This is a genomic window from Methylophaga pinxianii (assembly GCF_020447225.1).
In the GTDB taxonomy this organism is placed as follows: Bacteria; Pseudomonadota; Gammaproteobacteria; order Nitrosococcales; family Methylophagaceae; genus Methylophaga; species Methylophaga pinxianii.
Map to the genome: position 1 here is coordinate 1 of NZ_JAJAEO010000186.1, position 57,671 is coordinate 57,671.

Annotated in this window: 51 protein-coding genes and 2 pseudogenes (1 of these 53 running past the window's edge); 28 read left to right on the forward strand and 25 right to left on the reverse strand. The window is 45.2% G+C overall.

Going from position 1 to position 57,671, the window contains the following annotated elements:
• Positions 1-372, forward strand: a pseudogene (locus LGT40_RS13750) (LTA synthase family protein); the annotation flags it as partial.
• An 83-nt stretch (positions 373-455) separates the two neighbouring features.
• Here the strand turns inward: LGT40_RS13750 and LGT40_RS13755 are convergent.
• The 3 genes from LGT40_RS13755 to LGT40_RS13765 all read right to left on the reverse strand — a co-directional run bounded on the left by LGT40_RS13755 (position 456) and on the right by LGT40_RS13765 (position 2,854).
• Positions 456-1,256: an undecaprenyl-diphosphate phosphatase gene (locus LGT40_RS13755; protein WP_226070831.1), complete on the reverse strand. Its 801-nt coding sequence runs from the start codon at positions 1,254-1,256 to the stop codon at positions 456-458.
• Between the two features lie 201 nt (positions 1,257-1,457).
• The gene (locus LGT40_RS13760; RefSeq protein WP_226070833.1) at positions 1,458-2,054 is read right to left on the reverse strand and encodes a hypothetical protein; all 597 of its coding nucleotides are present in this window, start codon (positions 2,052-2,054) and stop codon (positions 1,458-1,460) included.
• A 95-nt stretch (positions 2,055-2,149) separates the two neighbouring features.
• Positions 2,150-2,854 (reverse strand): DNA-binding protein, encoded by a 705-nt coding sequence (locus LGT40_RS13765; RefSeq protein WP_226070835.1) that lies wholly within the window; start codon positions 2,852-2,854, stop codon positions 2,150-2,152.
• Between the two features lie 191 nt (positions 2,855-3,045).
• Between LGT40_RS13765 and LGT40_RS13770 the strand changes: the two genes are divergently transcribed.
• Positions 3,046-3,672 carry a hypothetical protein gene (locus tag LGT40_RS13770; RefSeq protein ID WP_226070836.1) on the forward strand — a complete coding sequence of 209 codons (627 nt, stop codon included), beginning with the start codon at positions 3,046-3,048 and terminating at the stop codon, positions 3,670-3,672.
• Between the two features lie 849 nt (positions 3,673-4,521).
• Here LGT40_RS13770 and LGT40_RS13775 read toward each other — a convergent pair.
• The 3 genes and pseudogenes from LGT40_RS13775 to LGT40_RS13785 all read right to left on the reverse strand — a co-directional run.
• A pseudogene (locus LGT40_RS13775) lies at positions 4,522-5,187 on the reverse strand (thymidylate synthase); the annotation flags it as partial.
• 130 nt (positions 5,188-5,317) lie between these two features.
• Positions 5,318-6,256 carry a sigma 54-interacting transcriptional regulator gene (locus LGT40_RS13780; protein ID WP_226070838.1) on the reverse strand — a complete coding sequence of 313 codons (939 nt, stop codon included), beginning with the start codon at positions 6,254-6,256 and terminating at the stop codon, positions 5,318-5,320.
• A 15-nt stretch (positions 6,257-6,271) separates the two neighbouring features.
• Positions 6,272-7,012: a sulfite exporter TauE/SafE family protein gene (locus tag LGT40_RS13785; RefSeq protein WP_226070840.1), complete on the reverse strand. Its 741-nt coding sequence runs from the start codon at positions 7,010-7,012 to the stop codon at positions 6,272-6,274.
• A 337-nt stretch (positions 7,013-7,349) separates the two neighbouring features.
• Between LGT40_RS13785 and LGT40_RS13790 the strand changes: the two genes are divergently transcribed.
• Positions 7,350-7,754 carry a c-type cytochrome gene (locus LGT40_RS13790; RefSeq protein ID WP_226070842.1) on the forward strand — a complete coding sequence of 135 codons (405 nt, stop codon included), beginning with the start codon at positions 7,350-7,352 and terminating at the stop codon, positions 7,752-7,754.
• Between the two features lie 16 nt (positions 7,755-7,770).
• On the opposite strand, the gene LGT40_RS13795 is transcribed toward LGT40_RS13790, so the two are convergent.
• The 11 genes from LGT40_RS13795 to LGT40_RS13845 form a co-directional block, all read right to left on the reverse strand.
• Positions 7,771-8,301: a hypothetical protein gene (locus LGT40_RS13795; protein WP_226070844.1), complete on the reverse strand. Its 531-nt coding sequence runs from the start codon at positions 8,299-8,301 to the stop codon at positions 7,771-7,773.
• A 123-nt stretch (positions 8,302-8,424) separates the two neighbouring features.
• Positions 8,425-9,930 (reverse strand): exopolyphosphatase, encoded by a 1,506-nt coding sequence (gene ppx, locus LGT40_RS13800; protein WP_226070846.1) that lies wholly within the window; start codon positions 9,928-9,930, stop codon positions 8,425-8,427.
• 135 nt (positions 9,931-10,065) lie between these two features.
• On the reverse strand, positions 10,066-10,782 hold the full coding sequence (phoU, locus tag LGT40_RS13805) for a phosphate signaling complex protein PhoU (protein ID WP_226070848.1): 717 nt from the start codon (positions 10,780-10,782) through the stop codon (positions 10,066-10,068).
• Positions 10,783-10,805: 23 nt separating this feature from the next.
• Positions 10,806-11,648 (reverse strand): phosphate ABC transporter ATP-binding protein PstB, encoded by an 843-nt coding sequence (gene pstB, locus LGT40_RS13810; protein WP_285229317.1) that lies wholly within the window; start codon positions 11,646-11,648, stop codon positions 10,806-10,808.
• Positions 11,648-13,315: a phosphate ABC transporter permease PstA gene (gene pstA, locus LGT40_RS13815; protein ID WP_226070850.1), complete on the reverse strand. Its 1,668-nt coding sequence runs from the start codon at positions 13,313-13,315 to the stop codon at positions 11,648-11,650. The genes pstB and pstA overlap by 1 nt, the downstream gene beginning before the upstream one ends.
• Positions 13,316-13,327: 12 nt before the next feature.
• Complete coding sequence (locus tag LGT40_RS13820; RefSeq protein ID WP_226070851.1) at positions 13,328-15,604, reverse strand: ABC transporter permease subunit; 2,277 nt, start codon at positions 15,602-15,604, stop codon at positions 13,328-13,330.
• 163 nt (positions 15,605-15,767) lie between these two features.
• A complete protein-coding gene (locus tag LGT40_RS13825) occupies positions 15,768-16,724 on the reverse strand; it encodes a PstS family phosphate ABC transporter substrate-binding protein (RefSeq protein ID WP_226070852.1) in 957 nt (318 codons plus the stop codon).
• A gap of 137 nt (positions 16,725-16,861) precedes the next feature.
• Positions 16,862-18,151, reverse strand: coding sequence for a phosphate regulon sensor histidine kinase PhoR (gene phoR / locus LGT40_RS13830; protein ID WP_226070853.1), 1,290 nt, complete (start codon positions 18,149-18,151; stop codon positions 16,862-16,864).
• 12 nt (positions 18,152-18,163) lie between these two features.
• Positions 18,164-18,856: a phosphate regulon transcriptional regulator PhoB gene (gene phoB / locus LGT40_RS13835; RefSeq protein WP_226070854.1), complete on the reverse strand. Its 693-nt coding sequence runs from the start codon at positions 18,854-18,856 to the stop codon at positions 18,164-18,166.
• Between the two features lie 84 nt (positions 18,857-18,940).
• Complete coding sequence (arsJ, locus tag LGT40_RS13840; RefSeq protein WP_226070855.1) at positions 18,941-20,161, reverse strand: organoarsenical effux MFS transporter ArsJ; 1,221 nt, start codon at positions 20,159-20,161, stop codon at positions 18,941-18,943.
• Positions 20,162-20,222: 61 nt separating this feature from the next.
• On the reverse strand, positions 20,223-21,872 hold the full coding sequence (locus LGT40_RS13845) for an inorganic phosphate transporter (protein WP_226070856.1): 1,650 nt from the start codon (positions 21,870-21,872) through the stop codon (positions 20,223-20,225).
• A 135-nt stretch (positions 21,873-22,007) separates the two neighbouring features.
• On the opposite strand from LGT40_RS13845, the gene dsbD reads away from it, so the two are divergent.
• The 20 genes from dsbD (at position 22,008) to LGT40_RS13945 (ending at position 45,879) form a co-directional block, all read left to right on the forward strand.
• On the forward strand, positions 22,008-23,846 hold the full coding sequence (dsbD, locus tag LGT40_RS13850) for a protein-disulfide reductase DsbD (protein WP_226070858.1): 1,839 nt from the start codon (positions 22,008-22,010) through the stop codon (positions 23,844-23,846).
• 135 nt (positions 23,847-23,981) lie between these two features.
• Positions 23,982-24,425 (forward strand): type II 3-dehydroquinate dehydratase, encoded by a 444-nt coding sequence (aroQ, locus tag LGT40_RS13855; RefSeq protein WP_226070860.1) that lies wholly within the window; start codon positions 23,982-23,984, stop codon positions 24,423-24,425.
• Between the two features lie 3 nt (positions 24,426-24,428).
• Positions 24,429-24,893 carry an acetyl-CoA carboxylase biotin carboxyl carrier protein gene (gene accB, locus LGT40_RS13860; RefSeq protein ID WP_226070862.1) on the forward strand — a complete coding sequence of 155 codons (465 nt, stop codon included), beginning with the start codon at positions 24,429-24,431 and terminating at the stop codon, positions 24,891-24,893.
• Between the two features lie 54 nt (positions 24,894-24,947).
• The gene (gene accC, locus LGT40_RS13865; RefSeq protein WP_226070864.1) at positions 24,948-26,288 is read left to right on the forward strand and encodes an acetyl-CoA carboxylase biotin carboxylase subunit; all 1,341 of its coding nucleotides are present in this window, start codon (positions 24,948-24,950) and stop codon (positions 26,286-26,288) included.
• An 11-nt stretch (positions 26,289-26,299) separates the two neighbouring features.
• Positions 26,300-27,169 carry a 50S ribosomal protein L11 methyltransferase gene (gene prmA, locus LGT40_RS13870; protein WP_226070866.1) on the forward strand — a complete coding sequence of 290 codons (870 nt, stop codon included), beginning with the start codon at positions 26,300-26,302 and terminating at the stop codon, positions 27,167-27,169.
• Complete coding sequence (gene dusB / locus LGT40_RS13875; protein ID WP_226070868.1) at positions 27,162-28,163, forward strand: tRNA dihydrouridine synthase DusB; 1,002 nt, start codon at positions 27,162-27,164, stop codon at positions 28,161-28,163. Before prmA ends, dusB begins: the two co-directional genes overlap by 8 nt.
• Positions 28,160-28,450 carry a DNA-binding transcriptional regulator Fis gene (fis, locus tag LGT40_RS13880; RefSeq protein ID WP_226070870.1) on the forward strand — a complete coding sequence of 97 codons (291 nt, stop codon included), beginning with the start codon at positions 28,160-28,162 and terminating at the stop codon, positions 28,448-28,450. Before dusB ends, fis begins: the two co-directional genes overlap by 4 nt.
• A 29-nt stretch (positions 28,451-28,479) precedes the next feature.
• A complete protein-coding gene (purH, locus tag LGT40_RS13885) occupies positions 28,480-30,045 on the forward strand; it encodes a bifunctional phosphoribosylaminoimidazolecarboxamide formyltransferase/IMP cyclohydrolase (RefSeq protein ID WP_226070871.1) in 1,566 nt (521 codons plus the stop codon).
• Positions 30,046-30,059: 14 nt separating this feature from the next.
• Complete coding sequence (locus tag LGT40_RS13890; RefSeq protein ID WP_226070872.1) at positions 30,060-32,699, forward strand: class I adenylate cyclase domain-containing protein; 2,640 nt, start codon at positions 30,060-30,062, stop codon at positions 32,697-32,699.
• A gap of 55 nt (positions 32,700-32,754) precedes the next feature.
• The gene (gene argC / locus LGT40_RS13895; protein WP_226070873.1) at positions 32,755-33,783 is read left to right on the forward strand and encodes an N-acetyl-gamma-glutamyl-phosphate reductase; all 1,029 of its coding nucleotides are present in this window, start codon (positions 32,755-32,757) and stop codon (positions 33,781-33,783) included.
• On the forward strand, positions 33,783-34,487 hold the full coding sequence (locus LGT40_RS13900; protein WP_226070875.1) for a DUF6776 family protein: 705 nt from the start codon (positions 33,783-33,785) through the stop codon (positions 34,485-34,487). Before argC ends, LGT40_RS13900 begins: the two co-directional genes overlap by 1 nt.
• 8 nt (positions 34,488-34,495) lie before the next feature.
• Entirely contained in the window at positions 34,496-34,933 is a 438-nt protein-coding gene (locus tag LGT40_RS13905) for a bactofilin family protein (RefSeq protein WP_226070877.1), read from the forward strand.
• Positions 34,934-35,162: 229 nt separating this feature from the next.
• A complete protein-coding gene (gene erpA / locus LGT40_RS13910; protein WP_069294759.1) occupies positions 35,163-35,507 on the forward strand; it encodes an iron-sulfur cluster insertion protein ErpA in 345 nt (114 codons plus the stop codon).
• A gap of 126 nt (positions 35,508-35,633) precedes the next feature.
• Positions 35,634-36,899 carry a DUF2254 domain-containing protein gene (locus LGT40_RS13915; RefSeq protein WP_226070879.1) on the forward strand — a complete coding sequence of 422 codons (1,266 nt, stop codon included), beginning with the start codon at positions 35,634-35,636 and terminating at the stop codon, positions 36,897-36,899.
• Positions 36,900-37,004: 105 nt separating this feature from the next.
• Positions 37,005-37,619: a TetR/AcrR family transcriptional regulator gene (locus LGT40_RS13920; protein ID WP_226070881.1), complete on the forward strand. Its 615-nt coding sequence runs from the start codon at positions 37,005-37,007 to the stop codon at positions 37,617-37,619.
• A 3-nt stretch (positions 37,620-37,622) separates the two neighbouring features.
• The gene (locus LGT40_RS13925) at positions 37,623-38,795 is read left to right on the forward strand and encodes an efflux RND transporter periplasmic adaptor subunit (RefSeq protein ID WP_226070883.1); all 1,173 of its coding nucleotides are present in this window, start codon (positions 37,623-37,625) and stop codon (positions 38,793-38,795) included.
• Positions 38,796-38,797: 2 nt separating this feature from the next.
• Entirely contained in the window at positions 38,798-41,944 is a 3,147-nt protein-coding gene (locus LGT40_RS13930; protein ID WP_226070885.1) for an efflux RND transporter permease subunit, read from the forward strand.
• On the forward strand, positions 41,941-43,383 hold the full coding sequence (locus LGT40_RS13935) for an efflux transporter outer membrane subunit (protein ID WP_226070886.1): 1,443 nt from the start codon (positions 41,941-41,943) through the stop codon (positions 43,381-43,383). Before LGT40_RS13930 ends, LGT40_RS13935 begins: the two co-directional genes overlap by 4 nt.
• A 78-nt stretch (positions 43,384-43,461) precedes the next feature.
• Positions 43,462-43,641, forward strand: a complete 180-nt coding sequence (locus LGT40_RS13940) for a PLDc N-terminal domain-containing protein (RefSeq protein WP_226070887.1) — start codon at positions 43,462-43,464, stop codon at positions 43,639-43,641.
• A gap of 180 nt (positions 43,642-43,821) precedes the next feature.
• Positions 43,822-45,879 (forward strand): BCCT family transporter, encoded by a 2,058-nt coding sequence (locus tag LGT40_RS13945; RefSeq protein WP_226070888.1) that lies wholly within the window; start codon positions 43,822-43,824, stop codon positions 45,877-45,879.
• 89 nt (positions 45,880-45,968) lie between these two features.
• On the opposite strand, the gene LGT40_RS13950 is transcribed toward LGT40_RS13945, so the two are convergent.
• On the reverse strand, positions 45,969-47,012 hold the full coding sequence (locus LGT40_RS13950; RefSeq protein WP_226070889.1) for a porin: 1,044 nt from the start codon (positions 47,010-47,012) through the stop codon (positions 45,969-45,971).
• Between the two features lie 312 nt (positions 47,013-47,324).
• Here LGT40_RS13950 and LGT40_RS13955 point away from each other — a divergent pair, with 312 nt between their 5' ends.
• From LGT40_RS13955 to LGT40_RS16400, 3 genes are all read left to right on the forward strand, one after another.
• Positions 47,325-48,242: a LysR family transcriptional regulator gene (locus LGT40_RS13955; protein WP_226070890.1), complete on the forward strand. Its 918-nt coding sequence runs from the start codon at positions 47,325-47,327 to the stop codon at positions 48,240-48,242.
• 80 nt (positions 48,243-48,322) lie between these two features.
• Positions 48,323-48,643, forward strand: a complete 321-nt coding sequence (locus LGT40_RS13960) for a hypothetical protein (RefSeq protein ID WP_226070891.1) — start codon at positions 48,323-48,325, stop codon at positions 48,641-48,643.
• A gap of 90 nt (positions 48,644-48,733) precedes the next feature.
• A complete protein-coding gene (locus LGT40_RS16400; protein WP_226070945.1) occupies positions 48,734-49,729 on the forward strand; it encodes a sensor domain-containing protein in 996 nt (331 codons plus the stop codon).
• Here the strand turns inward: LGT40_RS16400 and gloA are convergent.
• From gloA to rpmH, 7 genes are all read right to left on the reverse strand, one after another.
• Positions 49,683-50,237, reverse strand: coding sequence for a lactoylglutathione lyase (gloA, locus tag LGT40_RS13970; protein WP_247363595.1), 555 nt, complete (start codon positions 50,235-50,237; stop codon positions 49,683-49,685). The two genes, LGT40_RS16400 and gloA, sit on opposite strands and share 47 nt — an antisense overlap.
• 25 nt (positions 50,238-50,262) lie before the next feature.
• A complete protein-coding gene (corA, locus tag LGT40_RS13975) occupies positions 50,263-51,216 on the reverse strand; it encodes a magnesium/cobalt transporter CorA (protein ID WP_226070892.1) in 954 nt (317 codons plus the stop codon).
• Between the two features lie 138 nt (positions 51,217-51,354).
• Positions 51,355-52,713: a tRNA uridine-5-carboxymethylaminomethyl(34) synthesis GTPase MnmE gene (gene mnmE, locus LGT40_RS13980; RefSeq protein WP_226070893.1), complete on the reverse strand. Its 1,359-nt coding sequence runs from the start codon at positions 52,711-52,713 to the stop codon at positions 51,355-51,357.
• A gap of 57 nt (positions 52,714-52,770) precedes the next feature.
• Positions 52,771-54,414, reverse strand: a complete 1,644-nt coding sequence (gene yidC, locus LGT40_RS13985; RefSeq protein ID WP_226070895.1) for a membrane protein insertase YidC — start codon at positions 54,412-54,414, stop codon at positions 52,771-52,773.
• Positions 54,407-54,643 carry a membrane protein insertion efficiency factor YidD gene (yidD, locus tag LGT40_RS13990; protein ID WP_226070897.1) on the reverse strand — a complete coding sequence of 79 codons (237 nt, stop codon included), beginning with the start codon at positions 54,641-54,643 and terminating at the stop codon, positions 54,407-54,409. Before yidD ends, yidC begins: the two co-directional genes overlap by 8 nt.
• Positions 54,628-54,981: a ribonuclease P protein component gene (gene rnpA, locus LGT40_RS13995; RefSeq protein WP_226343217.1), complete on the reverse strand. Its 354-nt coding sequence runs from the start codon at positions 54,979-54,981 to the stop codon at positions 54,628-54,630. The genes yidD and rnpA overlap by 16 nt, the downstream gene beginning before the upstream one ends.
• Positions 54,982-55,009: 28 nt before the next feature.
• Positions 55,010-55,144, reverse strand: coding sequence for a 50S ribosomal protein L34 (gene rpmH, locus LGT40_RS14000; RefSeq protein WP_036311011.1), 135 nt, complete (start codon positions 55,142-55,144; stop codon positions 55,010-55,012).
• A 267-nt stretch (positions 55,145-55,411) separates the two neighbouring features.
• Here rpmH and dnaA point away from each other — a divergent pair, with 267 nt between their 5' ends.
• Positions 55,412-56,776 (forward strand): chromosomal replication initiator protein DnaA, encoded by a 1,365-nt coding sequence (dnaA, locus tag LGT40_RS14005; RefSeq protein ID WP_226070899.1) that lies wholly within the window; start codon positions 55,412-55,414, stop codon positions 56,774-56,776.
• A 14-nt stretch (positions 56,777-56,790) separates the two neighbouring features.
• On the forward strand, positions 56,791-57,671 hold the 5' portion of the coding sequence (dnaN, locus tag LGT40_RS14010) for a DNA polymerase III subunit beta (protein WP_226070901.1). 223 nt of this gene lie beyond the right edge of the window; the window shows 881 of its 1,104 coding nt (coding positions 1-881); it begins with the start codon at positions 56,791-56,793; its stop codon lies off the right edge, out of view.

The following is a 57,671-nucleotide window of genomic DNA, read 5'->3' on the forward strand; positions in this document are numbered from 1 at the left end:
CCAAAGAGAATTAAGACAGTGGCAAGTCAGATTGATATGGCCCCGACTTTATTGTCGCTGATGGGCATTTCAGCTGAAACGCCGATGATCGGACGTGATTTGAGCCGTCCTGAAGAGCATCAATCCATAGGACGAGCTCTAATGCAGTTTGCTGATTATTTTGCATTGATGCAGGGAGAAAAGGTGACCATTTTAAGACCACAAAAAGAAGCGTTAGAAGGCCACTATTCACCTGATACACGACAACTAGAAATTGTTGGCCCAGCCAAAGAGGAAGATGAACACGAAGCTTTAGCACATGTTTTGCTACCATCATGGCTCTATCGGCAACAGCGTTACGATATGCCGCTTGGTCACCCAGCTTATAGGTAGTAAAGTGCCACCTCGCTTCGTAAGTAAGCTTTATCAAAATCCAAGCACTTCCTATCTCTTCGGTACCTCAGCTATCGTCTTTTTTATTTAATGAGTAAAAAGTAAATCACAGCAGCCAGGAATACGCGGTAGATAACATAAGGCCACATACCGAAATAATTGAGCCATTTAAGAAAAAGATGGATAGCGGTCAGTGCTGTGATAAATGCCGTAATGGCACCGATGGCAAAAGAAAGCCAATTGAGTGATATGTCACTCATAGCCACATCCACAAGCTTTGCTGAAGCAGCAAGTGCTGTAATTGGGATGGCTAATAAGAATGAAAAGCGAGAAGCTGCTTCGCGATTAAGTCCTAGTAGCAACCCAGCAGTTATAGTTGCACCAGAACGTGAAGTTCCGGGGATCAATGAAATAGCTTGAGCCAAACCTATTAGTAAGGCATCTTTCCAGTCCAGAGTATCAATCTGACGATTTCGTTTAGGACGCCAGTCAGCCCACCCCAGAAGTAAACCAAAAAATAATGTTGTGAAACAAATAAGCTCAATGGAGCGAAGTTGGCTATCGATAAGATCCAGAAGCAAAAGTCCGGCAACAGCCGCTGGCAATGTTCCTATTAGTAAGAATAATCCTAATCTTCCCTGGCCAATAAACTGTCGCTGTTTGGCTGAGGTAAAACTATCTTGGGCTATCATCCTTATATCACTGTAGAAATACAACATTACTGCTAGTAAAGTGCCAAGGTGGACTGCAAGATCAAAAGCAATTCCCTGATCTGACCATCCCATAACTATTGGAGCCAAAATTAAATGTGCCGAACTTGAAATAGGTAGAAACTCCGTTATACCCTGAATAATGCCTAACAAGATGGTATGTAAAGTGTCCAAAGATCTGTCCTAAGATTATTTCGCCAGATAGATTATTAATATATGAAGTTAAAATCTTTAAATTAATAAAGCCGTTTCGTATTGTAATGCAGCTAATGGTATAGATCTCATTAAACCTATCGAAATTTCCGGCAGTCATGACAAAAACAGAACCAAATAGGACATTACTAAGCAGAGATTGGACTAGATGATAGGGGCAGGTCAATGTTTTAAGACGGATTTTTTTGATGAGTCAAGCTGCTCCGTCAATATAACTAAGTCGATGCCCATTGGCTTACACGTACGGATGAGCACCTCAAGGAACTGACATGTCCTGTCGAAAGATGACTTTGATACTTTAATGCCCATATTTGGACAGGATGAGAATGTCACCCGGGAATACTTATCAAAGCTAAGGGGTTTTCCAACCTTTTTACGAAGGTTGGCAATATACGGATGGTAAGTTCGAATTAAGTGCGGCTTACCATTTGTGCTTATAGCATTATGAACAATGGATTTGGACTTGAACTTCTTTTTGACTTGACTTACGAGAGGATCTTCCCAGCTCGACCTCCTGAAATGCACCGTATCCAAGTGCTTTTCCTTATCTTTTAATTTTGGCAAAAGCATCTTGCGTGTTTTTTTGCCATTTTTCACTTTTGCCCAATAACCCAAAGATGGGGTGGGAATTTTATGTTTAATGCATTTTTTGGTTAGACCTTTATCACTCAACCCAAATTGTTTAGCAAGCGAAGAAATGGGAGTTGTCCAGACTAAATCATATAATTGCTGTCTAGTTAAAGGTGTTTGAGTGTTCATTTGATGGCAAAAATAAAAGTAACTTACATTTCGTCTATACAATCACTATGAAGTACCTTCAATTTTGACTCCTCAGTTAGATCTAGAACCAATATTCATTTGCTCGCTTTACTCAACTTTGTGTTCAGTGCTTGGATAGTTTTCTCTTTTTCATCAATGAGGTCTCTAAGTGTTTTCTCCATTTTTTCAGTCATTGATTTTTCATATTGGGTTTGTTTTTCAAACTGAGCATTAATTTTTTCTTTTTCCTTATTGAATTCAGCTTTTATTGTGTCTCTTTCAATACTGCTAGCTTCAACCAGTGCTTGATACCTTTTTTGTGACTCAGAATGGAGCTCTTTATATTCTTCAACTTGAGAATGAACAAGCTTGATTGCATGAGCGTGAGTTTGCTTTAACTTCTCAATTTCAACGATCTTTAAATCCAAGGTTTCTTCAAACTCGACAATAGACACTAAGTATTCATCACATTCTTTTTTAAGCTCATTTACTCTCATCTGAGCATCATTTTCGACTCGTTGTATTCTATCAGTGACGTCATGCTGTACCATTGTCCACCATTCCTTTCCCATCTTCTCAGATGCAAGTTGGACGAAGTCTGGAACAGCTGAATCATATAAGGACTGTTTTTTTTCTGTTCTCCATTTTTCAAACATTGGAGAAATAGTATTGAAAGAGCCGCCTATCTCTTTCACAATTCTGGTGACTGTAGGCTCAATGTTTTTATCAAGTAATACTTTAATGCATTGATCAAAGGCATCTTGAGTAATCTTAGGCCGACGAAGTTTTACATTATCCATATTGATAACCTTAATAGTGAATAAGGATTACAAAGTATTGGTATAGAGCTTTTGAGAGTTTTTTACACAATACCTATATACGGCATTGATAGTACATATTGAATATCAATATGTAAATAACTTTACTATTCAATATTATTAAATATTTATATTGGAAGATTACTTTATGGTTCTTCTGGGTGTAGTACACGATGAATTCAGAACAAAGAAAATACAATATTAAATCAATGTTAAAGCGGGGAGATTTAAAGCTCTTGGCAAAAAAACTAGACATGAGCTATAGCTACTTGTCACAAGCTTTTTCACCTTCCAGCAAGTTTAACTTCACGAGAGAGCTAGCTCAAAAAGTAGAGCAAGCAATGGGATGGCAAAGTGGGATACTGGAATCATCAAGAACATCTTTAGTAAAACCTAACCCCGGGGGGTTGCATTTACTGGCTCTAAGAGGACGGGCTGCTAAGCTCGCCAGTTTTCTACCAAAATTAAGGGTAGAGCTACATCAACCTATCAGGCTTGCTACAATAGAAAAGATGATCGACATCGTTGTTTATAACCCAGATGGTTCAATCTTTATAATTGCAGATCAGTCCCAAGATTATCAAAACCCACAAAACGTAGAACAGCTTATTTTAAGTTTAGTAATGACTGGAGCTACTTACGGGGTAATATTTAATGCTGTATCAGGCTATGGCGAGATGCCCAATGATCATGTATTTGATGTAACAGAGAAACGTAGCCAATGGTTTCAGGTTATGGATGGGAAAGTTATTGAGTCCACTTACGGTCCGAATGGATTGTTTGAAGCTGTTGGCCTATAAACCATAACCGCTTAATTAATATCAAATTAAATAATAATCGTAGTAGTAATACAACTATTACTACTACTAATTTCTTTCGGTTAAAGAGTATGTCCCCATGACGAATGGATCGTTATCCTATTTTATTTCTTTTACATAAACCTAAACCTTTATTCCAAAAGAATGATGATAATTCATGACTACATTTATTATATCGACAGTGATATATGGGTTAGCCCACCTCATTATTAATTAGAATGTTTTCGAATTTGTTGAATCCAACCTTCAAGCTATTGAATATCATAATTAAGTTAATTAAGCTCTGAAATAGTAGCTCGAGCTGCAGCGGAGTGATTCTGGTCTAGCAATTTATTCGGTGCTTTGATGGCAGTACAAAGCGGTGTTGTCCTGAGTTTATTGTTTTAGTGGAAGTAGTCATGCAAGATTGTGGAGTGTCGGCAATTCAATCTGGTAATGGGAGGTTGTCAACTAATCACAAAGTGTTGCAGAAAAAAGTGAAGGAAGTTGAGTTAGTGCTTGGCCTTAATCAATGGAAATGGAAACTATGAAAGAGGTGCTGAGGATAATTTAGTCAAAAAGAGTAAAGTTGTAGATTCCATTTTTTAGAACAGGATTGTCCTCGTAGACGAAGGCAATTAGTTTTGCTGTGGATGCACGTTAGGCAAGCCTAACAGTCTCACTTAGCCCTATGAATTACAGCGTCTATTCGCAAGATATGAAGATGTTACTGAATACTTTTTTTAAATGATGTAATAGTGATTTTGTGGAGTAATGTTTTTTTTGGGAGTGTTGAGGAATTTACTCTGAAGTAGAGATTTCTTAGTGTAGTGTACTATTTTTTAGTTCTTTAAAGATATGGGCATCACCAATGCTCAGCACGATCTCACCGACATCCAGATCACATTGCTGGGCCAGCATATGTGTTAGAAAAGCCAGCGAAGCCGTGTTGTAGGGATTGCCTAAAAATAAATCATTAGACCGGATATACAACGAGGCACTGAGTTTGCCGTTGGCCACATAAAATTGATACAGAACATGACATGGTGGTAACGCCATTCGACCTGCTGCAGCATTTTCCCAGGGCTTTTGCTTTTCGTCGGGCAACAGGGCGACATTCCAGCCATTGATGATATGACGACGGCTGTCGGGATTGTTTTTCAGCCCTTCCACTAATGCACTGATCTGGTCGTAATGTTTGCCATCCGCACCTTGCCAGTTGCGCCACTGGGCGCCATAAACCGGGCCGAGCTCTCCTTCCGGCGTAGCCCATTCGTCCCATATTGATACGCCATTTTCTTTGAGATATCGAATATTGGTTTCACCGCTGAGAAACCAGAGAAGTTCATGCAGAATGCTGCGGATATGCAGTTTTTTGGTGGTTAACAGCGGAAAACCTTCCGCCAGGTCGTACCGAACTTGTCGACCAAATACTGAACGGGTTCCGGTGCCGGTACGATCACCTTTATCTACACCGTTTTCCATCACATCACGAAGTAAATCGAGATATTGTTTCATGCCTGTTTACTCATTTATTACTGTGCCGCTACTGTAAACCAAAAGCGTTTTTGACGCACGGACTAGAGTCTGTTTATTTAACATTGGAATCTGGGCAGTGAACGAGAAACAGGCAACTCACTGCAAGTGATTATTTACCTTCATCAGACAGACCGTACTTTTGCATGCGATAGAGCAGCGTATCGCGGGTTATCCCTAGTAACCTAGCGGCTTTAGAACGGTTTCCGGTGGCCATTTCCAATGCCTGTTCAATCAGATCAAGTTCCAGTTGAGCCAGATCAATTCCTTCAGGCGGGATAGTGAACTGCTGCGCGACGGAAGAAGATTTACGCTGCATTTCCAAGGGCAAATCCTTTAACTGCACCATAATGCCCGGTTGTAATAAACTCAGCCGCTGGCAAAAGTTGGATAATTCACGGACATTTCCGGGCCAATTGTAGCGCTGTAACTGCTGGCTGACTTCTTTACTAAATCTGAGCGGCGCATTATTGCCCGCAAATTGCTTGGCAAAATAATTTAATAACAACGGAATATCTTCACTCCGATGGATTAACGGAGGTAATTCCAATGGTACGACCTGCAGGCGGTAATAAAGATCGGCTCGAAAACGTCCGGCTTTGACCTCAGCAGGCAAATCCACACTGGTAGCCGCCAGAATACGCGCATCAATAACATGCAATTTATGACTGCCAGCCAGCTGACATTCGCCGGCTTCCAAAAATCGTAGCACTTTCGCCTGCACGCTTAACGGCAAGGCATCGACTTCATCCAGAAATACCGAACTTCCCTGTGCCGCTAATAAACGTCCCGGCTCAATAACCTCGCCCTCAGCATTGGCACGACCAAATAAATCCACTTCAGCATCCTGAATTGGCAAGGCAGCACAGTTAATCGTGACCATCGGTTTATCAGCACGACGACTTAACTGATGCAGACGCTGGGCGACCAGCTCTTTGCCGGTTCCCGTTGCACCACATATCAATACACTGGCATCACTTAACGCAATCATCGGTAATACACGTTGAATATGCGTGATTTGCGGAGAGTGGCCGATCATTTCTCTAATCATACTGGCGTAATCACCTTAATGCGGATGCTCAGTTGCTGAATCTATGACCGGTGTGGACGCTGTATCGCCATGATGCTGGTGATCGCTTTGCGGCCACAGTACCACCAGTATGGCCATCAATATGATGGTGACACCAGCCAATTTACGAAACAGTTGATTCCGTGCCAACGAAGCCAACATACCGGCGAACATACCTGCGCCCATGACCGCCGGTAACGTCCCCAGACCAAAAGCCAGCATGACCGCGGCCGAATACCAAACATCGCCCGTAGTGGCGGCCACAGCAAGCCCGGCGTATACGAGACCACAGGGTAACCACCCCCATACGGCACCTAATAGAAAGGCTTGTTTGAGGCTGCGTACCGGTAACAACTTCTGACCTATAGGTTGCAACTTACGCCAGATTGGAGCTCCCATTTTCTCGGCATGCGCAAACTTGGGAAACCAGCCGGCCAGATATAAGCCCATGCCGATCATCACCAGAGCCGAGAGATAGCGTAAAAAAGGTAAACCATTAATTTGTGCCAAGGGTGAAGCCAGTAACCCCACTATGCCACCTGCAATGGCATAACTGAGAATACGACCAACATTGTAATTCAGCACATAGGGCAGCATTTTGCGTGGCTGCTCGCGAATATGGGCTGGCAAAGTCAGTGTTAATGCTCCAATCACCGAGCCGCACATGGCAATACAATGCGCGGAACTGAATAAGCCCAGCAGAAAAGCGGTAACTAATGACGTGGTAAGCGCATCCATTTATATAACCTGAAAAACTTCTAGCGGGCAGATTAACACTTTAACCCTTAATTTATTGTGTGATTTGCCATAGATCTACCGCAAAATACACATTTTTTATTTATTAGCATCTACTAAACTACCCCCTAACAGGTTAGCGGAGTTTGCGTTGAAAAACGATTATAGTTGTATCGCGTACCTGAACGGTTCGCAATGGGTGAATGTTACAGAACCAGCGTGACTAAAGCAGCTGTTAACACCTCTCTGCTCAGTCAGATGATGGCGACTGGATCTTGTAATGGATGTCTGGATACATCACTTATTGACCCGTTTATTAACATTTACGGAGAACAAAAACATGCAAATTAATCGTATCAAACCAACTGCGTTAATCATGACGGCCAGTTTATTGGCTTTCAGTTCTTTCACGTTTGCTGAAGACCCAGCTTATACGGTTACCGATGGCGAGGTTCTGGATAGTGCAACCTTTAATGGCTATAAACTCTATCGTAACTGGTGTGCCCGTTGCCATGGCACTTTTGCCCAGGGAATGGTTGGTCCCAATCTGGCTGACAGCCTGAATGTCATATCTAAAGATGAGTTTATCGCCACAGTCTCTCACGGCAAAATGGGCCAGATAGGCATGATGCCGGCTTGGGAAAGTAACCCCGAGGTAATGGAAGGAATAGAAGATATTTATGCTTATTTAAAAGCCCGTGCTGATGGAGCTATTGGCGAAGTGAAACCGAAAAAAGCCAAATAAAATGCTCTGCGTTTTGTCATTGCATTGAGAACTGGGCTTGATGCCGCTGCCCATCATCGGTAACAAAGCGGAAACTCAGGGTTTTGATTGATTCTAATTGCTGCTTACTGATCGTTTCATCACTTAGAACAAAATCCACTGTTTCAGCACGGCGATCGGCAGTGATGGCGGTAAAGACATTTCGTTGGCGAACTTGTTGAAAGCCTTTGGGAAGAGGTTGTTTTTCGGTTTTGGCCAGCAGCCCGTTATCTGTGTCTGAAAAATCATAAAACACTGTCTGCTCCGCTTTTGCGGGAGAGCCACAACTTAAATTCCCATGCTCCAACGAGATAGGCGGCTGATCATCCAGTTGCATCAGGATCAATTCATTATGTGCAAAGCTGGCTGTGTGATTATCACTGATGATTAAGGTCCCCCAGCTTTTGCCTTCTTTGCTTTGACTAATGGTGAAACGATCACCCGTTTCACTCAAATAGAGCAGTTCTTCTGCCCCCAACGGCAGCGTGATCATCAAACTGACTATAAATACCGATGTTGTTCGCCACATAATATTGTCTCCCAGCAACATCACATAGACAGTTATCTAGATAACGAAATTCCATCCAGCATCGACTGAGTTTTTACCTCTGTCTGACTATGCATAAGGCAAAGTGACAGTAAGCCGGTGGCCTTAGTCACGGATCTTCAGTCGAATATCAATCTCTTTCAGTTCTTGCCGTTCCTGTGCCAAATCGGCTTCGGTTAATGGATGCTCCTGCAGCCAACCGCTTGGCAACGTCAGGATTAATGAATTTCGATGCAGGCTGAGGCCAACATGGGTATCGGTTTTTTCACTCCGTCCACGGTTAAATACCAGTGATAATCGCAATAGTATCGTCAGTCGCATCGTCGCCTGTTGCATTTCATCCGACAGTTGCTTGATGTGTTTCCGGGGAAAACTGCGACGCTGGCCTCTGACCATCGCGGCAAGTGCTTGCTGTTCTTCTCGGGAAAATCCGGGTAAATCTGAATGCCCTACCAAATAGGACGAATGTTTGTGATATTGATAATGCGAAATCTCCAAGCCAACTTCGTGTAATTTAGCGGCCCATTGCAGTCGCTGTAATTGATCCTCACTATTGATTTCCCATTCTTCAGCCACTTGCTCATATAACTCGGTGGCCATTTTACTGACCCGTTCGGCATGGGCTTCATCGACATGGTAACGACGGGCCAACGCATTAACGGTACGATCCCGTTCATCATCGTGCTGAATACGACCTTGCAAATCGTACAGCAGCCCCTCACGCAATGCGCCATCGGAGACAATCATTCGATCAATTTTCAACCGATCAAAAGAGGCTTTTAATACAGCGACGCCACCGGCCAGTACATTGGCCCGCTCCGGACTTAAGCCGTCGAGTTGCAGTTGGCTGTAATAGCCTGCTTCTACCAAGTGTGCAATTAACTTATCCAAGGATTCGGTGGTGATGGCCCCGTTCTCACTCCAGTTCTGTGCGGTCACAATACTGGCAACAGTGCGAATGGTGCCAGAAGCTCCCACAGCTTCTACCCAACCAAGGTTTTGATAAGGACGTTGAATAGAGCGTAATTTGATAGCGGCGGTGAGCAATGCTGCTTGCATCCGTATTTGGCTGATTGTGCCATCATTAAAGAATCGCTGACTGAAACTGACGCACCCCATTTCCAGGCTTTCACGGCGTAAACCTTCCAAGCCCTCACCGATAATAAATTCCGTACTGCCACCACCAATATCCATAACCAGTCTGCGACTGTTATCGAAAGCCAGTGATCTGGAGACGCCCATATAAATCAATCGGGCCTCTTCTTCACCGGTGACAATTTCGATGGGATGACCTAAAGCCTGACGGGCTTTACGCAAAAACTCTCGACTATTCTCAGCAATGCGTAAGGTATTGGTACCAACAACCCGTACCTTGCCTGCAGGAAGATGCCGAATCCGTTCACCAAATCGTTCAAGACAAGCAATTGCACGTTCCTGGGCATCCTCGGAAAGCATATTTTGCTTATCCAAACCTGCACGTAATTGCACCATTTCCCGCAGCCGATCCATTATCTGGAAATGTCCGTCCCGCAGACGGGCAATAATCATATGAAAGCTGTTAGAACCAAGATCTACAGCGGCCAGAACATCATTATCTTCAGTTGTTTCCATAAACTCAGCTTGCTTAAACAGAGGTGATGGCATTTTGCCTGACTAAGGCCATGGAAGCTATGAACTTTGCGTTTTACGTTCAAAAAAAAAGCCCGCTTTCATAATGAAAACGGGCCCGAGTCACGCTGAGAGAAACTATTCGCCGCCTTTAACCACTTTTTCCATTTTTTCCACGGATAAATGTCTGACATCTTTACCTTCAACCAGATAAATAATGTGTTCTGAGACGTTGCGTGAATGGTCACCAATTCGTTCAAGCGAACGCGCTGACCACATCATGTCAATAACGCGACTGATGGTACGTGGGTCTTCCATCATGTAAGTCATCAACTGACGCATAATGCTTTCGTATTCGGCATCAACCTGACGATCTTCATGGGCAACCTGCAGAGCAGCATCTACATCAAAACGGGCAAAGGCATCCAATGTGCTATGCAACATGCCTGATACGTGCTGGCCCAGTGCATGCAGCTCACGATAATTCTTTTTCGGCCGATCTTTTTCAGCCAGATTCAATGCCATTCGAGCGATACGTGCGGCTTCATCACCAATTCGTTCCAGATCGGTAATGGTTTTCAGAATACCGGTTACCAGTCTCAAGTCGCTGGCAGTTGGTTGACGCAGTGCAATGATTTGAATGCAATCTTCGTCAATGCTGACATCCAGTTTATTGACGTCTTCATCACCACTGATAACCTGACGGGCCAGATCGGCATCTCCCGTGATCAACGCTTCCATCGCATTGGACACTTGTTGCTCTACCAAGCCACCCATGGCAAGTACACGGCTGCGGATATCTTGTAGTTCTTTTTCAAACTGTTGTGAAATATGTTGTGATTTATTTGTAGCCATAAAGGATCTCCTGAACCTGCAGCTTAGCCGTAACGGCCAGTAATATAATCTTCCGTCTGTTTCTTGCTCGGGTTAGTGAACAATTCATCCGTCGCGCCAAACTCAATCAATTCGCCCATGTACATAAAGGCGGTGTAATCAGAAACCCTGGCCGCTTGTTGCATGTTATGGGTGACGATAACGATGGTGTATTTTTCTTTCAGCTCGTAAATCAATTCTTCAATTTTGAGCGTCGATAATGGATCCAGAGCTGAAGCCGGTTCATCCAGTAATAACACTTCCGGTTCAATGGCGATGGCTCGGGCTATCACTAGACGTTGTTGCTGACCACCTGATAAACCCATTGCGGACGATTGCAAACGATCTTTGACTTCATCCCACAGCGCCGCACCTTTTAACGATTTTTCAACCACTTTATCCAGCGTCTGGCGATCATTAATACCTTGTAAACGTAAACCATAAGCCACGTTTTCATAAATAGTTTTCGGGAAGGGATTGGGTTTTTGAAACACCATACCCACCTTACGACGCAGGTCAGATACATTCACAGCAGGTGAGTTTAAATCTTCACCATCCAACAGCAGCTCACCTTGAATATTGACGTTATCAATCAAGTCATTCATACGATTGAAGCATCTGAGGAAAGTCGATTTACCACAGCCACTGGGGCCGATAAATGCCGTTACTCTGTGGCGGGGAATGGTCAGGTTAATATCTTTTAACGCCTGAGCTTCGCCATAAAACAGATTGAAATTTTTAATTTCAATACAGGCGGTTTCATCAGCCAGATTCAGTTTCGGACCACGTTGCATTGATTCGATATCAATCGAGCGTGCTGCGGATTTGTTTTGATTGACTGCTTCCATTAGTTATCACTCGCTTTAAAGTTTTCACGCAGGCGATTACGGATACTAATCGCCGTTAAATTCAACACTACAATTATCAATAGCAGCAGGAATGCTGTGGCATAGACCAACGGCCGTGCGGCTTCAACGTTCGGGCTTTGGAAACCAACATCGTAAATATGGAACCCCAAATGCATAAACTGGCGATCCAAATGCAAATACGGTGCAACGGAATCGACCGCTAACGCAGGTGCCAGTTTAACCACACCTACCATCATTAACGGAGCGACTTCACCAGCCGCGCGGGCGACCGCCAAAATCAAGCCGGTCATCATGGCCGGAGCGGCCATAGGAATAACCGTGCGCCATAAGGTTTCTGCTTTGGTCGCGCCTAATGCCAAACTGCCTTCACGCATGGCTCGTGGAATACGTGACAAGCCTTCTTCGGTTGCCACGATGACCACCGGCACAGTCAGAATCGCCAGTGTCAACGAAGCCCACATCAAGCCTGGTTGACCGAAAGTTGGTGATGGGAGTTTCGCCTGAAAGAATATCTCATCGATATTGCCACCGAGGAAATAGACAAAGAACCCTAAACCAAATACGCCGTACACAATTGAAGGCACCCCCGCCAGATTATTTACGGCGATACGAATGGTGCGCGTAATAAATCCTTGTTTGGCATATTCTTTGAGATAGATTGCAGCAATAACACCAAACGGGGTGACGATTACCGACATAATCAATACCATCATTACCGTACCAAAAATGGCCGGGAAAATGCCGCCTTCGGTATTGGCTTCACGCGGTTCGCCAGAAACAAATTTCCATACTTCATGAAAATAGTGCTGCATTTTTTCCAAACGATTCATCTCATTCGGTTTCACCACATCAACAATTTTGGCCAATGGCAAAATCACTTCCTGGCCATTGGACATTTGCAAGACAACTTGATCGCGGACTAAAGCCTGATTTAACTCACTGAGCCGGGTTTGTAATTTGGCATATTTTTCATTTTCCAATGCTTTGGCCGCTTCGATCTCGGCATATGCAGGGTTGTCTTCAGGCACACCATCTAATTCCAGACGCCGTTCATCGAGACGTAATGACTCAAGTGCCTGGTTGATTTTGCCGATTTCAATTTTTTCGATGTATTTGATTTCAGCTACCAGATTATTGCTGCGTTCCAGCCTTTGCTGGAATTCAGGCCAGGCTTGTTCACCCTCGGCAACCGTTTCACCTTGTTGTTGTACAGACAATAAATAACCGTAAAAATGACCCCATTCGCGACGCTCAATCGCCAGGATGTCTTTCGGATAGCTGATTTCCCCCATCCAGTCTTTGTTTACCCAGCGAAAATCCAGCCCAAACTGATCACGATTACCAATTTTCAGCAGATACCGTTCGACAGTCGTCTGACCTTCTTTTAAAGGGTAATCAGATGGAACCCGCTCAGCAGGAACCACTTCATGGTTCACCTTTTCCCCCATTAAAACGGTGGGTTCCAATCCAGGTTCGTTATATTCCACCGACATAATATCTGCCGGCCAGAAATGACTTAGACCACGTACCGCTATCAGTAAAACCAGGCCAATAACGGCGATCAGACTGATAGAAACTGCACCCGCATTGAGCCAGACCCAAGGACTGCCACTTTGATACCAGGATTTAAATGTTGAATTAGACATGCTGATCTCTGTTTAAAGGCTGCTATATTTCTTACGCAAACGTTGGCGAACCAACTCTGCAAGGGTGTTAAACACAAAGGTCGCTGAAAACAGCACCAACGCGGCAAGGAATAACACGCGATAATGGGTACTGTTCACCGCGGCTTCGGGCATCTCGACCGCGATGTTGGCTGATAAGGCTCTGAATCCTTCAAAGATATTGAAGTCCATAATTGGCGTATTACCTGTCGCCATCAACACAATCATCGTTTCACCCACAGCGCGGCCCAGACCAATCATCACGGCCGAGAAAATTGCTGGACTTGCGGTGAGCAACACCACTTTTGTTAAGGTTTGCCATGGCGTAGCGCCTAACGCTAATGATCCGATGGTCAATTGCTTAGGCACACTGAAGATGGCATCTTCGGTGATAGAGAAAATGGTTGGGATAACCGCAAAGCCCATCACCATACCCACGACTAATGAATTACGTTGGTCATAACCAATGCCGGTTGATTCCAGCCAGCCAGGCATATCGCCACCAAACAACAGATTTTCCAGTGGCAGACTTAATTTCATCGACACGATACCCACCACAATCACGATGGGGATCAAGATAGCGGCTTCCCAGCCTTCTGGGATACGGTGACGTATTGATTTTGGTACTTTGGTCCACAACCAGGCGGTCAGTAAAACCATAATCGGGGTGAGAATCAGAATACTGAATACCCCTGGCAGGTTATTTTCAACCAGTGGGGCGAGCCACAAACCGGCCAGAAAACCCAGAATAACGGTCGGCAGAGCCTCCATGATTTCTATCGTTGGTTTGACCAGGTTACGCATTCGTGGCGACATAAAGTACGCGGTAAAAATCGCTCCCATAATCGCCAGCGGCACGGCCACCACCATAGCGTAAAATGCGGCTTTAATGGTGCCGAAGGTAAGTGGCGTTAAGCTGAGTTTCGGTTCAAAATCACTACTGGATGAGGATGACTGCCACAGATATTCCGGTTCACTTCGGCTCTCGTACCAGACTTTTTCCCATAATGAATGCCAGGATACTTCAGGGTGTTCGTTTTGAATTTCATGAAACTGTGTGTCGCCATTTGCGGCAACGGTTAATAAACCATTCGCTCTGGGAGACAATGCCATTTTGGCGTTGGCATCTGCCAGAATGTTTTCAACTAACAGGTTTCTTTCTGCCGTGGTGTGGTAAATACCGACATCACCACTCTCGTCTAATACAACAAAGCCTTTACGGGCTTGTTCGGGCAGAATGCTGCGGATGGGGGCAGTTTGTTCGGAGAAACTTCTGATCAGTTCGATGGTGTAATTATTCTGCGCGTCGCGTACCGGAAACCATTGATCAATTTGACCATCACTTCGGCCAATGAGTAATGAAATACCGCCGGTCAAAAATTCTGCCGCTGTAATCTCAACATCATCGGGCACGGCGCTGACACGTTGAATCAGTCTGACATTGTCAGTATTTTGCACATCGTAATAGGCAATATCACCATCATCGTGAATGACATATAACTCACGCTGGTCAATATCCAGACGAAGCATTGATACAGGAGCAGCACTGTCCAGTTTGATTTCAACCGTTTCGGTGTCTAGCGTAAAGACAGTGTCGTCAAGGAAATTCACGTCCTTGGTAATACGCGACATCATTAGTCGATTATCAGCGGTTAAGGCGATTAAGGTAGTGAGATCGTCATAACTTTGAACCGTCAGCATCTCCAGTGATTGTCCTTGGGGATCGACCTGGACCAGTTCCTCACCGATAGGATATTGAATCTCGGGAGTGATCAGGCGTTGCGTGCCTTGCGGATAACTGATTTTGTACTTTTCCTGAAAAACTATTGCCTGACCATTATTCAGACCATAAGCAAATATACCGGTAGACGCACTGCCCGCGGCAAAGCTGTTAACAGCGTTTTCCTCAGGAATAGGTAAAGTGAAGTTGGCAATAGCATCACCATTATGTGCATCAAAAAAGCGTAAATTTGCTTTTTCATCAATCGCTAACCCCACTTCGTTATATTCGTCTAATGTAAGATGAACATTATTGGTGGGCACTTGTTCAAACTGCTTTTCAGTTCGTAGATCAGCGCTGTTAAATAACGGAATAACAACATACAGCAGATAAAAGAAAATCAGCACAATAGCGACTATCACCATGATGCCACCACCGGTCACAACAAATCGGGCTAATTTGTCTTTAAACTCTCGCCAATTTCGCCGACGACGGGCCGTTTTTGAATTAGCAGCCGCTATAACGCTAGTTTCAATTGTTTGCTCAGCCATAATCTGATCTTGTTTCCGTTTAAGAAATACGTACGCAACACGGTGATTGCTTAATTTTAATACTGCTAATCAATCTGCAGACAAATTGATTAACGCTATTCGTGTTTAGATAAAAAAACCCCGTACATCTTGCAATGTACGGGGTGATTTTATGTAGCAGTTTTTACTTCAGCATTTCCATATATTTTGCTGCAGTTTTTGCTGGCAATGGCACATAACCATCTTTCACAACAACTTCCTGACCGACTTTAGACAGAATCATTTTCATGAATTCGCGGTCAATTGGTGACATTGGCTTGTTAGGTGCTTTGTTCACATAAACCCACAAAAAGCGTGACATTGGATAAGAACCATCCGCTGCATTTTCGCCGTTTGCTTCAATAAAAGGTTTACCTGCTTCAGCTGCTAAAGGAACCAGTTTTACACCTGACGTTTTATAACCGATACCAGAATAACCTAAACCGTTAGTTGATTTAGTTACACCTTGAACAACTGATGCAGAACCTGGTTGCTCGTTAACGCTGTTTTTAAAGTCGCCTTTGCACAAAGCGTTGTCTTTAAAGTAACCGTAAGTACCTGATACGGAGTTACGTCCGTATAACTGGATTGAACCCAGACCTTCAACACCTAATTGTGACCAGTTAGTGATGTCTTCAGGGTAACCACATTTACGGGTAGCAGAGAATGCCGCATCAACTTGCGCGATGGTCATACCTTCGATTGGGTTGTCTTTGTGTACATAAACAGCCAGAGCATCAATCGCGACAGGAATCGCAGTTGGTTTATAACCGTATTTGTTTTCAAATTCTTTGATTTCGCTGTCTTTCATTTCACGGCTCATCGGACCAACGTTCGATGTACCTTCAGTCAAAGCAGGAGGTGCAGTTGAAGAACCTGCCGCTTGAATCTGGATACTGACATTAGGGTATTCGCGTTTGAACTCTTCTGCCCATAAAGTCATCAAGTTCGCTAATGTGTCAGAACCAACACTGGATAAGCTACCTGAAACACCACTGGTTTTTTCATACTCTGGCAGATTTGGATCAACGTCAGCAAAGCTGGCTGATGAAAATGTCATGGCCAGTGCTGCACCATATAAAGCAAATTTTTTCTTGAACATGAGGATTCAACTCCTTGGGTTTTAAAAAAAGTTCCAACGCTTATCGCGTTGAGCACCGGAGCAGTATCGCGATTAACTGTGACAATGATATGAAAGAATTATGACAATCCCGTGACAGAGTAAAAGTCGAGAAATGACTAGGTATCCCCGGGTTCAACCAATTTATTTTCCGGGAAAATACAACAGAAAGTTGAGCCCTGCCCGATCTGACTATCGATGGTTAATACCGCATTATGACGTTGCAGCACATGCTTAACGATCGCCAATCCCAGGCCAGTGCCCCCCGCTTCACGAGAGCGGCCGGAATCAACGCGGTAAAAACGTTCTGTCAGTCGTTCAAGATGGCGTGCTTCTATGCCTTCACCATGATCGATCACGGATATGGTGGGAACATTCTTACTAACCGCCCAAACCACTTCAATCTTGCATTCGGCAGGTGTGTACTTAACCGCATTGAATATCAAGTTGGAGATCGCACTTCGCAGTTCATCAACATCGGCCATCAACCATTTATTACTGTCGATTTGTAAATGAATCTGATGTGCTTTGTAATGCTCTAAACGTTTGGCATCATCCACGATGACCGTGAGCAGTCGGGGAATATCGGTTGGTCGGTGCAATAATGGTTTATCGCCTGTTTCCAATTGTGACAATGCCAGCAGATCCTTAATCATTAAATGCATACGCTGACTTTGCTGTTGCATTACCGGCAATGCCTGACGCCATAAGTCGGGATCACTCTCGGTATCAAGCGTTTCCAGATACCCCCGAAGTACCGTCAATGGCGTACGTAATTCATGCGAAACATTGGCAACAAAGTCACGACGCATCCGTTGTAATTTCTGGGTTTGGGTAATATCTCTGGCAATCAGCAGGCGATCACTACTGGCATAACGCACCACTTTAAACTCGAGTTGAATCCGGTCGTTCATCGGTGAAGGTGCAACAACTACTGCAGATGCATCTGAATCTATTTCCAGTAAATGTTGAAAAGTCGGATCACGGACCAGATTATTCACCCGCACACCATTATCGCGCGGCCAACTGATGCCGAGTAATTCTGTTGCTGAGGTGTTGGCCCAACTCACTTGACCAAATTCACCCATAACCACTACAGCGTCTGGCAAAGCTGCCGTGGCAGATTGAAAGCGTTTCAGATACCCCGTAAGCTTTTTCTTGCGACTGCTGTTTTGCGCGCGCATCTGCTCAATCTGCCGGCAGACATCATCAATGACACCTTCGGCCTGAGGTGAGCTGTTTTTCTTGGGTTTTTCCAGCCAGGTGCGTAATTGGAACCATTTGCTCTGCAACCAGAATACATAGATTAGCGTTGCGACAAACAAGAAAGTCATCATATGTCCGACGATCAGACCGGCAAAACCGGCCAGACTGAGCACGGTCAGCAAACGCCAATAATCCCATTGCATCAGCGTACTCCGTTACTCAGCGGAAAATCGATAACCTACACCACGGACAGTTTGCACCAAATTGTCATGGCCGCTGGATTCTAATGCTTTGCGTAAACGACGAATATGCACATCCACTGTACGTTCTTCTATATATACGGTGTCACCCCAGACAAAATCCAGCAGTTGGGAACGGTTATAAGCCCGTTCTGGATTTTTCATAAAGAAATGTAACAAGCGGAATTCGGTTGGCCCCAACTCAATACGTTCACCGTTGACTGAGACCCGATGGCTTTTGGTGTCCATAACCAACTCGCCCATCTGCAGTTTTTGAGCTTCATCGTCTTCCATCGGACGACAACGACGCAATACGGCTTTGATACGTGCGATAAGTTCAGGAGGAGAAAACGGTTTATTGATGTAATCGTCAGCGCCGACGCTAAGACCTTTGACCATATCCTCACTTTCGCCTTTAGCGGTAAGCATAATTACCGGAATTGAGGCTAAAAATTCATTCGCGCGCAAACGGCGGATAAACTCGATTCCGTCTATTCCCGGTAACATCCAGTCTAATAGAATCATGTCTGGCTGCTGATTCTTCAGCCATTCCAGGCCCGACTCTCCATCCTTGGACGTTTCACAAGTAAATCCAGCCTGACGCAGACTGAAGTTAATCATGTCACGAATGGCGGCATCATCTTCTACCAACAAAACCGATATGCTCATATCCGAAATTCCCTAATCTATTTTTGCTTAGCGTAAAGCTTAATGGGCAAATATGACAATTTGATAACAGTGGTGAAACCTTTATCAAAGCCGAGCTTGCTGTGGTAACAATTTTGAAATAATACTTGCGGCAAAAATCATCAGAGCGGAAATCACTAAACAGGCCGCAAGCCCGGCTATCTGATAAACCCAGCCAGATAATAGCGTACCAAACAGACGTCCGGCTGCATTGGCCATGTAATAAAACCCCACATCAAGTGATACGCCGGCGGCATCAGCATAGGACACAATCAGATAAGAATGAATCGCCGAGTTAATAGCAAAGATAGCTCCATAAACTAATAAACCGATGGTTAAAGCTGGCAAAACTGCCCATTCAAAATAAATCGCCGCCGCAATCAGCAAAGGCAGCACCATTAAGGGGAGTGACCATACCCAGACATGGTAGCCATCCGGCGCATGTCCTTTGGAAAAACCGGTCAGTTTTGGGGCTAGAGCCTGAATGATGCCATAGGCAATCACCCATGCTGCCAGCAAACCACCGACGTATATCGCCGGCCATTGCAGCTGTGCATGTAAAAATACCGGTAGGGCCACCACAAACCAGATATCACGAGAGCCAAACAGAAAAAAACGCGCCAATGACAATCGATTTACCGCGGCGCTTTTCGACCAGATGTCGTTAAATTTGGGTTTGTTTTGCGCTTTACCCAGATCACGCTGAAGCAATACGATGCTGAGAATTAATACCACGAATAACACCACTGTCATGGCAAAGATGGCACCACGAAAGCCTATCCAGGACAATAATGCTGCACCAACAAAAAACCCCACCCCTTTGAGGGCATTTTTTGAACCGGTTAAAATTGCTATCCATTTATAGAGCGTAGACTGGGCGTCATCGGCCACCAGCATTTTGATACTGGATTTGGCACTCATCTTATTGAGATCTTTTGCAATACCCGATAAAGCCTGTGCCACCATCACATAAGTAACGGATAACCAATCGGGATTTACCAGCAGCATTGCCAGAGCAACAACCTGTAATAACAAACCCAGATGCATCGTGACGTTCAAGCCTAACCGGGCGGCGAGCCAGCCTCCCACCAGATTGGTCACAATGCCAAAAAACTCATAGAGCACAAACAGCATGGCCACTTCGAGCGGGCTGTAACCCAACTGGTGGAAGAACAATACCACCAGCATGCGGAGCGCACCGTCCGAAATGGTAAAGGTCCAGTAGCTGAAGGTCACCACCAAGTATTGCTGAATCGCAATGGGTAACGCTTTTAACCTATCCAGCATATTCAAACTGTCCTGATATAGAGAGGTATACGCAGAATATGTCAGTTTGATGAAGGTTTGATTACAACATAATGCCTTTGATCATAAAGAAGATACAGGCAGATAATGTGGCAGCAGCTGGAACCGTCACCACCCAGGCTGTCACAATTTTTTTCACCATGTCACGTTTGACAAACAGGTTCTTTTTGTCTTTCTTGAGCAGTTTCTTAGCTTTCTTCAGCGCGGCTTTTTCTTCATCAATCAAGCGGAATAACTCAGTGATTCGTTGATATTCCTCAACGGTTTTCGCTGGCTTTTTCTCTAGTTTTTTCAGCTCATTACGCAATGCATTGAGCATTTTCTTATCATCTTTTATTTCCGCTTTCTCACGATCAATCTGCCGTTCGATTTTGTTTGATTCGTCCAGCCACTCACGGAGGAAGCCCACGCCAAATACCCCGCCAATTGCTATATGGGTCGTACTGACCGGTAACCCAAGCTGGCTGGCAATAATCACGGTCAATGCCGCAGCCATTGCGATGGAATAAGCACGCATTTGATCCAGTTCGGTGATTTCACCACCAACGGTACGAATTAATCTCGGTCCATATAAACCCAAACCGATTGCGATACCAAAAGCGCCTACCGCCATGACCCAAATCGGAATACCCGCTTTATCGGTGATGCCACCGGTCATAATCGCATCATTTATGGCCGCCAAGGGGCCGATAGCATTGGCGACGTCATTGGCACCGTGGGCAAAACTTAACAGCGCAGCAGCAAAGATTAATGGAATGGTAAATTGTCCATTCACGCTATGACGATCATTTTTCATCGATGACATATTGCGCTTTAAGGTCTTTTTCACTAACGCAAAAACAAAACCGCCAAAAATAAGCCCTATCAGTGACGCTGTCAGAAAAGCCGGCTTACCTTGAGCTTCCAGTGAAACCAATGGCAATGAATTGAGGAGCTCTATCCATTGCGCCCAGACCTGACCAAGCCCTTTCAAAATAAGATAAGTGACAAACGCCCAGGCCATGACAGATACGTAGATAGGCACCCAACGATAAGAGGCTTTAATTTTGTCTTCACGGAAAATGATGGTTTTTTTGATCGCCAGTAGAAACAGGGCGGCAATAATGCCTCCCATCAGTGGCGAAATAATCCAGGAGCTGACAATCGCTCCCATGGTGCCCCAGTCCACAATTCCGAACCCTGCGGCGGCCATACCCGCTCCCATGACACCACCCACAATAGAGTGTGTGGTGGATACCGGAGCACCAGCCACTGTCGCAAGATTTAACCATAAGGCTGCCGCCAATAATGCTGCCATCATTGCCCAGATAAAGCTGTCGGTATCATTACCAAACTGTTTGATATCAATAATACCGCCTTTGATGGTCGATACGACTTCCCCCCCCGCAATAAATGCACCGGCAGCTTCAAAGATCATCGCGATCATAATTGCGCCGCCCATGGTCAAGGCTTTAGAGCCGACCGCGGGTCCAACATTGTTGGCAACATCATTGGCACCAATGTTCATTGCCATATAACCGCCGAAAACAGCAGCGATTGCGAGAAAAAGATTGTTGGGAACACCACCTGAAGTGGCGAAACTATATGCCAGAATGGCTGCAAGAAAGAATAAGGCAAAACCTATTCGTGCTATTTCTGCGTGGCTTTTTTTATAGGCCTGCTTTTCAAGTTTATGAAGGGTTTTGATTTCCACAAGACACCTGTGCTTTGCCAAAAATGAGGGTAATTATTACAGTTTAAAGACAGGATGACATCCCGTTGTACTCTCTTGTGTAACGTTCGGCTGTTAGAATGGTCTGTAACTGCAACGAATCTGTGGCGATAACTGATGAAACATTTTTTAATCCTGCTCATGCTGCTCAGCAGTTTTTCTCTCCAAGCGCGGCCAAGCCTGTTGGAAAAGTTCGGCTTTGATAGTGCTGATTCACCACCCGAGGTCGATGAAGCATTTGACTTCGATGCGATAGTCACCAATCCGCAAACCATCCTGGCGGGATGGCAGATAATGGAAGGTAACTACCTTTATCAGGATAAAATCCGCTTTGAAATAACCGATGATAACAATGTGCAGCTAGGCGAATTTACGTTACCAAGCGGCCATATGAAAAATGATGCGTATTTTGGTTTATCCGAGGTGTACACCAGTGATGTGCAAATTCAGCTGCCACTGATTCGGAGCCAAACTGATCCCACCAGCATCACGCTGACAGCGCATTATCAAGGTTGCTCTGAAACCTTTGGAATTTGCTATCCACCTACGCGTAAAACATTCAATCTGGACTTGCCGGCAACCGCCAATGTGATTGCAACAGCAGATACTGCAACGCCGCCGTCGACATCAAACTCAGCATCAGCCGCAGTACCGATCAGTCAGCAAGATGAAATTACACAACGACTGCAAAATGATAATTTGCTGCAAATTTTGCTGGGCTTTTTAGGGCTGGGTTTATTATTAGCATTCACACCATGTGTGTTTCCGATGATTCCGATTCTATCAGGCATTATTGTCGGTCAGGGAGAACACATCACCACCCGCCGCGCCTTTATCCTGTCGTTGACTTATGTCCTGGCGATGTCTGTGACCTATACCGTGGCCGGAGTATTAACCGGATTACTCGGAGGTAATCTTCAAGCAATGCTGCAAAACCCTTGGGTTATCTCCGGATTTGTAGGCATCTTGATATTACTGGCGTTATCCATGTTTGGCTTCTATGATTTGCAGCTTCCGCACAGCCTGGAACAGCGATTACACCAACTCAGTCATCGCCAGCGCGGAGGCACATTAGCAGGAGTCATATTAATGGGCCTGCTTTCAGGTTTAATTGTTGGTCCATGTCTGGCTCCACCTTTAGCAGGTGCCTTGCTGTTTATCAGTCAGCATGCTGATCCCGTGCTAGGTGGTGCAGCATTATTTGCGATGAGTATGGGGATGGGTATTCCGCTACTGATTATTGGCACCTCAGCCGGGACGCTCTTACCCAAAGCCGGGCGCTGGATGGAAAATATCAAGGCATTTTTTGGCGTAATGCTGATTGCTCTCGCCATCTGGATGCTGGATCGAATTCTGCCGGGTTGGGCCGTATTATTCATGAGTGGCGCGCTGCTGATTATGACAGCAGTCTATCTGGGCGCTTTTAACAGTCTGCCGATTGAAGCCACCGGCTGGCAGAAGTTCTGGAAAGGTTTAGGCCTGTTATCACTCATAACGGGTGCCTTAATGCTGATTGGCAGCGCCAGCGGTGGACAATCCATTTTGCAGCCACTGCATAAACTGAGTTTATCTTCGAATAAAACAGCCGCTCAGCCCAGTCTGTCATTCACTTATGTAGATTCAATGGAGGAATTACAAACAGCATTAAGCCAAAGTACGAGGCCGGTGATGCTGGATTTTTATGCTGACTGGTGTACCGATTGTAAAAATATGGAACAAACGACCTTTCGAGATGCTCAAGTTGTTAGTACTTTGCAGAATTTTACGCTGTTAAAAGTGGATCTTACCGAGAATACCGATGCGCATCAGGCATTATTGAAAGCGCTGAGAGTGTTCGGTCCACCCAGCATGTTGTTTTTTGACAAAAATGCTGAAGAATCCCCCCAACATCGTTTAGTTGGACATGTGTCAGCCGCCCAGTTGAACGCTCATTTGGCGGATTTTCTGGCTCAATGAACGAAAAAGCAAGAATAACCGCATTTCGGCGAAATTAGCGACAAAAAGCCGGATTTTTAGTTAAAAAGCTGGACAATAAAGCGTTTGCTGGTGCAAAATCTCGCCTTATATTTCCAGTGTTGGTATGTGGTTGTTATGGCGAAATTTCTAGTATTGCACGGCCCCAATCTGAATTTGTTGGGTCAGCGCGAGCCTGAAATTTACGGTGCTACAACCCTTGATGACATCAACACTCGGCTGCAACAACTGGCGCAAGCTGAAGGCCATCAGCTCGATTTTCTGCAAAGCAATGCCGAACATGAACTCATCGCCGCTATACAATCAGCACGCCAGAAGTATGATTTTATTTTAATTAATCCCGCAGCATTTACGCATACCAGTGTGGCAATTCGTGATGCGCTGGCTGCGGTCGCAATACCTTTTATAGAAATACATTTGTCCAATGTGCACCGTCGTGAAGCATTCCGTCAGCAGTCCTATTTTTCTGATTTGGCTATCGGCGTAATTTGTGGACTCGGCGCACAAGGCTATGAACTGGCACTACAAGCTGCCATTAAACACACCAACCCTCAAGGCTAAATCATGGATATTCGTAAAATAAAAAAATTGATTGATTTGATTCAGGAATCGGATGTTGCTGAGATCGAAATTTCTGAAGGTGAAGAATCTGTTCGCATCAGCCGCGCCAGCACTGCATCTCCACAACAACAATATTTTGCTGCTCCTCAGCCTGCTCAAGCAGCAGCCAGTGTGCCGTCTTTTGCCAGCGAAGCGGCAACGACAGCCGCAGCAGCAACTAAATCATCTAATGAAGCCAATGCAGTTCGCTCACCCATGGTCGGTACTTTTTATCGATCGCCTTCACCTGAAGCGCCTTCTTTTGTGGAAGTGGGACAACAGGTTTCAGCCGGCGATGTCATTTGCATCATCGAAGCGATGAAAATGTTCAATCAGATTGAAGCGGATCGCAGCGGCACGGTTAAAGCTATTCTGGTGGAAGACGGTCACCCGGTTGAGTACGACGAACCGTTGATCGTTATCGAATAATACTGCTGACAGCTTCGGCTGTTATTGCAAGCCAAACACTGCGGATAAAACAACATGATTGATAAAATTGTCATCGCTAATCGTGGCGAGATCGCTTTGCGTATTCTTAGAGCCTGTTGGGAATTAGGAATTAAAACCGTTGCGGTCCATTCGGATGTGGATCGAGATTTGAAACATGTACTGCTGGCAGATGAAAGTGTCTGTATCGGCCCTGCCCCTTCTGGCCTTAGCTACCTGAATGTGCCGGCCTTAATCAGTGCGGCAGAAATCACCGATGCGACAGCAATCCATCCTGGTTATGGCTTTTTGTCGGAAAATGCTGATTTTGCTGAACGCGTTGAAGAAAGTGGCTTTATCTTTATCGGTCCTCGTCCAGAAACCATCCGCATGATGGGTGACAAAGTTGAAGCCATTAAAGCGATGAAAGCTGCCGGTGTACCGTGTGTGCCTGGTTCAGACGGCCCTCTTGGAACCGATGATCAAACCAACTTGCGCCTGGCGCGTGAAATTGGCTACCCGATTATCATCAAAGCGGCTGGCGGTGGTGGTGGACGCGGTATGCGTGAAGTTCACAGTGAGGCGCATTTACTGAATGCTATTGCCTTAACCAAAAACGAAGCTAAATCCGCGTTTAGCAATGATATGGTTTATATGGAGAAATTCCTGGAAAACCCGCGTCATATCGAATTCCAGGTGCTGGCTGATGAACATGGCAATGCCATCCACTTGGGTGAACGTGACTGTTCAATGCAACGTCGCCACCAAAAAGTGGTGGAAGAAGCCCCGGCGCCAGGTATAACTAAAGAAATGCGTGATCGTATGGGTAAAGTCTGCGCTGATGCCTGTGTGCGTATTGGTTATCGTGGCGCAGGTACTTTTGAATTTCTCTATCAGGATGGCGAGTTCTATTTTATCGAAATGAATACGCGTATTCAGGTAGAACATCCGGTAACTGAACGTATTACCGGCGTTGATCTGGTCGCTGAGCAGATTCGTATCGCTTCAGGTCAGCCTTTATCTATCAAACAGGAAGATATCGTCATTCGCGGTCATGCGATTGAATGTCGTATTAATGCTGAAGATCCACGTACCTTTATGCCAAGTCCTGGCCTGGTCACGCACTATCATGCTCCGGGCGGTGCCGGTATTCGTATGGATTCACATCTATACAGTGGCTATAAGGTTCCACCTAATTATGACTCGTTGATTGGCAAACTGATCGCCTATGGTAATACCCGTGAATCCGCGATTGCCCGTATGCGTACAGCATTGAAAGAAATCGGTATCGAAGGCATCAAAACCAACGTTGAACTACAACGTGACATTATGGATGACACACACTTTCAAACCGGTGGCACCAATATCCACTATCTTGAAAAGAAACTCGGACTGTAAGTCCGTCTGCTATGGCCTGGATTCAACTCATTTTCACCAGTACCCCGCAACAGGCAGAAGCATTATCTGATGCTCTGTCTGAAAGCGGGGCGGCAGCTGTCACTTTTCAGGACAATGCCGATCAGCCCATTTATGAACCGGCTATCGGTGAAACACCATTATGGTCAGCGACTTCGGTGATTGCCTTATTTGATGCTGAAACCGATACGGACTCTCTTCTTGCATCATTACAATCCCAATTAGCTGATTTACCCGATTGCCGGATTGAAGCCGTGGAAGACAAGGATTGGGAACGGGAGTGGATGGATAACTTTCATCCTATCTGTTTTGGTGAAAAATTATGGATTGTGCCGAGCTGGCATCAACCACCACATCCAGAAGCAGTTAATATTCTGTTGGATCCCGGACTGGCTTTCGGTACCGGCACTCACCCGACAACAGCGTTATGTCTACAATGGCTGGATCAGGCAGACTTAACTGGAAAAACCGTGATTGATTATGGTTGTGGCAGTGGCATCCTGGCCATTGCTGCTGCCTTGCTGGGCGCCGATAAAGTTATCGGTGTGGATACCGATCCGCAGGCACTGGAAGCAACACAGGCCAATGCCCAACGTAATGGTGTCATTATTGAAACCTACCTGCCCCAACACTGCCCGACCATTGAATGTGACCTATTACTGGCAAATATTCTGGCGGGTCCGTTAATGGAGCTGATGCCACGCTTTGTTGAATTAACCAGACCACAAACACAACTGGTGTTATCCGGACTGTTGGATGTACAAGCAGAAACCCTGCGTCAGCATTATCAAACAGCATTTGATATGGAGTCTCCTGTTGTGCTGCAGGAATGGGCTCGTCTAAGCGGTGTTCGTCATGCTTGAAAAACCACTTTCCATCGGACCTTACAGTTTACCGAACAATCTGTTTCTGGCCCCGATGGCCGGTGTCACGGATCGTCCGTTTCGCCAGTTATGTCGTAAACTCGGCGCGGGTATGGCGGTTTCGGAAATGATTACGGCGAATAAAGCATTATGGGCCAGTAAAAAATCATTGCTGCGAGCTAATCATGAAGGTGAACCCGAACCACGCAGTGTGCAGATAGCCGGAGCTGATCCCCAAATGATGGCTGAAGCGGCACGGCATAATGTGGCTGAAGGTGCTCACATTATCGATATCAATATGGGATGTCCGGCGAAAAAAGTTTGTAATGTGATGGCTGGTTCGGCTTTATTACAACACGAAAAACTGGTTGCCGACATTCTTGAAGCGGTGGTTCAAGCGGTTGATGTTCCCGTGACGTTAAAAATTCGCACTGGCTGGGATCGCGATAATCGTAATGGTGTACGTATTGCCCGAATTGCTGAAAATGCCGGTATTCAGGCATTAGCCGTTCATGGCCGTACCCGTGCAGATGCCTATAAAGGTGAAGCAGAATACGACACTATTGCGGAAATCAAATCACGAATTACTATTCCGGTAATTGCCAATGGCGATATTGAAACGCCACAAAAAGCGCTCATGGTATTACATAAAACCGGGGCCGATGGACTGATGATTGGCCGGGCAGCTCAGGGCAACCCCTGGATATTTCAGCAGATACTGCATTTTTTACAAACAGGTGACAATTTACCAGAACCTTCTGTAACAGAAGTGCAACAGATCTTGATTAGTCACCTCAACACGCTGTACGATTTCTACGGTGAGTATTCCGGTGTGCGTATGGCACGCAAACATATCGCTTGGTATAGCAAAGGCTTTCGTAATGGTAACGCCTTTCGCCAACAGATGAATACACTGGAGAAAGCTGAACAACAGCTCGCTTTTACAGATGCTTTTTTTGCGCAACTCGCTGACAAGGATTCACTGGCCGCATGAATAACGCGCTGAACAACGACTTAGCTGATTGTATTGATCTTGGTGTCACCGCCGAACAACAACATGCGCCTTTAAATCAATGTGTTACCAACGCGCTGAAAACATATTTTGAACAACTGGATGGCCACTCCCCTGCCAATCTCTATGAAATGCTGATGACCGAGGTTGAAGTACCTTTGTTACAAGCGGCATTGACACACACTCATGGAAATCAAAGTCGTGCTGCCGAAATTCTGGGCATTAACCGCGGTACCCTGCGAAAAAAACTCAAGCAATACGGCTTGTAATCAAGCCTGAATCTCAATCTGGAATACTGATGAACTCGATTAAACGCGCACTGTTGAGTGTTTCTGACAAAACCGGCATCGTTGAATTTGCCAAACAATTACAAGATCTGAACATTGAATTGCTCTCCACCGGTGGGACCGCTAAATTACTTAGCGAAGCCGGTTTAAAGGTCAAAGAAGTCTCCGAACATACTGGCTTTCCGGAAATGATGGATGGTCGTATCAAAACCCTGCATCCAAAAATTCACGGTGGTCTGTTAGGTCGTCGGGGCAAGGATGACAGTATTATGCAACAGCACGATATTGCGCCGATTGATCTGGTGGTAGTGAATTTATATCCGTTTGAAGCTACCGTGGCACGAGAAGACTGCCCGTTGGAAGATGCCATTGAAAACATCGATATCGGCGGCCCGACCATGTTGCGTGCAGCCGCTAAAAATCATGCAGATGTGACGGTTGTGGTTGATCCGGCCGATTACACTCGAGTGATTGAACAGATTCGTTCGCAGGGTGGAACAGATGATCACACCCGTTTTGATTTGGCGCTGAAAACTTTTGAACATACAGCACATTATGACGGCGCTATTGCCAATTATCTGGGCACTATTCAGGCTGATAAAAGCAAAGCCGCATTTCCGCGCACATTCAATAGTCAGTTCCAGCTTAAACAAGCGATGCGTTATGGTGAAAACCCGCATCAGAAAGCGGCTTTTTATGTTGAAAAGCAGGCTGAAACCGGCTCTATCGGTGCAGCGGTTCAGCTACAAGGCAAAGAATTGTCCTATAACAACATTGCCGATACTGACGCAGCACTGGAATGTGTCAAAGTATTTAATGATAAACCTGCCTGTGTCATCGTCAAACATGCGAATCCCTGTGGTGTCGCCACAGCAGATGACTTACTGACGGCCTATGACTTGGCTTACCAAACGGATCCCACTTCTGCGTTTGGCGGCATCATCGCCTTTAATCGTGAACTGGATGCCAAAACAGCACAAGCCATTATTGATCGTCAGTTTGTTGAAGTGATTATCGCACCCAAAATCAGCGATGCTGCCAAAGCGGTTGTCGCAGGTAAAGCCAATGTTCGTTTGCTGTGCAGTGGTGATTTTCCATCCACCCCTGCCACTGATTTTGATTTCAAACGTGTGACGGGTGGCTTGCTGGTACAAGACCGCGATATCCAGATAGTCACTGAAGCTGAATTAAAAGTGGTCACCAAACTGCACCCGACCAAAGAGCAGCTTGCTGATCTGTTGTTTGCCTGGCGAGTCGCCAAATTTGTCAAATCCAACGCCATTGTCTATGCCAAAAACCAGCAAACCGTCGGTATTGGTGCAGGTCAAATGAGCCGTGTAGTCAGCAGCCGCATTGCAGGTATTAAAGCAAATGACGCTGGTTTGACAGTGCCAGGTGCCGTGATGGCCTCAGATGCATTCTTTCCGTTTCGTGATGGTTTGGATGCCGCCGCTGAAGCCGGAATCAGTGCTGTTATACAACCCGGTGGCTCTATGCGTGATGACGAGGTGATTGCGGCAGCGGATGAGCATGGTATTGCGATGGTCTTCACCGGCATGCGTCATTTCCGCCACTAACGATTGAGTCTGTTGTGGACCGCGCTCAGGCTCTACGTGTATTTCAGGCACATAATCGCGCCCGGATCAGTCGTTTAATAGAACTAGCGCCCCCTAAACATGCGATGTTTTATCGCTTGTTACCTTTGTTATTCCATATTAACCATAAACTTCTGCCGGGCTATATCAATGATGATTGCCCGGCAGGCATTATGGATTATCAGCCGGATAGTGAAGCACTAAACAGTGCGATCAGTCTTAACCGTAATTTCAGCCACCGCCGAAAAGCATTGCGTCGCTATGCCTTACGCGGAATTTATCTGCTTAATCCCCTCGGACAAATTCGTTATCCCCAACCAGCTTGCTTTGATTTATGGCTGGTACATCATGCGACTTTAAAGCCTGAACAGCTCGACTTATTGCACAGCAAAGCAGACTCCATCACCCAATGGGCAGCCAACCTGGGTATCGAGTTGAAAGTTAAACTGTTTGATGAAACACATTGCCGCAACGGCGCAATTCATCCTGCAGAAAGAGAACAATTCTATCTACATGGACTCAGTATCGCTGGAAGTGCCCCACTTTGGTGGCTTATTACCACCGAAGAACACCAGAATTATGCCCAGATTGCCGAACGTTTATTGTCGCAACGCGGTTTAACGCAAATCAGCTTATTGGACTTTGGGTTTGACTCTAGTTATCCAGCAGCAACCCTGTTTGAAGAAGCCTGTCAGGCATTAAAAATGAGTATTCATGGGGATATCTCAGCGCTTCTGGACGTGTTGTTTTTTCAACGTCAGCTGACGCTTTTCCCTGATATTCTTTATTTGTCTGAACGTTACAAACAAAAAATTGAACAAGGTGAAACAGACAGCATGCAGGTCGAACCTGCCAGTCTTAAACTTGCCGAAATAGAACGTTTTGCCCCGACTGATGAACGCCATCTCGCGCGTCAGGCTTATTATGCAATCTGCTCGGAGCGATTATCACAACAGGTTAAACATCCTCAATTTGCCTGGCGGCGTTATAGTCTGCAAACCCTGCAAACCCATTGGAACTGGTCCAAAGATCAATTAACCGCTGAAGATAACCGTTCGAATTGGAACTTCCCACAGCGTCAACATTGGTGGTCAACGCTTATTCCTACCTTACAACAGTTTCTGCTTGAACTACAGCAATTTGCCAGCCAGAATTTCATTAACGATGTCGCTCAACTTACTGATTTACAAAAATTACTTGCTATTCATCTGGACAACACTGCACCGCTTATTGAACAACTGCCACTCGCATTACAAATGACGGATGGTCCCGAACAGCTTTATCTGTATCGCTTTCAGTTTCAGGAAGAAGCCGACTGGAAGCTCAGTACGATACCCCTTACCGATGCCAAACAAGTCGTTCTGAAACAACACCCTTCTCTGGTCTATCTATTGGTCTGGGCGGTACGAAACCATATTCTGACAACACGCAGCTGGCTTCGAGTAGCCGATCAAAAACATCAAATCAATATTAATCTGGTACTCGAACTGACTCAAACCCTATTAAAATCAGCCTTTCCACAGCGTCAATTTGACATTTCGGGCGAATCCCTCAAAAAGCCGGCCAGAGCTGAACAGGTCATGTTATTTGCCAATTTGCAGACCAGGGGGAGCGACACTCAACAAACTGGTGCGGTGCAAATGGCCAGTCTGAATAATGATCCATTGAGTTATACCTCCAGCAGACAAAACCTGGTGAATAGTCTGGATCTATTGATATACAGCAGTTGGGGACAATGGCACCATTACCGTTTTGATGGCACAAATGCAGTGCTCGAAGCGCTTAGCCAAATGCTACACTGGTGTCCCACCACACAGCTGAGCAGCCATCTTAACTGTTGGTGTGCAACTGGTTTTTTTGGTCAGGCGATTAACAACCGTCTACAGCGTTTGTTTGAGGCTGTCTTGACACATTACCAGTACCATTCTCAGCAAGGTCGCTATTTGCTGCAACTGGGGGATCGTCTGGGTCAGTTGCAATGGCATGAAGACGAAATTCACACTAAGTATTTTGCTGCTGAAAAAACACTGCAACAAGCGCTGGCAGAAGAACAAAAAGATTATCTGCCCACTCGTGTCGACAGTTATCTGGATACCGACAATCTGCTGAATACCCTGCTAGCCTATCAACAGCAACAAACCGTGCATTTGTTTGCTCATAGATTGACCGACTCCACACAGCTTTATGTGGTAGATGAGCTTGGCCGACTTCAGCAATTTGCTTATCCGCCATTAACTGAAGCTAACATTCTTGCCCAGATGAAATTGTTTATTCGGAACAGCCTGGCGGACACGGCTTTGCACTGTGAATGTTATCAACTGCTTCGGCAACAACAGCGTTGGCAAATTAACCCGACACAGCCTTCTCGGCCGGAAACGGCAAGCTTCTCGGTTATCTGGCAAATTACCGGGGCCCAGTTGGCACTAAACCTGAAGAACCATACAGTGAAAACCGACCTTGGTGATCCGCAATTAATTTCAATTCTGGCTGAATTATTTTTACATACCACGGGTCATAAACCTGCTTTTTATTTTATTGATAAGTTACAGTTCGTGCCCAAAGCAGCTTATTCCAGTTTGTTTTTCATCAATCGAAAATTCGAATTGGAGCAACAGTTTAACGCGGTAAGGCTTTAGATTTCGCCACAGCTCTTTTATGATGTGGCACCTGACCCACAATAAAGAATGACATATGATTAAAGTAGGCATTGTCGGCGGCACTGGTTATACCGGTGTTGAATTACTCCGGTTACTGGCGGTTCACCCACAAGTCTCTCTGGAGGTCATCACCTCACGAAGCGAGGCAGGTATGCCGGTCAGTGATTTGTACCCCAACCTGCGTGGTCATGTTGATCTTTGCTTTACCGTTCCGGATGATGATGCCTTAGCAGCGTGTGATGTTGTGTTTTTTGCCACACCGCACACTGTCGCGATGGCCAGTGTGCCCGCTTTAATTGATCGGGGTGTTCGGGTTATTGATCTATCTGCGGACTTTCGGCTGAAAGATATTGCTTTATGGGAGAAGTGGTATAACACACCTCATACTTGTCCACAGCTGGCTGACATGGCTGTCTATGGTCTGCCTGAGTTAAATCGTGAAAAAATCCGTCAAGCACAATTAGTTGCCGTCGCCGGCTGTTATCCAACCGCTGTTCAATTGGGTTATCTGCCATTATTGGAAGCAGGACTGATTGATCCACAGCACCTGATTGCCGATGCCAAGTCAGGGACTAGTGGGGCCGGTCGTAAAGCCTCCATCGGTACTCTCCTTACTGAAGCCAGTGAAAACATGAAAGCTTATGCTGTTACCGGGCACCGTCATTTGCCGGAAATTCGTCAAGGCCTCACACAAATGAATGGTGCCGCAGTCGGGCTAACGTTTGTGCCTCATTTGACGCCAATGATCCGCGGCATTCATGCAACACTCTATGGACAACTGCAGAAAGAAACCGATTTACAAAGCTTATTTGAGCAACGTTTTGCTGATGAGCCTTTTGTAGATGTTATGCCCGCTGGTTCTCATCCTGAAACACGCAGTGTTCGGGGGGCCAATGTTTGCAGAATTGCCGTACACCAACCTGAAAATGCTGATACTGTTGTCGTTTTATCGGTTATCGATAATTTGGTCAAAGGGGCCTCGGGACAGGCGATACAAAATATGAATATCATGTTTGGCCTTGATGAACGTTTAGGCATTAATCACATTGCGACGCTTCCCTGATGACCTCGCCACTGGATAATTACGTTATTCAACCTAAGCGTCCTCGGCGTTTTATCTTTTGGATCACCTTCGCTGTGATCGTTACAGGCCTGCTTCAATGGTACTGGTTTAATCATGACAGTGGTGAAAAGTCACGTTTGTTGGATCAAAACAAACTCATGACTGAACAAATTGCCTCGTTGAAAACGCAGCTTATGCAACAAACCGAAGCCTCACAAAATATGCAGCAAGTCCAGGCGATGCATCAGGCCACTGTGCAGCAATTACAAAATCGACTCGAGCAGCTGCAAAAGAAAGTGATTGAGCTGGATAAAGAACTGCTTTTTTATCAAAACATCACTCAAGGCAACAGCACCAGTGAATTGCAAATACGTGATTTACAGATCCGTCCGGACCCAGAAAATACCGCTCAGTTGCGCTATCGTTTGGCAATCACTCAAGGTAAAAATCTCAGTGAGCCCATCACCGGTGAGGTCATTATTAAATTACAGGAGACGGAAGGTGAAGGCGACAAAGCAAAAGTCACTGATCTGAATGTCACGGAGCATCCGCTTAACCTTCGTCATGTGCAAGTTATTGAGGGCGTATTTAACATGAGCGAATTAAAAACACCCCAGCAAATCAGCGTCAGTTTGCGCCAGAAAGACAAAACTCTTGTTTCACGCACCTTTGATTGGCAAACAGATCCGCCTATCGACCAATGAGGTAAATCATGTTCAGCAGTAAAAAACAAAAGCGTCGTAAAGCCGCCCGCATAGACACACTAATTGGGGAAAACACCCATATAAAAGGGGATATTCATTTCAGCGGTGGATTACGTATTGATGGCGTTATTACCGGTAATATCACAGCGGATGAAGGTGAACCGGCTTTGCTGACCTTAAGCGAAAAAGGCCGCATAGAAGGCGAGGTTCGGGTGCCGTTTCAACTTATTAACGGTGATGTAAAAGGCAACCTGTATGCTAATGAACACATTGAACTTGCTGATAAAGCACGTATCAATGGCAACGTTTTTTATAAGTTTTTAGAGATGGCTATGGGCAGTGAAGTGAATGGCCAATTGATTCATGTTGGTGAAGCAGAAGAGTCAAGCCTGAATCTTGATCATCCGCAATCTGATCCCAACTTAAATCTTGAACAACAATCTTAGCGTCTGTTTATCTTTTATCGCTGCGCTTTGTTGTGGTTGGGATTGATTTATCACCCCGCCGTTTGAAATGGACTTAATGTAAATAACGACACCGCATCATTTCCGCCTTGTTGGACGAAAAAAACAGCCTTCAACAGCGAGGCGATGAAAGATAAATAAGCTCTAATACTTGACTAATTTAGTCAGAATTGGATAATAAATGAACAATCTTATATATACGGAGTAAATCATGACGAGCGAAATGCCAAGTCCAGTTCTGTTTACCGATTCGGCTGCAGCAAAAGTCAGTGAACTCATTGCTGAAGAAGGTAATGATCAACTTAAGCTGCGTGTATTTATCACGGGCGGTGGTTGCTCCGGATTCCAGTATGGCTTTACCTTTGAAGAGGAAGTCAGCGAAGGCGATACCGAAGTTGAAAAGTCGGGTGTGACATTATTAATCGATCCAGCCAGTTATCAATACTTGGTAGGTGCCGAAATTGACTATACCGATGGAGTTGAGGGTTCACAATTTGTGATTCGTAATCCAAATGCCACTACAACATGTGGCTGTGGTTCTTCCTTCTCGCCTTAAGCTTCCTGAAATTAGCGAATTGAAGCCACTATACCGTGATGCGGTATAGTGGTTTTTTTATGCTTGTTGAAATGGTTCACTGTCGACGGGCAAACTGATAAGAGTTAATTAGGGAAATCCAACAGCATGATATCCAAATGGCAATGGTTACTTTCGCAACTCACTCGTACTCTATGGGTTCGCGCTTCATTTTTTGCTTTGCTGGCCGTTGTGACCGCACTGATTGCTATCCCAGCCCAACACATGATCGAAAATCCGTTCCCATTCAGTGTCGGCTCGGACTCGGTTGGACAGATCCTGAATATCCTGGCCTCCAGTATGTTGGCGGTGACGACCTTTTCATTAAGTGTGATGGTAGCCGCTTACACAGCGGCAAGCAGCAGTGTGACACCTCGGGCAACCAAACTGGTTCAGCAAGATACAACTACTCAGAATGTTCTAGCCACCTTTATTGGTTCTTTTTTATATAGTCTGGTCGGCATTGTGGCGCTAAGCACCGATCAATATGGTGAAAATGGGCGTTTGATTTTATTTGTCGTGACCATTGGAGTGATCGTATTGATTGTTATCACTATATTGCGATGGATTGAGCATTTATCCCAACTGGGTCGGGTAGGTGAAACCACTGAGCGCGTCGAAAATGCAGCCGCGAATACTATTACTCAGCGCATCAAACATCCCACTCTAGGAGCGAAAAGACTTACTGATAAAGAAAACGTTCCCGCACATGCTCAGGCTATTTTCGCGAAAAGCATTGGTTATGTCCGACATATTGATGTTGGTGCCCTTAATGAATATGCCAAACAACATAATACTGAAATTGCCGTCTTGGCTTTACCGGGTGAGTTTATTCATCCTGCCAAACCGATTGCCTGGATAGCAGCAGAGCTGAATGATGAGATGATTGCTTCAATTTGTTCAGCTATCACATTAGGCAATGAACGTTCTTTTGATCAGGATCCTCGTTTTGGTTTAGCTGTTTTGGCAGAAATTGCCTCTAGAGCACTTTCTCCAGCCATCAACGATCCCGGTACGGCAATCGATGTCATCAACCGGGGACTGCGAATTTTAATCCCCTGGAAAGATTACAAATATACCGCTGACGATGAGCAAATAATCTATCCGAATGTGTTGTTGCCGGAATTAAATTTAGGTGATTTGTTCGATGATATTTTTATGCCCATCGAGCGTGATGGCACCAATATGATTGAGGTGCAACTTCGCTTACAAAAAGCACTGGCTTCATTAGTCAAAATTGCACCTGAAATATTCAGTCAGGAAGTTTCACGTCATTTACAGTTGATGAAGCAACGTACTGATCAGGCAGCTTTGATCAAAGCTGATAAACAACGGCTGCAGCACATTTATGATGAACACATTAAGGCTTACTAGAGCCTGTTGACTACAAAATTGAAATAACTTTTCTACTTTCGTTAACTTTACCTTAACTTAGATCATGTATATTATGAATGAACGTTCATTCATAAAAAGTAATCTATGTCTCCAGCCAAGCCCTCCGCGGATAAACGTGAAGCCATTTTTGCTGCCACTTTAAAATTGTTGGCTACCTTTGGGTTTCATGGTTTTTCTATCAAACAGCTCGCAGAAGAAGCAGGAGTAGCGACTGGGACAATTTATCTTTACTTTAAAGATCGTGATGATCTTATTCGTGAATTGAATACCCAAATTATTGATGATTTCATTAAAGCAACGCTTGATGGCCACGATCCCCAGCTGCCACTCAAACAACAATACCGACGTATGTGCTGCAATCTCTGGCATTTTTGTATTGAAAATCCTTGCATCACACATAGCAAAGCACAATTTGATCACCTTCCCCCCGATATCTTGCGTAGCCAGCGTCGGCATGCCTGGGATGGACTGCAACCGCTAAAACATCTATTCGAAACAGGTCGTAACTCAAATCAAATTAAGAACCTATCTGACGACATTTTAATCAGTTTAAGTTTTGAACCTTATTTGTTTCTGGCTCGTCAACATTTGCTAGACCTTATCAAAGTCGATAACGAAAAATTAACACATATTATTGATGCGAGTTGGGACGCCATTGCCCGATCAACCTTCAATGACGGAAAAAATAATCAGGAGTAACACATGCCGCGCCATTTTTTAACTTATAAGACACTGATGTGGGTCAGCATATTAGCGTTCAGCATAACGGCATGCCAATCCGGCAAAGATGATGCTCAGCAGGACAATACCCCTCCCCCACCTCCTAAAGTGGATGTAGTGACACTCATTCCCCAAACAGTATCCGTGACTACTGCTTTACCAGCTCGAACCGTCGCTTTTCGGCAGGCAGAAGTCCGTCCCCAGGTGAGTGGGATTATTGAAAAACGTTTATTTGAAGAAGGCGCGGACGTCACCGCCGGTCAACAACTTTATCAAATTGATGAGGCGCCATTTCAAGCTGCTTTACAAATGGCTAAAGCCGAATTAGCCCGTGCCAAAGCGAATATTCAATCGACTAAGGCTCGTGCTGATCGTTTTAAAGGGCTAATCGATAACAAAGCCATCAGTCAGCAAGATTATGATGATGCTTTAGCAACCTATCTACAGGCTCAAGCAGAAGTGGCGGTTGCCGAGGCCAATATTAAAACAGCTGAAATAAATTTACGGTATACCAAAGTAAACGCACCGATTGATGGTCGTATTGGTCGCTCAAATATTACTGAAGGGGCTTTGGTAACTGCACAGCAAGAGACGGCGCTAGCCACCATTACCCAGATTGATCCTATTTATGTTGATATTTCTCAGGCATCTAAAGAAGTACTCAGATTACGTCGGCAATTAATGTCCGGCAAAATCTCTGACGGACAAGCAGGTCAAGTTACCTTAAAACTGGAAGATGGATCGACCTATCAGCATCCAGGTGAGCTGCAATTCTCAGAGGTAAATGTCAATGGAGATACTGGCAGTCTGGTCATGAGAGCGAAATTCCCCAATCCGGAGGGTCTGCTTTTACCGGGTATGTACGTCAAAACAGAAATTAATGAAGGAAAAATGCAGGATTCCATCTTGGTTCCGCATAAAGCGGTGATGTTTTCACGTGAAGGCACTGCCAATGTCATGATCGTGAATAGTGACAATAAAGTTGAGCAGCGCCAGATTGAAGTAAAACAATCGATTGGTCACAACTGGTTGGTTTACGAAGGCTTGTCGGGGGGAGAAAAAGTTATTGTAGAAGGTTTACAGAAGGTGAGTGTGGATGCACCGGTAGAAATCGAAGTTGATACTGAGTCTACCAGCCTGGAAACTAAGGAGTAATCATGGCACGCTTTTTTATTGATCGCCCTATTTTTGCATGGGTTATAGCGATCTTAATCATGCTGGCAGGGTTACTGTCTATTTTTCAATTGCCGATTGCACAATATCCAGGCATTGCTCCCACCGCTATTGAAATCCGTACCACTTATCCTGGTGCATCGGCCAAAGTCGTTGAGGACTCGGTCATTCAGGTTATCGAACAAAACCTCACCGGTTTGGATGACTTGCAATATATCAGCTCCACCAGTGACTCCAGTGGTGTTGGACAGATTACTGTGACCTTCCAGGCCGATACCGATCCGGATATTGCACAGGTACAAGTACAGAATAAATTACAAGCCGCTATGCCGCTGTTACCCCAGGAAGTACAGCAACAGGGGCTGGAAATCACTAAATCCAGTACCGGCTTTTTAATGGTGCTTGGTTTTGTCTCCAATGACGGAAAAATGGATCGCTATGATATTGCTGATTATGTGGCAGCCAATATTCAAGATCCGGTGAGCCGTGTCAATGGTGTCGGACAAATCAATCTGTTTGGTTCTCAATATGCTATGCGGATCTGGCTTAATGCCAATAGTCTGGCCAATTACAAATTAACCACCGAAGATGTGGTCACCGCCATCCGTGAACAAAACGTGCAAATTGCTGCAGGTGAAATCGGTGGAACACCCGCCATAGAAGGCCAACAAATCGCCGCCAGCATCGTGGTTGAAACACGAATGGAAACTATCGGTGAGTTTGAAAATATTCTGTTGCGAGTCAACCAGGATGGTTCTGAAATCCGTATTAAAGATGTCGCGGATGTGTCATTAGGAGGTGAAAACTTCCAGTTTGAAACCGAATACAACAAGCAATCTGCTGCAGGCCTTGGGATTACCCTTGCTTCTGGTGCTAATGCACTTGAAACAGCCCAAATGATCCGTGATCGGATTGCTGAGCTTGAACCATTCTTTCCCGAGGGGCTAGAAGTTACTTACCCTTATGACACTACGCCCTTTGTCAAAATATCTATTGAAGGGGTCGTAAAAACACTGGTTGAAGCAATGATTCTGGTGTTTCTTGTCATGTATCTGTTCTTACAGAACTTTCGTGCCACACTTATTCCGACCATTGCCGTACCTGTTGTCATTTTAGGTACCTTCGGCATTCTGTTTGCTTTTGGTTTCTCCATTAATATGTTGACCATGTTTGCCATGGTACTGGCAATCGGCCTACTAGTGGATGACGCTATCGTTGTGGTGGAAAACGTAGAGCGTGTTATCCATGAAGATGGTTTATCCCCGAAAGAAGCGACCCGTAAATCCATGGATCAAATTACCGGCGCACTTGTCGGTATTGTGTTGACCGTTTCGGCGGTGTTTATTCCCATGGCATTTTTCCCGGGGTCAACCGGGGTCATTTACCGGCAATTCTCTATCACCGTGGTCTCGGCAATGGCGTTATCATTGCTGGTAGCCGTCACACTGACACCAGCGCTTTGTGCATCGTTGCTCAAAGAGGCAAAACACGATCCCACCAATAAGCGAGGATTTTTTGGCTGGTTTAATCGTGGCTTTGAACGTACCAGCAAAGGTACGCAAAGCGTAGTCGGATATCTCATTAAACGATCAGCGCGCGTGATGCTGATTTATTTATTAATTCTGGGCGGTTTAGCCTATTTGTTTACTCAGTTACCCTCTTCATTTTTCCCGGATGAAGATCAGGGTATTTTATTCACTGAAATGCAATTACCTGTTAATGCTTCAAAGCAACGCTCCATTGAAGTGATGAATCGAATTGAAGATTATTATCTTGAACAGGAGGGCGATAATGTTGAATCAATCTTCTCCGTTATCGGCTACAGTTTCAGTGGTCGGGGTCAGAATAGTGGCTTGATTTTTGTGAATTTAAAAAGCTGGGATCAACGAACCAATCCAGAGCAAAGTGCTCAGGCCATTGCTGCTCGTGCTTCTGGTTATTTCAGTCAATTTAAAGACGCGGTGGCGTTTGCTATTGCCCCTCCCCCTATTCGCGAACTAGGGAATGCGAGTGGTTTTAATATGATGCTGCAAGATTTAGGGGGGCTGGGACATGATGAATTGATAAAAGCCCGAGACACCTTGTTGGCCCAGGCTAATCAGGATCCCCGCTTAAATCAGGTACGGCATAGTGGCTTGCAAGATCGTCCCCAATTTAAAATTGATATTGATCATCAAAAAGCCATGTCTTTTGGTGTTTCACTAGATGATATCAACAGCACCTTTGGAACAGCCTGGGGCTCTACTTATGTCAATGACTTTATTGATAAGGGTCGGGTGAAACGGGTTTACGTGCAAGGCGATGCACCATTTCGCATGATGCCGAAAAATGTCGGTGACTGGTACGTGCGAAACAATATGGGAGAAATGGTGCCTTTATCTGCGATAAGTGAGTCAAGATGGATATTTGGCTCACCACGACTTGAGCGCTACAACGGCGTTCCCGCTATGAATATTCAAGGTCAGGCGGCTCCTGGTTTGAGTTCTGGTGAAGCGATGGCAGCGATGGAGGAGCTGGTCGCTCAATTGCCTGAGGGCTTTGGTTATGAGTGGACAGCACTGTCCTTACAAGAACGAGCTTCCGGAGCTCAGGCGCCACTTTTATATGCCCTATCTATTCTGGTGGTATTTTTGTTTTTAGCCGCATTATATGAAAGTTGGTCCGTGCCGTTCTCGGTGATGCTGGTTGTTCCTCTGGGCGTACTGGGAGCTGTGTTACTTGCTTTAAGCAGAGGCATGTCTAACGACATTTATTTCCAGGTAGGGCTGCTGACAACGATAGGTTTGTCTGCACGGAATGCGATTTTGATTGTTGAGTTTGCTAAATCGCTCTATGAAGACGGCATGTCGCTGACTGATGCGACATTGGAAGCAATCCGAATGCGGCTTCGTCCTATTGCCATGACCGCATTAACATTTATGTTAGGAGTCACTCCGCTAATGCTGGCGAGTGGTGCAGGCAGTGGCGCACAAAATGCTATCGGTACTGGCGTATTCGGTGGCATGTTAGCGGCAACAAGTCTGGCGATATTTTTTATTCCTGTCTTCTTTGTAGTGATCTTTACATTGGCCAAAAAAATTACTGGTAAAACACCTGCCAAAACGCAGGTTTCTCAAGGAGAAACGGCATGAATGCCAAATTGAAATTAGTTTCTATAATGACGCTGTCTGCAATACTCAGCGCTTGTTCAATGATCCCTGATTACCAACGTCCAGCTAATCCTGTGATGTTGAAAAGCAGTGAATCCATTGTCGATGCTTCATTAGCGGCCGATACCGGTTGGCAGGATTTTTATCAGGACAAACAACTGCAGCAATTAATTGCGTTGTCGCTGGAAAATAACCGTAATTTGCGTGCTACCGTTTTGCAGGTTGAACAATTGCGAGCACAATACAAAATCCAACGTGCAGAACTGTTTCCCGGAGTAGATGGTACCGCCAGCGCAACGCGTCAACGCGTACCTGAAGGTCTTAGCTCAAGCGCGCAAACCATTGGTAGTGGCGGAATTTATGAAGAATATCAAATTGGTGTGGGCATATCGGCATGGGAAATCGACTTTTTTGGTCGGATTGATAGTTTAAAACAAGCCGCTTTGGAGCAATTTCTGGCCAGTGAAGCCAGCCGTAGAAGCATTCAATTGACCTTAGTCTCTGAAGTCGCGGATGCCTGGTTTAGCTGGCAGGCAACGGTGGCGCAACTGGAATTTTCCAGCTCAACCCGCAAAGCACGGGAAGAGAGTTATGAGCTTATCAATAAACGATTTGAGTCTGGTCTGGCTTCTGAGCTCGCTTTACGACAAGCTGAAACAGCACTCCATGAAGCTCGTATTGCTGAATCCAGTTTTCAGCAACAAGCCAATCAAAACTTTACCGCTCTGGAATTATTAGTCGGTCAAACGCTGGATCCCCAGCAATGGAAAGCTGACTGGCAGGATGACGCTCCATTGTTACAAGATTTACCCGTGGATCTTTCCTCTGAAGTTCTTTTGGCGAGACCGGACGTCATGCAGGCTGAACATCAGATTAAAGCAGCAAATGCAAATATCGGTGCAGCAAGAGCAGCATTTTTTCCACGCATCAGCCTGACGACAGCAATTGGTCTGGGTGGATCAACACCTTCGGATTTGAGTCAGAGCGGCAATCGTACCTGGCAGATTTCCCCACAGTTATCATTACCTTTGCTTGATTGGGGGGTGAATGAAGCCAACCTTGATGTGGCTGAATTAGAAAAAGACATCAATATTGCCCGTTATCAGGAGACCATTCAGCAGGCTTTTAAAGAAGTGCTCGATGAAATGCAGGCGAGAGAAACTCTTGATGCCCAGCTTAGCGCACAACAGGACTTAACCAAAGCAACTAACCGCAGTCTGGAATTAGCTCAAATTCGTTATGATGCCGGCGTCGACAGTTATCTGGAAGTGCTGGATGCACAACGCAGTCATATTGATGCTCAGCTCGCCCAGATTGATACGCGTTTAGCGAGATTACGTAATCAGTTGACACTCTATAAAGCTCTGGGGGGTGGCTTGAAAGCTTATTCAGGCGAGGTAATTGAACCAGCAACACCATGAAAATAGTTGGTTTATCAGACCATTTATCGTTATGCTAGGTCAGAACAATTTTTATCTGACTAGCAAAGGAGCGAAAAAATGGGTGTTGAAGTCGGTGGTCTGTTAGGCCTGATTTGGCTGATTATCATCATTTGGGCCATACTCAAAGTGGCAAAAAGTGGTGCCGGTACATTAGCCAAAGTATTATGGATTTTGATATTACTTTTCTTCCCGGTAGTAGGCCTTATTATTTGGTTTTTCCTCGGACCTAAAGGTTAGACGGCTATCAAACCATACAAACTGCTTGCGGTTTGTATGGTTTTTTTACATTAATTAGCCGGCATGCAATATGCGGTAATGTAAGTACCATACTTTTTACATCTGCATCGGGCCAAAACCTTTAAATTTTCATATTGCATGACCCAAATGTTCGTCTGGATCCACAAACGGAGTTTGATCATGCAAACTGAGTCAAAAATCCCATCTACCATCCTGGTTCCTGTATTTTTTCCTGCAGTTATTATCACGTTATTACTGGTCATAGGCACCATTAGTAATCCTGAATTAGCGGGGCAAGCCTTTGCTAGCACACTGAGCTATCTGACAAAAACCTTTGGTTGGTTTTATATGCTGGCTGTCGCTTTTTTCCTGATTTTTATCGTCACAGTGGCCATTTCCAGCTGGGGCAAAACAAAACTCGGGCCCGATCATGCTGAACCTCAGTATAGTTTTCCCGCCTGGTTTGCCATGTTGTTTTCGGCAGGTTACGGGATCGCACTATTATTTTTCGGCGTAGCAGAACCCGTATTGCATTATGCCTCGCCTCCTCAGGGAGCGGCTGAAACCGTTGATGCGGCCAAGCAGGCCATGCAAATTGCCTTTTTTCACTGGGGCTTTCATATCTGGGCAATTTACGGACTAACCGGCCTCGTACTGGCCTATTTTGCTTTTCGTCATGGCTTACCTTTGTCCATGCGATCAGCGTTATATCCTCTGATCGGCGATCGGATTTATGGCCCTATCGGGCATACTGTAGACGTTGTCGCTATTCTCGGTACGTTATTTGGTATTGCCACGACACTCGGGCTTTCGGTAGCTCAAATTAATGCAGGGATGAATTATTTGTGGCCAAGCATACCCGTCAGCACTTTTGTTCAAGTGGTCACGATTGCCGGCATCACTTTACTGGCTATTTTGTCTGTGGTGGCAGGCCTTGATAAAGGCGTCAAACGCTTATCTATCTTAAATATGGTGTTGGCAGTATCGTTAATGCTGTTTGTGTTTATTGCCGGACCAAGCATCTTTATTCTCGAAACCTTTTTACAAAATACCGGCAGTTATCTGAATAACATTATTGAACGAACCTTTAATCTGCAAGCTTATACACGCAGTGACTGGATCGGTAACTGGACGTTATTTATCTTTGGCTGGACCATTGCCTGGGCACCTTTTGTCGGGCTATTTATTGCCAAAATAAGCCGAGGCCGCACCATTCGTCAGTTTGTGTTCGGGGTTTTACTGGTACCGACCATCTTTACCTTTATCTGGTTTTCTATTTTTGGTGATACTGCCCTGAATATGATTATGAATCAGGGCTATACGGCATTGATCACCGAGGTGCAAAATGATACCGCCATCGCATTATTCAAATTATATGAGCGCTTACCTTTAACATCGATAGTGTCATTTATTACGGTGATTCTGATTATGACCTTCTTTGTCACTTCTTCTGACTCAGGTTCATTAGTAATTGATTCGTTGGCTTCTGGTGGTGCCAGTGTCACACCCGTATGGCAGCGTGTGTTTTGGGCAACATTAGAAGGTTTGGTGGCAGCAGCGTTATTAATTGCTGGTGGCTTAAGTGCGCTTCAAACCATGAGCATTACCAGTGCATTGCCGTTTGCCATCATTATGGTGCTGGCTGCGATTGGTATGTGGCGAGCCCTGGCTATTGAAGGGCATCGTGAAGCCAGTTTGTCCGCCCACATGCATAGCTCACAACATAAGCCTGGTAACTGGAAAAAACGTCTGGCTGGATTAATTCATTATCCGGAATATCAGCAGGTGGCTGACTTTATAAAAACCGTAGCCTATCCGGCGATGCAAAATGTTGAATCGGTATTGCTGGAAAAAGGCTGGCCAGTGAAGGTCTTTTTTGATGACACCCAGCATCGTGCCTATATTGAAGTTGTCAGAGAAGATGAACTGGATTTTATTTATGAAATCCGCATGCGCGGCTATGCCATGCCTACCTTTGCCTATCCGCAAATGGCGAGTGATGTAGATGGCGATAAGCGTTATTACCGTGCTGAAGTCTTTATGCGTCGTGGTGGTGCCGCCTATGATGTCTTTAACTGTGATCAACAGGAAGTCATTGATGACATTTTGAATCAATTCGAAAAATACCTGCATTTCATTCACATTTCACCCGGAATCTTACCGTGGAAAATGCAAGAGCATGATGAGATGCTGAATGAAAAAGGCGAACTGAACGACGAACGGTTAAAATCCGATTAATAACGACTTAGCCCAGGACCTGTTGATCTTTAATCGCCTCCAGCCGGGTGGCGCTATGAAAGATCAACAGCTACCAGCCAGGTTAAGTCTTATATATTTAAATCGTAACGAAACCCAATCAGCAACAGTTTTCCGCCACTGATATTGGCATCAAAGCCATCTAGTCCTGCCTGTTTGTCCGTCATCGCGGCGGTTTCCTGCTCTTGATAAAACTCTGCAAACAGGCGTAAATCCTCGTTAATTCGATGATCAATGCCTAAATGAATAACTGCCTCACCATAGGCTTCAACATCGGCCAGCATTATTTTATAGGTATTTTTTCCATGAAAATAAGCACTATATAAATTAAAAGCCTGAGCATCATCCCCATAAAAGCTATTGGGATTATCAGTATCAGTCAATTCGTATTTAACAGCCCATGACCATGGGCCGCTTGCGTGAGAAAGCGTTACACCATACAACCTGTCTTTATAACCACTGATATTTCCACGATCATCCATTCCTATCGCAAGCCGTGTGTTTTCGGCAAATTGATAACTGGCTACCGCCTGAATACGTCGGTCATCAATTCTTGAGGGTGAACGAATATTCCCATCGCGGGTGGAGTAAGAACCACCAAAGCTGAGGCCATTCCATACGGGGCTTTCATAAGCTAATGTCTCTTTTACCCGAAAGGTAGTGTACGTTGCAAACCCGCTATAAAAGCTACTGAACTGATCAACGGGAAAGGTAATCGCATTGTAATAAGGCATCCACTGCTGACCCGCGGTTATTGTCCCTGCCGGACTGTTCAGACCAATTAATCCGACACGGATATTTTCCGCTTCGTCACGGCCTACTTTTCCCTGATCGTAGGAATCACGAAAGCGAAAGTTGGCACTATCAAACGGCAGTTCCAACTGAGTAAAAAAAGAGGAGTCCTCAGAAAACGTATACGCAGCGTTAAAACCGATTCGTGAGTAAGCATCACGTAAGCCACGATAAGCAGACATGCTTTGCTGATTATCCGGAATCACTGTTTCGGCTTGCATTCTAATAGAGCCGTAGACGTTATAACTGAATGCAGACTCTCCGGCATGTACACCAAAACACGTCACCATATTTAGCCACAATGCTTTTGAAAATGGTTTCATCACTTGCTCCTGTGTCCCAATATAGTCTGGCGACTAAAGGTCTATCTGGCAAATGATATACAAAAAAACCCGGTGTACTATGCAGTGCCACCGGGAAAGGGCAAACAAACAATAAATCGAGAGGGGCTATAAATCCTGTGAGATACATTCTTGATGTTAATTATTTCTTAACCGAGACTTATTTAGGCTATGCAATAAACTTATAACATCAGTACAATGCTCTTCAATTAATGCAAATGATATTGCTTATTGTTTTCATTTAAAAGCATTTAATGATCAACATCACGTTGCAAAAATTTGAACGGGAAAATTATGAAAAATCGTGCAGTGTTACCTGATATGAGAGCCGTTAATGTCTTTATTGAGATCATGCAATCTGGTAGTTTGACCATCACCGCCGAACAATTGGGTATACCAAAATCCACACTAAGCCGCCGGATAACCCAGCTGGAAGAGCGCATAGGTCAGCCATTGCTTCGTCGAGAATCTAACCGGCTTATTCCTACTCAGGCAGGCCATATATTTGCCGAATATTGCCAGCAATTTATTGAACTTGCCCAACAAAGTCAGCAGGCTTTGGAAGCGCTGCAGTTGGAAGTAAGCGGAGAGCTGAATTTTACTTTCCATAATGCTTTCACCTGTTCCTGGCTCTGTGACAAAGTCGAAACCCTGCTGAACGCACATCCTAAATTACTTCTTAAAATGCGTACCGGTTTTAGTTTGCCTCAAGCAGCTACAGGTGAGTCCGTGATTTTGTGGTTAGGCAAAGTCAGTGAAAATGGTTTACGCCATGAATGTCTGGGTCATCTTTCACAAGGCATTTATGCTAATCCAAAGTATTTGCAGCAAACCGGCGCGATCTCTCATCCACAACAACTGATGGAACATGAATGGGTTGATACTTTGGAACAATTAACCGATGCGCTAGTACTCCAACATTCTCAGGAAAAATCCGTCAAATTACCTGCCAGAGCTTCGCGCATCCAAGCTGATCAATTTGTGATGCAAGCCGATGCAATTATTCGTGGCAAAGGTCTGGGCTTATATCCCAACTGGCTGGCCGAACTGAAAAAATATCATGAGCCACAATCATTACAGCATGTCCTGCCGGCTTGGTCTGGACCAAGCTTAGCTATTTGGCTGATGTACCCTTATGGTCATTTATCTCGTCGTACCCGTGTATTTATTGATCATCTGAAAGCCGATCTGCCAGCGAGCTGGAGTCATTAACTCGAACCTCTCATTTATGTGCTTGAAGCCCTTAATACATCAGCATACGATTGAATAAAAACTTACGGTGTTAATTAGGCATGGCACAATCTCGTCCCGATGTTCAACAGCCACCTCATGGATTATCCCGCCACGAATTACTTGAACATTTACGTGCGGTGTCAGCTTATCTTCCCGGCTTTATTTATCAGCTTTGTCTAAGCCCAATAGGCCACTTCTATTTCACCTTTACCAGCACCGGCTTAGAAAGCATATTTGGCGTGACGCAAAAAAGACTCATTGAAGATGCTTCATTACTTTTAAAAAAAATTCATTCCAACGATTATCAGCGGCTCATCAACGAAAATGTTCAACATATTGAAACAGGCAAAACCTGGCACAATGAGTTTCGCATGCTGTGACGCAATGGTCGTCTCATCTGGGTAGAAGCCCATCACACGCAAATAAAAGAATCTGATGGCACCATTGTCTGGACTGGGTATGCGAATGACATCAGTCAACGCAAGCAAGAAGAATCAGTACTCAATGAGAGTGAAACAAAGTTTAGATCTTTTGTCGAAAATGCCAATGACATTATTTATTCACTATCATTAGACGGCACGCTAAGCTATGTTTCTCCCAACTGGACAGAAATTCTTGGTCACAAACGGGAAGCTGTCATCGGCAAACATTTTGAAACATTTGTGCATCCAGATGATATATCCGCCTGCTGTAGTTTTTTGCAAAAAGTAAAGTCCAGTAAAGAAAAGCTCAGCGGAATTGAATATCGAATAAAACATCTCAACGGCCACTGGTGCTGGCATCGTAGTAATGCCGCCCCCTTAATGGATCAAAGTGGTAAGGTTTATTCATATACGGCGATCGCCCGTGATATCACTGAACATAAATTGATGATGCAACGTATGTCACACATGGCGCATCACGATACCCTGACAGGGCTACCTAATCGCGCGAGTTTTACTGAGCATTTGAATCAGGCGATTATATTAAGCCAGCGCGAACAGCAAACCCTGGCCGTTTTATTTCTGGATTTGGATCATTTCAAACCCGTCAATGATCAGTATGGTCATGCAGTTGGTGATTTATTGCTGCAACAAGTGGCGCATCGTATCCGTCAATGTCTGCGTAATGTTGATATTGTTGGACGAATTGGTGGTGATGAATTTGTTGTTTTGCTTGGAAATGTAGTTCATTTAGCAAATGCCCAGCAGACCGCTGAAAAAATCTGTGAATGCGTGGGCATTGCTTATGAAGTTAATGGCAAAATCCTGCATATTGGCGTCAGTATTGGTATCGCTCTGTACCCCTTGCATGGTCATAATGCTATGCAATTAATGCGTTATGCCGATGAAGCGATGTACGAAGCAAAAAAGTTACCCGACCGAGTACAGATCTACGCCAGCCCGCCACTCGGCGTAGGATTCAATAAACAAGAGAAAGTTAAGCCAGATGATCCTTCAATAACTCCGGCTGACGATCTGGGGTGAAAATTTCTATCCAATAACCGTCGGGATCCTGGATAAATGCGATACCTTTCATTTTGCCATCATTAGGTCGCTTAACAAATGGAACGCCAAAAGTTTCAAATCGCTCACAGGCGGCATCAATATCCGGAACGGCGAAACCGATATGACCGAAACCCCGTGGATCGCTATTGCCATTGTGATATGACACATCGTCCTTATCTTCATCGCCCCAGTTATGAGTCAGTTCTAACATCGCTGGTCGTGCAAAGGTTTGCTTAATACGCTGCTCATTATCCTCAGACCACTCGTCACGCTGCTCTGGTGAAACCGCTGCCATGAAATAGAGAGTGAACTGCATTTCAGGAAAATCAAAACGTTTGATTAACGTCATTCCCATCACTTCAGAATAAAACCGCAACGTGCGTTTCGGATCCTTGATGCGAAACATTGTCTGGTTAAACACATAACCATGTGTCGCCGGATCATGTTGCTCACTTAATCCTTCTGCTTTATCAAAATGTCGACTCATCTGTTTGACTCCTTTTTAAATAGTTTTATAACCAGCCTTTACGTTTGAAATAAATATACGGGGCCATGCCTGCCGCCACCATCAAACCGATGGCAAATGGATAGCCGAAACTCCACTCCAACTCGGGCATATATTTAAAATTCATCCCGTAAATACTTGCTATCAACGTGGGTGGCAGAAAAACCACGGCTGCAATCGAGAAAATCTTGATGATCTGTGCCTGCTGGATATTGATAAAACCCTGTGTGGAATCCATCAAGAAATTAATCTTATCAAATAAGAATGTCGTATGAGACATCAGGGTCTCTAAATCTCTTAAAATTTCATATAAGGTTTCGCGCGACTGTCCCGGTTCGCGTAAATGACGCAATAAAAAGGAAATATCCCGTTGTGTATCCATCAAACATAAGCGGATTTTACCGTTACTGTCTTCCAGCCGAGCCAATTGACTAATCGCATCTTCCAAATCAGCACTTTCATCTTCCAGAACAAGATGACTGACACGTTCCAGTTGCCGATGGATATCTTCAAGATTATCTGCGTGATTCTCGACCTTTTGTTCCAGCAAGGTAAGCAACAAATCGGTAGGTGTTTCACAACTGACCTGTCCCCGCCTAGCGCGCATCCGTAACAGACGGAAATCACTCAACTCCCCATCCCGAATGGCGATTAATCTGTACGGCTGTAAAATAAATGCTACTGAAACCGTGTGATGTCGCCCTTCCGAATAACCAAGAAATAATGAGTGCACATGCAGACCATCCTGATCAGTAAAACATCGAGCTGAGGCCTCAATTTCCTCTACATCATCAACGTCTGGCACTTCATCACTGAACAACGTCGCCAATAAGGCACGTTCATCATCATCAGGCTCAAGCGCGTCAATCCAATCGGCTTCCTTTAAATGATGCCCTAACACCTCGCCATCAACTTTAATTTCCTTAATCAAGCCATGAGCAATTTTGTATAGGCGTAGCATGCCGGCTCCTAATTTGTTTTGTTCTGCATAAGGCAATGGTTGGAACATTGTAACGCAATGACCGTTTCATGCCGCAAAGGCTATGACATTTCAATGGCAAACAGATGACAATTAGATTTAAGGCCGCGAAATGGCTGCTTATTTACCAATACAGAAGCTGGAAAAGATCCGATCCAGCAAATCTTCTGTGGTAAAGGTGCCGGTGATTTCACCCAGCGCTGTCTGCGCAATGCGGAGCTCCTCTGCCAGCAGTTCGCCCGCCCCCATACCTGTCAAACAGTTATAACCACTTTCGATAGCCAGCTGAGCACGCTGCAGAGCATCAAGATGTCGACGACGTGCCATAAAAACGCCCTCTTCTTCCGGATGAAAGCCGACTACTTCACACAAATGTTGTGTCAGTAAATCCATACCGACACCATTTTTAGCTGACAGATAAATTACTGTCATGCCATTTTCAAACGTTATTTCAGCGGGATGACCGGTTTGATCGATTTTATTGCGAATTAATGTGAGCGATTTATCCACCGGCAAGGTAGACAGGATTTTTTCGTCCTGCTCTGTTATGCCTAATTTATCGTCAATCAACAACAAAATATGATCTGCTTGAGCCAATTCATTTTGTGTCCGGCGAATACCTTCCAGCTCAACAATATCACTGGTGGCGTCATGCAGGCCTGCAGTGTCAGAAATACGTAACGGTAAACCGCCCAGATGAATTTGCTCACGTAAAACATCGCGAGTAGTACCGGCAACCTCTGTGACAATTGCTGCATCATGGCCTGCCAGTCGGTTATGGAGACTGGACTTCCCAGCATTCGGCTGACCGGCTAACACCACACTGATGCCTTCACGTAATAAGCGACCTTGACGGGCACTTCCTTGAATACCGGCCAAAGTAGCCAATAATTGCTGCAACTGTTTATCGACTTGTGCTTCACCAAGAAAATCGATTTCTTCATCAGCAAAATCAATCGACGCTTCAACAAACATTCTCAAATGTGTCAGCTCTTGCAGGAAGTCATTCACTCTTTTGGAAAACTCACCTTGCAATGAGCGCATCGCACTTCGCGCTGCCAATTCAGTCGAGCTTTCAATTAAGTCAGCCACCGCTTCGGCCTGGGCCAAATCCATCTTGCCATTGAGAAACGCGCGCTCTGAAAATTCGCCTGGGCGAGCCATACGGGCACCGAGTTGAATAGCCTGCTGGCAAAGCCGATCCATGACTAATGGACTGCCGTGCCCCTGCATTTCAATAACATCTTCCCCGGTGAAGGATGCCGGACCGGCAAAATACAACACAATACCGCTATCAATAATTTCTTTATCCGTGGCGCGGAAATGCGTGAATTTTGCCATTCTTGGCAGAGCCAGCTTGCCGCAGATTTGCTCAGCGATGGTGACACTTTGTGGACCGGATAAACGCACAACACCGACACCACCGCGGCCGGGCGCGGTGGCAATGGCAACGATAGTATCGGTGTATGTTTCAGTCATAAATAAGGCGGTTTACCCCTGTTTCACCAAGGGATTAGCCCATCCTTGAATTGGCGTCTACAGCGCACCCATTTTACGAGTGATATACCACTGCTGGGCAATCGACAGAAGATTGTTGACCACCCAGTAAAGCACCAGTCCGGCTGGGAAAAAGGCAAAAAACACAGTGAAGACAATAGGAAATATCTTCATCATCATCGCCTGTGCCGGATCTTGAGGCATCGGGTTCAGTTTTTGTTGGAACCACATGGATAAACCAAACAAAACTGGCAGAATGAAATACGGATCCATTGCCGTAAGATCGTGAATCCATAAGATGAAGTCCGCCTGGCGCAGTTCGATGCTTTCTACCAGCACCCAATAAAAGGCCAAAAATACTGGCATCTGTACCAGGATCGGCAGACAGCCACCCAAAGGATTAATTTTTTCGGTACGATACAAATCCATCATCGCCTGATTAAATTTTTGCTTATCGTCACCGTAACGTTCTTTCAGCATCGCAAGCTTTGGTGTCAATTTACGCATGGATGCCATTGAGCGGTAACTGGCTGCAGACAATTTATAAAATGCCAGCTTGATCAGAATCGTCAGTAACACAATTGACCAACCCCAGTTACCGGTCAATTTGTGCAGCCATTCCATAACGATGAACAATGGCTTGGAAATAATCGTCAAAATACCGTAATCGACAGTCAAATCAAGATTATCAGCGATAGATTCCAACCGCTTGTGTTCTTTGGGCCCGAGATAAATTTTATAAGAGGTTTGAGCTTGCTCACCCGCTTCAGCGACTACCGCAGGAAATCGGATACCCGCGGTATAGTTTGTGTTATTGATGGATTTTCCGTAAAGACTGATTTCCTGTAACGGCTCCGCTGGAATAAATGCTGCCACGAAATAATGTTGGATCATGGCCGCCCAGCCACCATTTACATCGCGACGGAAATCGTTTTTCTCCAGTTCACCAAAATCCACTTTTTCATATTCATTACCAGCACTGGAAAACACTGCACCCGTATAGGTGTAAATCATGAAACTATCGTCTTCAGGCTGATTTCGGTTGAATTGCGCGTAGGGATAAGCGGCAAAACGTTCTCCAGACTGGTTTTCAATCTGATAGCTGACATCGACCAGATAGCTGTTACGGGTAAACGTATAGGTTTTAATGACTGTCAGACCATTATCGGATTCCCACCGCATCGGAACGCTGAGACTATCCGCATTATCACCCAGGATATATTCGGATTGTTCTGCTGTATAGGTTTCGTAATGTGTCGGTGCAGCACCCTCCGCTCGTAAACCCGACTGGGTCACAAAGAAGTGATTGCGGCTGTCATTCAAAAATTGCACCGGCTTATCTGGCATCTCCACATCCACCGGATATTGCAGTAAAGCCAGTTGCCGAATATCTGCTCCGCGTAAGTCGATAGTGGCATCAATAACGTCTGTTTTAACACGGAGTTGATTCGCTGAACTGGCAGCGGCTTGTTCGCTTTCCGGCAGAGCTGGTAATCCATCTACAGTCGTTGTTGGTAACTCCGGCAAGTCGTCCTGCGACTGACCATTGTCAACGCTAGGCTGGTTAGCGTTATTTTGTGTTGCAACCTGTTGAGGACGCACGTAGTCATTTTGCCAAGCTTCCCATAACAACAGAGAAACAATTAACAGGCCAAAAATAAACAGAGTTCTGAGGTTATCCATTGTGTTTTTTTGTCTTTAGTTCAGGAACGGGATCCACGCCACCGGCGTGCCAAGGATGACAGCGTGAAATTCGGCGTAAGCCGAGCCACACACCACGAAGCGAGCCATGCGTATGAATGGCTTCAATCATATATTGGGAACAGGTAGGTTGGAAACGGCAATGCATGCCCATGAAAGGGCTTAATAAAAAGCGATACGCGCGAACAAAAGCGATTAGGATGTTTGCCATTGTGCCACCACGGTTAACCAATGTCGCTCCAATGCTGCCCATAATTGCGACGAATCCCGTTGACTTATGTCAGGCCGTGATAGCACCACAATATCGATGTTGGATAAAGCTGATTGATGTTGCCGGAATGATTCCCGGATGATCCGCTTTACCCGGTTACGCTGACTGGCAAGTTTGAGATGCTTCTTTGCGATTGCCAGTCCCAATCGGGGATGACCGACTGAGTTTTCAACGCTCAGGACCGTCAGGCCACCGCCTCCAGTGCGCTTTCCCTGACGAAAAACCCGGGTAAAGTCTCCCGGGCTATTCATTTTCATGGCTCGGCTAAAGGTGGCCAAGTCATGTTCCCCCTGTAAACAGAGAGAATTAAACAGAAAGTTTTGCGCGGCCTTTGGCTCTGCGGGCATTAATAACACGACGGCCGCCGACAGTTTTCATGCGTGCGCGGAAACCATGAGTGCGTTTGCGCTTCAGATTACTAGGCTGAAAAGTTCTTTTCATTTCACCAACTCCAGGAATAACAACAGTTTTGCAGCCGGTAAGCGTTTCGCGAACGGAAACAGCCGGGGCAAAAGACATGGGATTATAGAGTTTGCAGGTAGCACAAGTCAAACCGCATTCATCCTGCCATCTACATTATTTTACTTGCCAAACGACCCACATGCAGATAACTTTAGATGCCCTGTATGACGCGCTATACTATCACGTAAAGAGCCTGCAGTTAGTTTATCTGTTTTATCTAAACCTTATATTAGTCAAGGAGTTGCTGTGTCTTCACCCCTTTGGGAAAAATGCCTATCCCATCTCGAAGGTGATCTTTCAGCACAACAGCTGAATACATGGTTACGCCCCCTGCAAGCCATCGAAACGGAAGATAGTCTTCGCCTGTTAGCACCCAACCCCTATGTGAAGGCGTGGGTTCACGAACAGCTTGAACAACAGATAAATGCGCTGATCAAAGGCCTGACCAACGGCAATATCAGTAAAATTGAAATTGAAGTGGGCACAAAAGAGTCCCTTTCTGCCGAAAAAACCAAACGCCGTATCAAAACAACGGATAAAGCTCCCGCGTCAACTTCCGTTTCGGAAAGTGAACCTTCACCGGCCATTGGCAGCCCGATGAACCCATTATTTACCTTTGATAATTATGTTGAAGGTAAATCTAACCAGATTGCTCGTGCAGCCTCTTTACATGTCGCCGAAGCCCCTGGTACTTCTGGTTATAATCCACTATTCCTCTATGGCGGTACTGGCCTGGGTAAAACCCACTTAATGCTCGCTGTGGGCAATAAAATTCGTCAGAACAATCCCAAAGCAAGAGTTATCTATCTGTCTTCTGAACGCTTTGTACAAGACATGATTACCGCATTACGCAATAACGCGATTGATCAATTCAAAGCGCATTACCGCAGTGCTGATGCGTTATTAATCGATGACATTCAATTCTTTGCCAAAAAAGAACGCTCTCAGGAAGAGTTCTTTTATACCTTTAACAGCTTATTGGAAGGTCAACGACAAATCATACTGACTTGTGATCGCTTTCCCAAAGAAGTAGAAAATCTGGATGAACGTCTTCAGTCAAGATTAGGCTGGGGATTAACTATTGCCATCGAGCCACCTGAACTGGAAACACGTGTCGCAATTTTGATCAAAAAAGCGCAACAAAACCTGATTACCCTACCGGATGATGTAGCTTTTTTTATTGCTAAACGCATTAAATCGAATGTCCGTGATCTGGAGGGTGCTTTACAACGGGTCATGGCATTTTCACGATTTACCAATCAGCCATTGTCGATTGAAATGGCTCAGGATGCCTTGAAAGATTTGCTGGCCTTGCATCAAAAACTGGTCACACTGGAAAGTATTCAGAAAACTGTTGCAGAATACTTCAAAATTCGCGTATCGGACTTGTTGGCCAAAAAACGTACTCGTTCAGTCGCTCGCCCAAGGCAAATCGCCATGGCGCTGGCAAAAGAATTGACCAGTCACAGCTTGCCGGAGATCGGTGATGCTTTTGGTGGACGCGATCACACCACGGTTCTTCATGCTTGTCGTAAAGTAGTGGAACTTAAAGAAACAGACAGCCGCATTGCGGAAGATTACCGTAATTTACTTCGAACTTTATCCAGCTAGCTGAGAGAGACATCATGCAATTTACTGTGAGCCAAGACATTATTGCCCGTCCCTTACAACTGGTGTGCAGCATCGTTGAACGGCGCTCCACCCTGCCCATTTTGTCCAATATTTTATTACGGTGTCGCGGCCAACAGTTGACCATGACCAGTACCGACATGGAATTGGAAATGATCGCAACGCTTCCGGTTGCGGTTGAAAAAGAGGGTGAAACCACTGTCTCCGCCCGCAAGTTACTGGATATCGTGCGGGCCCTGCCCGCCAATGCCACTATCAGCTTTCAGGCTGAAGATAACAAGTCATTGGTTCGGGCAGGTAAAAGCCGTTTCTCTCTCGCCACACTGCCGGCGACCGACTTCCCGGAAAGTGAAGGTGCAAACTACATAGACCAACTTACGGTTCCCCAATCTGCTTTAAAAGATTTACTGGATGAAACCAGTTTTGCCATGGCCAGCCAGGACGTGCGTTATTACCTTAATGGTTTGTTACTGGAGCGTGAGGGAAATACTTTGCGTGCGGTGGCAACAGATGGTCATCGACTGGCACTCGGCAGCATTGAAACGGCTGAAAAAACCAATGAGAAGCATAGTGTTATCGTACCGCGTAAAGCCATATTGGAACTGGGTCGTCTATTAGGTGATGTCGCTGATAATGTGACACTGGCCATCAGTCCACAGCAGTTGAAAGTCGAATTGCCGGATATGCATTTCACTTCCAAGCTGATTGATGGGCAATTTCCGAACTATGAACGTGTTCTGCCCGTCGGTGGAGACAAAGAAGTCATTGCCGAACGAGATGAGCTCAAACAGGCTTTATCCCGCGCCTCGATTCTGGCCAATGACAAACATCGCAGCGTGAAATTGAACCTCAGCACTAACCTGCTCAAAGCGACCGT

Excerpts from the sequence above, each read along its gene's own strand:
- LGT40_RS13785 (WP_226070840.1), bottom strand. The coding sequence starts at position 7,012 with ATGGATGCGCTTACCACGTCATTAGTTACCGCTTTTCTGCTGGGCTTA.
- mnmE (WP_226070893.1), bottom strand. The coding sequence starts at position 52,713 with ATGACTGAAACATACACCGATACTATCGTTGCCATTGCCACCGCGCCC.
- fis (WP_226070870.1), top strand. The coding sequence starts at position 28,160 with ATGAATAACGCGCTGAACAACGACTTAGCTGATTGTATTGATCTTGGT.
- LGT40_RS13960 (WP_226070891.1), top strand. The coding sequence starts at position 48,323 with ATGGCACAATCTCGTCCCGATGTTCAACAGCCACCTCATGGATTATCC.
- LGT40_RS13920 (WP_226070881.1), top strand. The coding sequence starts at position 37,005 with ATGTCTCCAGCCAAGCCCTCCGCGGATAAACGTGAAGCCATTTTTGCT.
- LGT40_RS13905 (WP_226070877.1), top strand. The coding sequence starts at position 34,496 with ATGTTCAGCAGTAAAAAACAAAAGCGTCGTAAAGCCGCCCGCATAGAC.
- gloA (WP_247363595.1), bottom strand. The coding sequence starts at position 50,237 with ATGAGTCGACATTTTGATAAAGCAGAAGGATTAAGTGAGCAACATGAT.
- prmA (WP_226070866.1), top strand. The coding sequence starts at position 26,300 with ATGGCCTGGATTCAACTCATTTTCACCAGTACCCCGCAACAGGCAGAA.
- accC (WP_226070864.1), top strand. The coding sequence starts at position 24,948 with ATGATTGATAAAATTGTCATCGCTAATCGTGGCGAGATCGCTTTGCGT.
- LGT40_RS13825 (WP_226070852.1), bottom strand. The coding sequence starts at position 16,724 with ATGTTCAAGAAAAAATTTGCTTTATATGGTGCAGCACTGGCCATGACA.
- pstA (WP_226070850.1), bottom strand. The coding sequence starts at position 13,315 with ATGTCTAATTCAACATTTAAATCCTGGTATCAAAGTGGCAGTCCTTGG.
- arsJ (WP_226070855.1), bottom strand. The coding sequence starts at position 20,161 with ATGCTGGATAGGTTAAAAGCGTTACCCATTGCGATTCAGCAATACTTG.
- LGT40_RS13820 (WP_226070851.1), bottom strand. The coding sequence starts at position 15,604 with ATGGCTGAGCAAACAATTGAAACTAGCGTTATAGCGGCTGCTAATTCA.
- dusB (WP_226070868.1), top strand. The coding sequence starts at position 27,162 with ATGCTTGAAAAACCACTTTCCATCGGACCTTACAGTTTACCGAACAAT.
- LGT40_RS13900 (WP_226070875.1), top strand. The coding sequence starts at position 33,783 with ATGACCTCGCCACTGGATAATTACGTTATTCAACCTAAGCGTCCTCGG.
- LGT40_RS13780 (WP_226070838.1), bottom strand. The coding sequence starts at position 6,256 with ATGATTAGAGAAATGATCGGCCACTCTCCGCAAATCACGCATATTCAA.
- LGT40_RS13795 (WP_226070844.1), bottom strand. The coding sequence starts at position 8,301 with ATGTGGCGAACAACATCGGTATTTATAGTCAGTTTGATGATCACGCTG.
- yidD (WP_226070897.1), bottom strand. The coding sequence starts at position 54,643 with ATGGCAAACATCCTAATCGCTTTTGTTCGCGCGTATCGCTTTTTATTA.
- corA (WP_226070892.1), bottom strand. The coding sequence starts at position 51,216 with ATGCTACGCCTATACAAAATTGCTCATGGCTTGATTAAGGAAATTAAA.
- argC (WP_226070873.1), top strand. The coding sequence starts at position 32,755 with ATGATTAAAGTAGGCATTGTCGGCGGCACTGGTTATACCGGTGTTGAA.
- phoR (WP_226070853.1), bottom strand. The coding sequence starts at position 18,151 with ATGCAATGGGATTATTGGCGTTTGCTGACCGTGCTCAGTCTGGCCGGT.
- LGT40_RS13925 (WP_226070883.1), top strand. The coding sequence starts at position 37,623 with ATGCCGCGCCATTTTTTAACTTATAAGACACTGATGTGGGTCAGCATA.
- LGT40_RS13945 (WP_226070888.1), top strand. The coding sequence starts at position 43,822 with ATGCAAACTGAGTCAAAAATCCCATCTACCATCCTGGTTCCTGTATTT.
- LGT40_RS13935 (WP_226070886.1), top strand. The coding sequence starts at position 41,941 with ATGAATGCCAAATTGAAATTAGTTTCTATAATGACGCTGTCTGCAATA.
- purH (WP_226070871.1), top strand. The coding sequence starts at position 28,480 with ATGAACTCGATTAAACGCGCACTGTTGAGTGTTTCTGACAAAACCGGC.
- pstB (WP_285229317.1), bottom strand. The coding sequence starts at position 11,648 with ATGGAAGCAGTCAATCAAAACAAATCCGCAGCACGCTCGATTGATATC.
- rpmH (WP_036311011.1), bottom strand. The coding sequence starts at position 55,144 with ATGAAAAGAACTTTTCAGCCTAGTAATCTGAAGCGCAAACGCACTCAT.
- LGT40_RS13790 (WP_226070842.1), top strand. The coding sequence starts at position 7,350 with ATGCAAATTAATCGTATCAAACCAACTGCGTTAATCATGACGGCCAGT.
- LGT40_RS13955 (WP_226070890.1), top strand. The coding sequence starts at position 47,325 with ATGAAAAATCGTGCAGTGTTACCTGATATGAGAGCCGTTAATGTCTTT.
- aroQ (WP_226070860.1), top strand. The coding sequence starts at position 23,982 with ATGGCGAAATTTCTAGTATTGCACGGCCCCAATCTGAATTTGTTGGGT.
- LGT40_RS13765 (WP_226070835.1), bottom strand. The coding sequence starts at position 2,854 with ATGGATAATGTAAAACTTCGTCGGCCTAAGATTACTCAAGATGCCTTT.
- dsbD (WP_226070858.1), top strand. The coding sequence starts at position 22,008 with ATGAAACATTTTTTAATCCTGCTCATGCTGCTCAGCAGTTTTTCTCTC.
- LGT40_RS13930 (WP_226070885.1), top strand. The coding sequence starts at position 38,798 with ATGGCACGCTTTTTTATTGATCGCCCTATTTTTGCATGGGTTATAGCG.
- LGT40_RS13770 (WP_226070836.1), top strand. The coding sequence starts at position 3,046 with ATGAATTCAGAACAAAGAAAATACAATATTAAATCAATGTTAAAGCGG.
- LGT40_RS13915 (WP_226070879.1), top strand. The coding sequence starts at position 35,634 with ATGATATCCAAATGGCAATGGTTACTTTCGCAACTCACTCGTACTCTA.
- accB (WP_226070862.1), top strand. The coding sequence starts at position 24,429 with ATGGATATTCGTAAAATAAAAAAATTGATTGATTTGATTCAGGAATCG.
- LGT40_RS13760 (WP_226070833.1), bottom strand. The coding sequence starts at position 2,054 with ATGAACACTCAAACACCTTTAACTAGACAGCAATTATATGATTTAGTC.
- erpA (WP_069294759.1), top strand. The coding sequence starts at position 35,163 with ATGACGAGCGAAATGCCAAGTCCAGTTCTGTTTACCGATTCGGCTGCA.
- ppx (WP_226070846.1), bottom strand. The coding sequence starts at position 9,930 with ATGGAAACAACTGAAGATAATGATGTTCTGGCCGCTGTAGATCTTGGT.
- LGT40_RS13950 (WP_226070889.1), bottom strand. The coding sequence starts at position 47,012 with ATGAAACCATTTTCAAAAGCATTGTGGCTAAATATGGTGACGTGTTTT.
- LGT40_RS13940 (WP_226070887.1), top strand. The coding sequence starts at position 43,462 with ATGGGTGTTGAAGTCGGTGGTCTGTTAGGCCTGATTTGGCTGATTATC.
- phoU (WP_226070848.1), bottom strand. The coding sequence starts at position 10,782 with ATGGCTACAAATAAATCACAACATATTTCACAACAGTTTGAAAAAGAA.
- yidC (WP_226070895.1), bottom strand. The coding sequence starts at position 54,414 with ATGGATAACCTCAGAACTCTGTTTATTTTTGGCCTGTTAATTGTTTCT.
- phoB (WP_226070854.1), bottom strand. The coding sequence starts at position 18,856 with ATGAGCATATCGGTTTTGTTGGTAGAAGATGATGCCGCCATTCGTGAC.